Raw genomic sequence first — 57,671 nt, 5'->3', positions numbered from 1 at the left:
GGCTGTACTTGGGGATCCTTCACAATGGCCAAGCCAAAACGCCTGCCTTGCGGCAACCAGGCAGGTGGTGGCAGGTCTGGTCGCCGATGGGCTTATGAAACCCTTGGACATCGAAGCCGCTGCTCGATTGCTGAATGGCGCCGCGCTGGATGCTGCTCTATGGGTGGCTGAAAGCTCCCAACCGAGATCTGTTCTCCCTCACGCCATCGAAGTGTTTTGTTGCCTAGCGGGAGGTTTGGCGAACGCGGACCGCGTTGCCTGAGCGAGGGCGTGTGCAGCCGTCATCGTTCGCACGACCCGGAAGTCGCCCAATCCACAGCCCCTGTGCGGCATCTACTATGACTTCTGCAACAGTCTCCTCAGACAGAAGACCCGATTTAGGCGCCTGAAATGGTGGCGATTGGCGAGGCATGTCGTATAATTTGGCTAAGCCGCCATTCAGTGTTCGTGTCATTCGAGTCCACGTCGAGGCAGACGTTCCGCGTTTGCGAGATTGGCGACCAGTTCGGATCGTTGCTGATGCTGAAATGATGCTTTCCATGCGGGCTGACCGGCGGCGCTGCGCCAGGATTCGCTGAGCGGGCTATTATCAACCGTGTCGAAACCGAATTGATCGTAAAGTCCTGTTACGAGTTCCACAGCTTCGGGGTAGTTGCTCGAGACGGAGAGTGCATGGCGGGCACGACCAACCACCGGATTGGCCAATACAAAGAGGTTGGGCGCCTGGATGTGAGAGAAAGCCTTGACCACCTTGGAAGTCGGTAGTTGTTCCTGGCGCAGCTCGTGAACCGTTTTCGCACCTGAGTCCACGATAGGAAAGTTACCGTCTCGCCATGGCATGTAATTGTTCGTATCAAGCACGATCTTTCCGGAAAGTGCGGACACGGGCATGTCATTGATCAGCTTGAGGGGAACGGCGATGATGACGAAGTCACCGCTTGAGGCGGCATCTGCTGCGGTCGCAGCTCGGGCGGTCGGCCCAAGCTCGGCAATCAGACCGCTTAGGGTTTCGGGCTCACGTGAGTTGGCGATGACGACGTCGTAGCCGACGGCAATCGCCGCACGGGCGATCTGGCTGCCGACCTCGCCGGCACCGATTATTCCAATTGTTGTCATGGATCGCTCTCTTAATCGGGCGGGCGCAGAGGGCCGCGCTGCAGCCCCCTGCATGGTGTCGGATTATGCGCCGAACGCGCCGTCGATCGTGTGCATTGCCCCTGTCACAAAGCCAGCCTCCGGCCCGGCTAGCCAGGCAACCATCCCGGCTACTTCGTCGGGTCGTCCGTGGCGCTTTATCGCCATGAAGCCATGCAGCATGTCTTTCATGGGTCCGTCGGCCGGGTTTGCATCGGTATCGATCGGACCGGGTTGCACGACATTGACGGTGATCCCGCGTGGCCCAAGATCGCGCGCCAAGCCACGTGCCAGACCCTGCAAGGCCGACTTGCTTACCGCATAGGATGCCATTCCTGGGACGGGCATCCTGTCCCCGTTCACCGATCCAATCACGATGATTCGTCCACCTTCGGGCATGTGGCGCGCCGCCTCGACAGCGGCATGATATGGCGCATGGATATTGATGTGAAACAGCCGGTCAATTGCGTCCGGGTCCTGTTCAAGCGCATCGCCGAAGATGCCGATACCAGCATTGACTACCAGCACATCCAGTGGGCCGCTGTCGCGCACCCGCGCAAGCACGGCCTCGCGATCCGAACTGTCGGTCAGCGCTGCAATGCTGCCTGTTTCCTTTGCAAGTCGTTCTGCCGCCTCAACCGACCTAGCATAGGTGAAGGTCACTGCTGCCCCCTCCGACACAAAACGCTTCACGATTGCTGCACCTATTCCTCGGCTACCACCGAGCACCAGAACGGACTTTCCCTGAAATTCTGCCATGCGACGCTCCTTGAGATTTAATGTAAGGCATACTACATAATATGCCTGTAGGTGACGTCAAGGACTTTTGTAGTAATGACTATAAAAATATCTCGTGGTCGCGGACGACCGCGCCGCTTTGATCCTGAGCAGGCGGTTGCGACAGCTCAGCGCTTGTTTCATGCCCAAGGATACGATGCGGTCAGCGTTGCCGATGTCACGGATGCTCTGGGCATCAATCCCCCCAGCCTTTATGCGGCGTTTGGCAACAAGGCCGGGCTCTACGCTCGCGTTCTCAATCGGTACAACAGCACCAATGCGATACCGCTTCGCGACCTGTTGCGTCCCGACCGGCCGGTAGCCGAATGCCTTGCGTCGGTTCTGGAGGAAGCAGCCCGCCATTACGCTGCCGATCCTGTAACCTCGGGCTGTATGGTTCTGGAAGGCACGCGGAGCAATGACGCAGATGCGCGCGACGCGGCTTGCGCTTTGCAAGCCGCCGCGGAGAGTATGATCCGAAACTATGTCGCCAGCCGTCACCCAGAAGAAGCGGAGCGTGTGACTGATTTTGTCGCCACCATAATGGCGGGCTTGTCCACCAAAGCGCGTAACGGTCAGGACCTTGATCGTTTACTGGCTATAGCGGACATTGCCAGCATGGCATTGGCAGAAGCACTCGGGGATTGATTTTGCGCAATGCTCGCCGATCGACATCGTAGGCTGCCCTGACGTCTTTCGAGTGCGTCCGCATCTCGGCTCCGCTCATTGCCGCCAAGTGTAGGCACTTTGACCTTTTTCTGATCTAGCTGCGACAGAGGATAGAGACCTCCCATCTCCTTGATGATCGGAATACGCGCCGTCGATCACCTCCGTTTCTACGCTACAGCCCGACATATCAGCGTCTATAGCGATGATGATCTCGATGGGTTGTTCGTGAAAGACCGTGTTGTCGGCGACGGGCCAAAGGGCGAATGCGATCGGCAGGGGTTCCGTCATTGAAGGCGGGAAAAATGCTGCTACGAACCTTTTGCGTGTACGCGCCCATAATGTTGTCGACCGTTATTTAAGAGCACTTACTTTAGTTCAACGCCTATTTAAGCCAAAAGCCAATTGCTTAAATAAGGCCGCTCTCGCATAGTGGGAGCATGTCCGAATCAGCATTCAGCCTCCGGCTAGGCCGCTTTGTCGAGACCCCTGTTGCGGGGGAAATCGTGCGCGCCTTCGTGCCGCCCTCACTGCCGCCCGAACCGCCGATCGACGTGCTGGCCCTTCTGGAGCGGCTAGGCCTGGCCGAACGCGCGTTAGGTCGTCTGGACGGGATCACGATGTTGCTCCCGCGTCAGGAGCTGTTCCTCTACATGTATGTAAGGAAGGAAGCAGTCCTCTCGTCCCAGATCGAAGGAACGCAGTCCACCCTTTCGGACCTGCTCCGCTTCGAAACCGAGGCGCAGGCCGGCCAGCCGATCGACGACATTCGTGAAGTATCGAACTATGTCGATGCGATGATGTATGGGCTGGAGCGTCTGGAAGATCTTCCGCTGTCATTACGTCTGATCCGCGAGATGCATGAGCGACTGCTGCAAAGCGGGCGCGGCGGCACGAAAAATCCCGGCGAGTTTCGGCGGTCTCAGAACTGGATCGGTGGTTCACGTCCAGGCAACGCACTGTTCGTGCCGCCACCGCCGACCGAGATGGATGCTTGTCTCGATGCGCTTGAGCGCTTCATGCACGAGGACGGCTCGCGTCTGCCCGCCCTGATCAAGGCAGGGTTGCTGCACGTCCAATTCGAGACCATCCACCCGTTCCTGGATGGAAACGGCAGGATCGGTCGCTTGTTGGTGACGCTGTACCTGTGCGTCAACGGTGTGCTGCGCAAGCCGCTGCTCTATCTGAGCCTCTACCTTAAAACGCATCGCGCCGACTATTACCGCCTGCTTCAGGAGGTGCGAGAGCACGGGGCATGGGAAGCCTGGCTCGATTTCTTCCTTGCCGGTGTTGCGGATACGGCCAATCAGGCATTCGAAGCAGCAACCCGGATTGTCGATCTGTTCAAGGAAGACCGCGAGCGGATCACGACAGAGAGCGACCGGGCAGGCTCCGCGCTGCGTATCCACGATCTTTTTCAGCAAAACCCGTTCCTGACGGCCAACCAACTCGTTCAGCAAACAGGGCTCTCAGCCCCCACGGTCAATGCGGCGCTCGCCGATCTGGAACGGTTCGGCATCGTCGAAGAAATCACCGGGCGCAAACGGGGGCGCGTGTTCAGTTACCGGCGATATCTCGCCATCTTGAGCGAGGGAACCGACCCGCTCCCCACGACGGCCTGAAAGGGGGAGCCTGTGCCGATAAAAACTATCTCCGCCGCACAATTCACGACAGCGTTCGATCTCAGGCCAAATCTTGTGGCCTGGTTCCTCGGCGCAGGCGCATCGGCCGCCTCCGGCATTCCGACGGGCTATGCCATGATCCGCGATTTCAAGGCGCAAATCTTCTGCCGCGAAACGAACCTGTCAAAGCGCGAGATCGATACCGCTGACCCGATCTGGATCGACAGGATCGATGCCTTTTTCCGCCAAAACTCGCTGTTGCCACCTGACGGTGATCCTACAGAATATGCCAAGGCCTTCGAAGCGGTCTATCCAGAGGCCCGGCATCGCCGACAGTATATCGACGATGCGATCTCCAAGGGCACTCCCTGTTTTGGACACAAGGTACTTGGCAGTCTGATGGCTGCCGGCAAGGTCGATTGCGTTTTCACGACGAACTTCGATCCGCTCATCGAGGAGTCGGCGCATTCGGCAAATGGGATTCTGCAAGTGGGCGACCAGAACCGCCCGACTGTGGCTGCGATCGATTCCGCCGACCGTGCCATGCGGTGCCTCAATGAATCGGACTGGCCATTAGTCGCTAAGCTCCACGGTGATTACCAATCGATCGCAATTAAGAATGCGGGATCGGAACTGGAGGAACAGGACAACCGGATGCGGCATGTGTTGGTGGAGTCCGGCCAACGCTTCGGAATGATCTTCGTCGGCTATAGCGGACGTGACGCTTCGATCATGGAGGCTCTGAACGAGGTTCTCGACGCGCCGTCGCCATTTCCCAACGGACTTTATTGGCTTGCCTCGTCGGCGTCGCGCTTGCTGCCCGCAGTGATCGAATTTCTGGGTCGGGCCGCAGCGGCTGGCGTGGATGTGGCCGTCGTTGAGTGCGCGACCTTTGACGAACTGGCTGCCGATATCATCAAGGTAACCGATTTACCCAAGCCGCTTCTTGATCGGGTGATGGAAGGGCGACCTACGCCGCGTCTCATACCCGTTCAGATTCCAAATGCCAAAGCCCGCGCATTCCCGGTGCTGCGCTATTCGGCAATTCTGCTTCAATCGATGCCGACCGCGGCCAGGCGCATCAGGTTGAGCCAACCGACAACATCGGCAGAGGTGCGCGAGATCTTCAAGGCGAAGGGATGTCGGGCGACGGCGGCCGCTTTGGGGCGTGAGCTAGCGGTGTTCGGGCGTGACCAGGAAATCCTGGATGCCTTGGCTCCGCTTGGCCCATCGCTCGCTGGAACGATCGACCTAGATCCGGTCGCTGATAGCTGGGCGACGGGATTGCTCTACGACACGCTCGTGCGATCTCTCGCCCGGCAGCGCCCGCTCATCCCACGCTACAGGCGTTCCGGCCATTCGCTCGTCGTTGCAACACCGCGCGACGGCGATGATCCTGATCGAACGCGGCGTCTTCAACAAACCCTATCCCGGCTGCGCGATGCCTACGGCACCAGTCTGTTTGGCACAGTGCCCAAGCTCGGCTTCCCGTTTCAGGAGGGTGTCCAGCTCAAGCTGGAACAGGTCGATGGAAAGTGGTGGTGCGGCTTCGAGCCTTACACGTTCGTCCAGTTGCCCCGACAAGACACTCCACAAACGGAAGGTTCGGAGGATCTGGTCGCGCAAGAAGCTGCGGCTGAAATGGGCATCCAAGCCGAGCGACGAGGTGATCCTGCCGGTGACTGGCGCCGGGAACGATGGGCTCCGCGCTATAATAGGAATTGGGCCAACATTATTGGGGCCTGGGCCCAGCTTCTGACGGAGACGGGCGGCACGCTTCGAAGCGCTTTCGGACTCGAAGACGGCACTGGCATTGATGCCGTGTTCAAGGTGTCACCCGTTACAGGGTTTAGCCGACCGTCGCATCACCATACCTACTTCGACAGGAGCAAATGATGGCGAACCCAGCCCTCACCGAGCTGCCGCCATTCACGCTCTTGGATGAGCCGGACCTGTCGTTTTCCCCATCCGATGCCACCCAGGTCGATGTCCATCCATTGCGCGGCCTCCTGAACTTCGGGCCGTATTCGAAAGGATCGTTTAGCGGGTACACTCCCCGCATTCGAATCGCGACGGTTGGCCCGGAGAGCGCTTTCCATCGTCGTGGCGATCTGATGAAGCTGTTGCGCGGCGTGCATAGGCCTTCCGACAGATCAGAATATGTGCCGGAATATCCCGGTTTCGAGCGCCTGTTCCGCGTGTCGCTCGATCCCGCGCCAGCGAGCGCGCACATCAAGTGGCCTGAACACCTCGACCAGTTACCGGGTGACGGCAATGCGCAGCATCGCCTATACCTCGCAATGGATGCCGCGCTCCGCCGCCTCGACGCCGTTCGCAACGAGTTCGACGTTGTGCTGGTCCACTTTCCCGACAACTGGGACACGGCGACACGCGGAAAATTCTTTGACGCACACGACGTGCTGAAGGCTCTGGGCGCCAAGTATAATATTCCGACCCAGGTTCTGAACGATCGCGTCTTCAACTTCAGCTTTAAGGCCTCGCTCGCTTGGCGTCTTTCAACCGCCCTGTATGTGAAGGCTGCGGGCACACCATGGAAGCTCGCGCCGCTGAAGGGCGTGCCGACGGACACCGCCTACATCGGGTTGGCTTATGCCCTGCGCGGTGACCAACAAGACGCGCACTATGTAACGTGCTGCTCGCAGGTCTTCGACATGGACGGCGGCGGTATGCAGTTCGTCGCGTTCGAGGCGCGAGACCCGGTAGCCGACGTGGCCGAAGCTCGTAGGAACCCCTTTCTAAGTCGCGACGACATGCGCGCGGTTCTCGCCCGTAGCTTGGAACTCTATCAGGGACGCAATGGCGGCAACCTACCAAAACGCATGGTCATTCACAAAACGACCGCGTTCAAGGAAGCTGAAATCGAGGGCGCGTTCGATGCGCTTACCGGCGTAGCGGAAATAGAGTGCGTCGAGGTCAGCTCGGCGTCGTGCTGGCGCGGCGTCTGGCTCATCAAGTCGGGAGTAGAGAAGCCGCCGTCAAAACCGTCGGGGTTTCCCGTACCGCGCGGGACGATGGTGATCCGCACGGGCAATTCTGCCTTGGTATGGGTGGCGGGCAATGCTCCCGAGGTCTCAACCAAAGGCGATTACTATCAGGGCAAGAAGAGCATTCCCCGGCCGCTACAACTGATCCGTCATGCCGGCAGCGGGCCACTTGAACTCACCGCCCATGAGGTGTTGGCCCTCACGAAGATGGATTGGAATAACGACGCGCTCTACGACCCAGTGCCAGTTAGCATTCGCTATTCGCAGAAACTGGCCCGCACGATAGCGAACGTCCCGGACCTACCTCGGAATGTTTATCCTTATCGGTTGTTCATGTGAGGAGGTTTCTACAAATTATAAATGAACCGAAGCGATGGTATTGCTGAGAACTAATTATGAAATCTGAATTAAATTATACTTCGTAAGAAACGCGCGCATTCTGCATTGCAAAGATGGCTTCGAATCGACGCCATATTATTTATCGGCCTTGGGGGAGGCATACCGTGGCGACACCGAGCTATCTGAACTGGCTGGTCGATACTGGAGAGCGTCAAGCAACGGCGTGTGGCCGTGAAATCGAGATATGGGAACTAAATCCGCAAGATGACGCTGAAATTCTTTCAGACTGGGCTCGGCATTTCCGTAGTCACTACATAGCCGATGCCGATTTGCCGTTCATGGCTGGTGGCACGGGACTCAGCCATCCCGATTATCTGAGGAGCATTCTCTTCCCCGATGCGAAGGTAGCACCTGGACCGAGTCTCCGATCAGGAGACTTTGGCGAGATCGTCGTCGCCGACTTCATCGAATATTTCCTAGGATATTGGTGCCCGCGCGAGCTGCGCTACCAGGATCGCTGGAACCGAAATGACTCGACAAAGGGTTGCGATGTTATCGGATTCAAGTTCGCGAACGAGGACAACCCCGGTCCGGCCGACGAGCTTTTTATCTTCGAGTCCAAATCTGGCATGTCGGCGTCCGGCGCGAACCGGCTCCAGGATGCGATCGATGACAGCGTAAAGGACAGACTTCGCGAGGGCATGAGCCTCAATGCCATTAAGCGCCGCTTCTTCGATCGGGGCGAAGTGGGCGATGCCCGGAAGGTCGAGCGCTTTCAAAACGAGGCCGACCGACCCTTTCGCCGGATCAACGGAGCGGCCGCCATTCTTGACGAGGCGGTCTTCGCCGAGACCGATATGGCGGCGACCAACGGTGCGGCTCATTTTAACCAAGAGAATTTGCGCCTTCTGGTTATCCGCGGACCGTCACTGATGAAGCTCGTGCATACGCTTTATGAGAGGGCAGCCGATGAGGCCTGAGGCGACCGCGCTAACCATCCTATCCACCGCGCGAGCACGGGCCAAGATGCACGAATTCCGCGTCGCGCCAGCGGACTTCAATGCGTTGCCGCGCGACCCGTCGCTACTCTTCTCATTGGCGATCGGCATCTTGGGAGATGTTGCGGCCGCCGTCGCAGATACGCTCGAAGGTGCAGGAGTTGCACCGGCCGCGCTTCCTCAACCGCCCGGCTGGGACGAGTTGGATGAAAACCCGCAAGACGTGCTACGCTTTTCCTCAGTTTTCTTCGATGCGTATTTGAACGCGCAGCTCGATGGCGACTTAGACACCGAATTTTCTCTCCTGTGCGCAGCGGCATATTACATCGCCGGGAATGTCGGCAGTGCGACGGTAATCATTCGGCACATGACGGAGCCGGACCTCGACCTCGCGGGCGGGCTTGGTCATCTCGTCTATAGCATTCTCAAGAACAGCTTCGTTCCGACCGAGGCGGCCCATGCTCATCAAGCGGCGACGACTGAGCTACTCCAGGCGCTAGCCGGCTATTTTAGCTTCGAGGCCGGGGCGGATGGCATTGCCGAAGCGTGCCGCAGAATCCGCGAGTATTTCCACCGATCCGGCTCACCGCGCGAATTGCTCTACGCCGACATTGCTGGCGCCTTGTGTGCGCTCAAGCTCAGAAATTCTGCCCGGACGATCCTGCCAACAGCATCAGGCTTGGCGCCGGATGCGTGGCGCCTAGCGCTCGCGCAGTCGCATTTTCCGATCGAACTCTGGCCTGCTCAGCAACGGATCGCGGATGCTGGCGTGTTCGCTGGACGTTCCGTAGTCATTCAGATGCCGACTAGCGCTGGCAAGACTCGCGCCACCGAAATCATCATTCGATCGGCCTTTCTATCCGATCGAGCGCACCTTGCAGTGATCGTCGCACCCTATCGATCGCTCTGCCACGACATCCGGGGCGACCTGGTAACGGCCTTTGCTGGTGAGAATGTGCGCCTGGACGAAGCATCAGACGCCTATCAATTCGACCTCGCACTCGATGCACTGTTCGCCGAAGACTCGGTGCTTATCGTGACGCCCGAAAAGCTCCTCTATATGCTGCGCCGGGCACCGGACCTCGCCAAGAGGATCGGATTGGTGATCTATGACGAAGGACATCAATTCGACGGAATGACCAGGGGGCCGACCTACGAACTCCTCCTCACTTCGCTGCGCATGTCGCTCCCCGCTGAAACCCAGATCATTCTCATCTCTGCCGTGATCGGCAACGCGCCGGATGTCGCTGCATGGCTGATCGGCGATGCCGATGCGGTTGTCGGCGCCGAGGGTCTGCTACCGACGACCAAAAGCATCGCATTTGCGAGCTGGCAGGACCAACGCGGGCGACTCGAATATGTGAAACCGGAGGATCCGGCCGAGCGAGAATATTTCGTGCCTCGCATTATCAGCGACATCGCTCTGCCGCTCCGCGGCAAGGAAACTGCCCAGCGCAGATTTCCGGAGAAAACCGGCGGTGACGTCGGTCTGTTCCTCGGCCTGCACGTCGTGCGCAACGGTAGCGTTGCGATCTTCTGCGGCCGAAAAGACAGCGTGACGAAGATCTGCTCGCGCGCTGTCGAAATCGTCGAGCGCGGCGTCGCCTTGGAATGGCCGATTGATACCTCGGATGCCGCCGAGGTGGAGAAGATCCGAGCGCTCTGCGAAGTCGAGCTCGGAGCCGGCGTGTCAGCGACCCGCGCGGCAGCGCTTGGAATATTCGCCCATCACGCCGACACACCGCAGGGTATCCGCCTCGCGATCGAACACGCCATGAAAGAAGGTATGGCGAAATTTGTCATTTGCACCTCGACCTTGGCGCAAGGGGTCAATTTTCCGCTCAAATATCTGATCATCACATCGACGCGCCAAGGTGGCGAACAGATCCTGGTGCGCGACTTCCACAATCTGATGGGTCGTGCCGGTCGCGCGGGGATGCACACCGAGGGCAGTGTCATCTTCTCGACCCCGTCCATCTACGATCAGCGGCAGCAATTTCGCGGCCGATGGACGTGGGACCGCGCAACCGAACTTCTTGACGCCCGAAACTCAGAACCCTCTCGCAGCTCGATCCTGGCGTTGTTCGATGCGTATCAGCAGCGCCAACCACCAATCGTACAAGAGCTTCCGCCCGATTGGCTTGACCTCGCCTTCGCCGATGCCGCCCGGATAGATGAGGTCGTGGCCGCAGCGCTCGCGGCGCAACCTAATATCAGCGAACGGGAATTCCGCCGGTTCATCGAAGGTCGCGCCCGCGCTGTCCAGAATATCGCCGCTTTCCTCGTTGCCAACATAACCTTTGCCGAGGGAGAGGACGTCGCAGCGCGGATCGGTGAACTTGCGGCTAATACATTGGCTTATCACCTCGCTGACGAGGAGACGCGGGTTCGTCTCGTCGAAGTCTTTCGGTCAATCGGGGATTCGATCACGGCCAACACCGATGGCGACCAGCGCGCGCTTATTCGACGGTCGCCCCTACCGCCTGCGGCGGTTGCAGAACTCAAAACTTGGCTGACTGAGAACCTTGAAACCCTGCAGACCGCAGTCCAAGAGAACCGCCTGTTCGCCGAAATCTCTCCGTTGGCACTCCGTTTCACCACGTCCCGCGCGATCCAGGCGATTAGCGATCAGAATGTAGTTCCGCGCTCTCTTGATGAGTGGGTGGCGGGCAGATCCTATGCGGTGATCTTCGACATATTGGCTGAGGCAAGAGTTCGGGTCGGGCGTGACTATGTCACCGTCGAAGATGCTGTCGCGCTGTGCGAGAGCGGCTTCGGCTACGATGTTGCGATGATCGTTGCATCGATAGCGGACCTGACCGAGGACCTAGACGACGCACTGCACACGGGCGTCAGCCTGCTGCAAAAGCAGATTAAATACGGCCTGACTGATCGCGCGGCGATTGCGTTTCACGAGGCCGGGTTCGCAGATAGGCATGTCGCGAGCATTCTCGGTCTCGTCTGGGGAAATGTCGTCGACCGCGGCGGCGTCCGCGCAGCTTGCCAGCAAGAGGAGATTGTACGCGCGGTGCTCGCGCATATTCCGAGCTATTTCGTCAAGGTCGCTGCTGAGCTTGGAGGATGGGCCTAACGCGGCCCATGCCGGTAGCTAGAGCGGAACGTTCATCTAATGACTGTGACGTAGCTCTATCTTCCCCTCATTCCTATTTTGGAGGGCCATAGAGGGCTATAGAGTAGACATAGTTCTCATCGCTGTCCCGCATGGCCCGCCAAACACCGCCGATTACCGCACAAATTGGCCGACTATCTCTTTAGTTATCAAACGGATAGCGTTTTAAGGGCTGTTGCCCTACGGGCAGGAGTTCTCGCACGCCCTACCACGTAGGATAGCCCTTCGGGACATACGCCATAGCCACTTCGCTTCTGCTCAGGCGTGACCGGATTGCGTCCGCTTGCGGATTGGCAGCTTTTGGATCGCCGATGGATAAAGCGGAGATCAGCGGTTTGGTTTTTCAGGACGACGATAGGTGGGGCGATCGGCCCATTAGGGAATGCCGAGTTGTGAAGTTATCATACCCAGGGTCAGGCCGTAGTTCCCGGTCCAGTGAAACATGAAACCGCTCAGTTCCTCGCGGCCATGAGCCTCACCTATCCGCGCGACGGCTAGCAGGCACCAGAGAAGGGCCTCCCGGCACAGCGTCTCGTCCTCGAACATCGCCTGGCGGTTCTCGACTAGACCCATAATGTTGACCCGCACCTGTCCGGCGATGGTCAGCGCTGACGGCGTCCAGCGGGGATGCATGATCTCGTGTCGTAATTGGGAGAGCTCGAAGATCCTCTCAACAAGCGCTTCCTGATCGACGAGCGGGCCGTCGGGCGTCATCGCGACTAGGTCAGATATCTTTCTCGAGAGCGAACCGTGGGTCTGCGCGAGTCGTGCGATCATCTCTTCGCTCCCCAACTCCTGCGCGCGTAGTTGGAAGAATGTATTAGTGAACGCTTCTAGTCCCGTGAGGCCCATAAGGAACGACTGCAGACCGGCACACCGCTTGGCGTTGCGCTCCTGGAGCGACGCCATCCGCGCGAGATGCTCGGATGCGAGCCGGAAGTAGATGGTGACGATCGAGTATAGCTGCTCCAGATGCACCGATTCGTCGTGCGGCTGGCCGTTCTTTAGGATTCGGACGATGTTGCCACCTTCATCGGATTCGAAAACGTAATGCGGCACGGTCGTCGCCTCTCGGGAATACTACGACTCTTGATTACACTGTCAGGACCGGCGGATCACGCGCTGTGACGCTACGGAACGCACTCTATCCATGCGGAAGCGGATCCCCTCGCAAGCACTGCTGCGGCGCGCTGGGCGACAAAAGCGGCGATCACATGGGAATAACGGCCGCAGATCTGCTGGATGCGCTTAAGCGCGCCGACGAAGCGCAGCGTGCGGAGGGTTTCCGTCGATCAGAATCTGATCTTCACCGTGATCAGATTTGGGTAGGAGCTGGCCCAGGACTGTCGGCTTTTCGGAAATTGGGGACGGAAAGCTGCCCTACGAAGGCGTGTTTCAAGGTCTGCTGAGCGTGTAGCGGGCAACGACTCGCATTTTGTTCTTTGTCGCTGACAGAAGCGACAGTATTTCTTGCTCATGAAGATTGCATCCCTGGACCGACGCGTCCTTGTTCACTGCGAGGCAGAAGCGAGCGAGCGCCTGCTGAGCTCGCTGCGCGATGAACCGTTCGTCGTTCTGCTTGGAGAGCCCGGCCTCGGGAAGTCGACGGCGTTGCGCTATGAGGCCGCGGCCGAAGGGGGCGAGGTCTTCACCTGTCGTGAAGCGATGAGTGGCGCGGCGCTGCCGGCCGCCGATACAGTATATCTCGATGCCTTAGACGAATATCGGACGGGCGAGAACGGCAAAGACAAGCTCCTGCAACTTGCCAGCGCATTGTCAGCGAGCAAACGCCATCGCTGGCGACTGACCTGTCGGGCTGAGGACTGGCGTGATGCCGCCGATCTTGGGGCCATGCGACGGGCGGCCAACAATGGCTCCATCGTCGTCGCGCGCCTTCTGCCCTTGGACGAAACTGAGGCCCAGGCCGTCCTCACTGCGCTTGGCGCTGCTGATCCGCGAGCATTCGTGATCGAGGCGCGGACGCGCGGCGCAGCGGCCTTTCTCGAAAGCCCCCTGAGTCTCCGGCTGCTTCACTCGGTCGTGGTGGCCGATGGAACATGGCCTAGAACGCGCTTCGAGTTGTTCGAAAAGGCCATCTGGGCACTGGCCCACGAGTACGATCCCGAACGCGTGACCGATCCCAGACCTAGCGTCGAGGCCATTGTCGAAACGGCTTCCAGACTATGCTTCTACGTCCTTGTTTCCGGTGCCAGGGCGGTCTGGCGCTCCAATGCCATGCCGCCTCATTCGGGTAGCGCCAATGAGTATCTGAGCACCAACGGGCTCGACATCGAGCCTGCACAGGTCGCTGCCGCCTTGGACACGGCGTTGTTTCGCGGCGAGGGTCATGCCTTCGAGGTCTGCCATCGCACAGTGGCGGAGTTTCTCGCTGCTCGTTTCCTGGCAAGGATCGTGACGGGGACGGGAAACAATCACGCTTTCCCCCTGCGTCGTGCCATCGCGCTCATCACCGGCGCGGATCGCCAGGCACCCAGCGAGCTTCGAGGACTTTATGCCTGGTTCGCGGCGCATCTTCATAAGCGGGGAGACACGCAGGGCGCACTCCGTCTCATCGATCGCGATGCCGCGACCGTGCTCGCCTATGGCGATGCTGCCGCTTTCGACACCTCCGGGCGAAAAGCGATCCTTTTCAATCTTGACCGGGACGATCCCTATTTCCTGTCGGCGCAGGACGACGCGACCGTACTGGGCGGGCTTGCCGGCGAGGATCTTGCCGGAGATTTCGCGACGATCTTGGACACGGACGTCCGTAGTCATCTCCAACTTACGGTCCTGCAGGCTCTTGCAGACGGACCGCCGGTGCAGGGAATACAGAGCAAACTTCGTGAGATCGTTCTCGAAGCCGGCCGACCGTTGTGGATGCGGGAACGCGCCTCGGAAGTGACCGTCAGAGCCGGAGGGGACCGAACGGCAATACGGCGAGCCCTGATATCGGAGCTGGAGCGTCAGCCCGTCGACGCCGGCCAGGTGATACTGAGGGCAAGACTGCTGGCGGGGATGCCGGCCGACGCGATAGCGGCATCCGAGATCCGAAAACTCCTGGCTGACTTCAGCGCACTGCCCGCACCATCGGATGATGATGAGGTGAAAGACCGCGGGGCTTTGAATGCGCTGGCTCTTGCCCTGCGTCGGTCTGCCCCGGAAGACCTCTTCGATCTACCGATTTCGCACGGGTCGACTGGCGGGCTCCGACAGAAATCGCAAGTTCGCTTCTTCATCGATCAGGCGCTGGTCTCCACGATTGAGCGTCGTCCCGATGTTGACGCCGAGCGCTTGTGGACCTGGATAAACAATGCCCGCGAGCATGTCTGGGACATGCTCGATAGCGGCGTGGTCGAGGTGATGCAGAAGTGGATGGACGCCGAACCTCAGCTGCGGGAGCTGGACTTTTTTCTCGCCATGGCGAAATCCGGCGAACCCACCGATGGGCCTTGGGTTGTTGTGAACCACTACATTTCGACCATGCGCCGCCTTCCCTCGGAGTCCTTGGTGGAGGCGCTGATTGTGCTGGCCCGGGACGAGGCGAAGGGACCACGGCGCAAACGGCTCTTTCAGATTGCCGCGTACACGGCGCGCGGTGAGGCGCATTGGTCGACGTGGCGCGAAAAGATGGTCGTCATTCTCAAAGAGGAAGGTGGCCACGTTGGATTCATAAAGTCGCTGCTGTCCGATCCGAACGCCAAGTGGAAAAAGCAGCAGGCGCAAAGGCAGGCTCAGCAGGACGCAAAGACGGAAGTCTCGCGGAAAGACAACATCGCTGCGTTGACACCGAAGCTCGCCGCGATCGCGAGCGGCGTCGCGAGCGAGTTCGGCGCGCTGAAGTGGGCCGCCGACCATTACCGCAACGCGAGAATATCAAAGAAGGAGGAGCCGCTCGCCAAAGTCACGACCTATACCAATGAGGAGATTGCCGCAGCCATTGCAGAAGGGTTTGTCCAGTTCGCGATACACACCGACATCAAGGTCGATGCGGAGAGTCTCGGACGGGCGGAGGCAACCAACGGCGCCTACGCTCAGGAATATGTTGTAGCCGCTGGAATACATCAGGGGCTCTTGCATGGTCGGGAAGCCGAGCTTGCAGCGGCCCCACTGGTCTGCGCGCTGGTTGGAATGCGTCAGAGCTATTTTGCGGGCGACGACGGACCCTCGCTTGCCACTTGGGCGGTGCAACGTCTCGCGCAGGATCGCGAGCAAGGCGTCAGCCAGATGTTGCGGTACTGGAACGCTGCCCTTGACGCTGGAGACGACGATCTCGATGGCCTTCATCACTTGGTGAGCGCCGAAGAGCATGGGTTCATCGCCGCCATCCTTCATGAACTGCTGAACCATCGGCCCAACCTGCCGATGCCCGCATTGCGGCAGGCTTTGGTCGCTGCTGCATCTGTTCTTGCTGCCGACGATTTGGCGGGCTTTGCCGACGATGCACTAAAGCGAACCGATCTTGGTGATGAGCAGCGCGAGATCTGGAGCTTTGTTGCGCTGGCTCTCGATCCGACTGCTTTTTCTGCCAAGCTGTCCGATGAGCAGGTCCGGGGCGCGTTGTTGCGGCCCAACGGCGATCTGGCGACTGCCCTCTTTGAATTATCTCCGCAGCCCGATGTGCTGGATCGCATCCGAATCGCAGTTCTTGGGAAAGCCCACGAGGCCGACGACGATGACTGGCTGCACTCCAACACCGTCAGCGGGATCATCAGGGCAGCCATCCGCCGCCTGAGCGCTTCGAAAAGTGCCGACGCAGGCGAGATTCTAAGAACGCTCTCATCAGAGGTACATCCGAGTTGGAAGCCGCAACTCGCCCACGCCGCCGCCGAACATGCCAGGATGAAGCGGGATGATCTCTATGCGCCGCCGCCGGTGGGTGACCTCGTCGCGGCGCTTTCGGGGGGAGCCCCTGCAAGTCCGGCAGATCTCACAGCGGTGGTTCTTGAGGAGATCGATCGGTACAGGAGCACGTTGCGAACAGGCAGCGAAACCCCATGGAAGCGGTTCTGGAACACCGACAAGGACGGAGCGGCAACGACACCACAGATCGAAAACGAGGATCGGGACCGTCTGCTCGAACTGATGCGGGTTCGTCTGGAGAGATACGGGATTGTCGGCAGTTTCCCTGAAGCGCGGCGCGGGGAGAACACGCGAGCCGACGTTTTGCTTCTCAGCCACGCCGGCAAGAATCTGCCTATCGAAGCAAAGCGTCACTACAATAGGGAGCTTTGGACGGCACCCCTCAGTCAGCTCAATGGCTACGCATCGGACGTGGGGGCCGATGGCTACGGAATTTATTTGGTCTTCTGGTTCGGGACCGAGTTTTCGATCCCCGCCCGGAGCGATGGCCGGGAAGCCCCTTCAAGCGCTGAGGGGCTGGAGGCGATGCTCCTTGACGATATTCCGACACCCCTGAAAGGCAAATTGGAGGTCATTGTGTTGGATGTTTCGCGGCCGGCAGAGATGACCGCCGCCTTGGCCCGACGCAGTCAGAAGCGTTCAAAGAAGCAGACCGGTGGAAAGGGTGCACGCCCGGACTAAGCCGTCGATGGGAAGCGGACCGTTCCCGGGCGATGGCTACGATTTTTCCGCGGCGTGTAGTGCCATAAGGACATCTGGGTCGTTGGCAAGCGTCTGCGCAACGGCAAGGCCATCGCGAATATCGGTCGGCCCGCCGCTCGGATGTCGCCCATCCTGCATGCCACGGACCTCAGCGAAAACCGCATGCAAGTTCAACTTGGGGTGTGCCCAGTCAATGTCAGGGCCGAGATCAATCCATTGCGGACGGTCGCCGCCGAATATCGCCATGTCCACGTAGAATGCGGGACCGGGAAGTTTGCCCTTCGTCCCGGTCTGCTCGGCGACATAGGCTTTTGTGAAGGCGAAGTTCGCTTGCAGTTGCGGGACGATATCAAAGCGCGGCCGCATCGATGCTGCCTCGCGTACCGCTTGCTCGGCGCCGATATCGCCCCTCTGCAACCGATCGACGATTGATTTGAAGTGGTCGCGAGACGCGTCCAGGCCGGCACGCCGTCCCAGCATGCGAAACCCGCAGGCCAAGACCATCCGCGGTCCTGGATGGCCACTCTTCATGTCCTCGTTCCGGACCGCCTCGAACATCTTCCACGCCCGCACGAGAAAATCGTGAGTAGGTGAGCGCGCTCGCAGGGAGAGATCACGATAGGCGACCGCCCCATCATTCATCACTAATGTCGGAAAGTATCTCGCGCTGTGGTCGGCGACGATGCGATGAAACGTCCTGATGCGAGCGAGGGCATCGCGCGCTTCGGCGTGCAGTGGATTGAACCCGGAGGCGGAGATCATCTCGCCATAGCCGAGCAGGTCAATCCAACAGGATACGGCAACCTGGAAGGGAAACCTGGTGCTCTTGCTGACCATCGCGGACGGCTTCTTCATGTGCCTTTTCCTGCCCGTGTGCTCCGCTTCCTGTGGTTCGAAAGGTAATCGATCCACGACTTCTGGATCGTGTCTGCCGAGACCGCGGATACCACCTCTTGATTGCGCGCATGCCGGAGAGCATCGAAATGGCGGAGGATCGCCTGCTCCATGCGAAAGGCATCTATGGCCGTGTCCCACAGTTCGTGGAGGATCGTGCGGTATCGAACGCCACCGAGCTCGGGCATGGCTGACTGGTTGAAATTGCGCTCCCGCTGCCTCCAGTCAAAGGCCCAGCCAATCTTGAACGAAGGGGGTGAAGCGCCTTCGATCATCATGGCGTAGGTGAAGGCTGGTGCCCTCCGCATATGCATGATGCCGGTGCGCTTGGTCGTTGGTGGCGGTGCGCCTCGCCGGCGAGCTGCCTCTAGACCCGCGACCCGTGCCTCGGTTCGAGCGGGCCGGAGCAGCGCGACCGGTTCTCTGGGCAAGAGCAGGATCGCCTCGGCCTCATCTGCGAGGAGCGGTACGATTCCCTGCGCGGAATCCATGCTGAAGCGCCGTGGCGAGATCGCCGACAAGGCGGTCCTTGTTTCGAGGAAGCGCCAGGCACGCAAGAGCTCGAGCCCGAACGGCCAGCGGTAGTTGCCAGCCTCATCGAAATCGCGTGGGCCACGGGCGAGGTCGTAGTCGAGAGAGCTGACGATCGTCGTGGTCGGCTCCATGAGGCCAAGGATCATGCCGCGCTCTTCGGAATGGGTTTCATCGCCCATCGTGCCGACGATCACTACAAGATCGCCTGGCCGGAGGAGGCCGCGGGCTCGGTCCCGCCACCCGCGCTGGCTAAATTGAAGTGGCCCGGATGGCGATCCAAATCCCCACGTCTTCGTCATATAGACGGTCATGCGGCGCGCCTTGTCAGGCGCTCATGCTCCGCCATGAGAAATGTCAGGTAGCTACGGATGAGATTGCAGTAGAGACGCGCCTCTTCGATTCCCAGGGCGAGGCCTTCCTTGAGATCGACGCCATGGCGCACCCCGCCGCCGGTGGGGGAGGACAGGTATCCATGCAATGTCATCATCCATTGCAGGATCTGTTCCTGATGCCCGCGACCGCGCAGGCGCAACTCACCGATGATTTTGTTGAAGTAGCGTCCCTGAATGGTGCCGTCGAACACCTCAGGACTGCGAAATGCAGTGGAGATGGTCTCCAGTAGCCACAAGACTTCCTGGACGGCCTGTCGGCCGTTCCCCTCGGCCAGGGCACGTTCTGAGGCCTGCAGCGCCTGCTCGATGAGCGACCGGGCCTGCACATCCAGTGATGGGGGCGGGGTCGGAACCGCGATGGGGATATGCACACGGGTGGCAACCAGCATGGGCGGATCGAGCTGATAGCCGGCGTTTGTGTCGGTGAGGATGCGGTTGATCCGACCCGCGTCGGGCAACACCATTTCGGGATGACGGAGCCGGAGTTCCTCACAGCCGAGCCAGAACGCTTCGATGAATAAAGGCGCGTTCGTCGCTGCTTCGGACATGGCGGTAGTGAGATCCTCGGCGGCGAACCGCTCGTTGCTGCTCGGCCAGTATTGGATGTTGGCCGCGGCGGCGAACCGTGACTTGAAATGTTCAAGGATGGATTTACGCGGAGCTTGTCCGGCAATCCGATTGATGAGGTCACGGAAAGCGTCGTCGACGCCGGATTCTATCGGACCTGGACTGTCAAATCTCCAACGGCCGTCGAACTGGAGCATGGGGGGTCACCGCGAAGACGCCGACCGGCGACATGCTACGCCGCGCGTGGGAATTTCAGGATGGACGCCGGCATCGCTGAGGGTGTGCAGTCGGAGCGTCGGTCGCGAGGGATATTTCACAGGCAATTTAAGCGGTTCTCGCCCTCCCTTGACGTAATACAGCATTATCGAAAGATAGATTCGGTCATTTTTTGTTTGCTACAGCCGAATCTATACCACCTCCGGAATTAGTTGTCGCTCACGCGACTTGATCTCGAAGTGTATTGTAGAAGCGCCCGGTTAGGAACCCCTTGGCCAAGGTCGAAACCATCAGAGCCGAAAAGCCCAGCTGAACAAGGCCTGGACCAAACCGTTCCAGGAAGTGGAACTGCATATCCGACAACGGCGGATAGAAATCCACAATACGGCTGTCCAACCGAACGGCAGCTTTCGGGATGGCCGGCGATCTGTTCAAACGACCGACATTTGGGCGCTAAGCGGGCATCTGATGGCTTTCAGCCAGCTCTGCGGTCCCTTAGGCTTATTTTGAAGGGTTATGGAGGGCTATGGAGTGGATATAGTTCTCATCGCTATCCCGCACGGCCCGCCATTCCGGAGCCTTGCAGTGCAAGGTTTTAGCTTTCTATTAGAGCTTATATATTACTTTCGATTAAAGATGTGCTCTGTAAATTTGCCAACCGGGCCACGCTCTAGGCGCACTCACTTTACAATTACGAGGCGCCGATAATGTGAAGCAATACTACGCTTGCCTCAAATCAGAGAACTGCGGTAGTCACCTACATCATGATCGGACTAAGGCACATGTAATATTTGCTAGTCACTATTCCTTTTTCTTTGTAACCAATTTTACTGCATCAGCAGCGATCTTACTTGCGTCAATTATATTTTTTGAGGCAGACACTGCATCTCCATAAAGAGATGGAGAAATATTTAAAGTTCTCAATATATCTGAAACAGCATGTAAATCAGAATTTACATGGAGTCTTTCTAGTGCGCTTGAACCAAGGCCTCCACTACCTATTTGAATTGAAAGTTCAGCCTTTTGCCGAGCGATAAGTGATTTTAACTCCTTCATCTCCGACTGCATCGAAGTATTTTTTGACGACAACGCTTCAATCTTCTGAATTTTCTCAGAAAGTTGCGCTTCTATCTCAGATGCTCTGGAAACAGCCGTCGCCTGTTCGGCTGTTAAAGCAGTCAAATCCGCAGCTAAACGATTTACGAATGTTCCCATTTCGTCCGCCGCGCCGCTAAGGCGATTGAAGATATGTAAAAAATCTCGGATGAGTGGGTCGTTAGAAAAGTCGGGATACCGGACCTTGTGATCGATCTCGCTCCATCCCTCTTCGAATATTGTCCGAACCTGAAGTTCGCACTTTACGGTGGTCTTTGTGAAGTTCGTCTTTGTGATGTAGTGGATGGATCGATACCCATCCTTATGCTCCTCCACTTCCAACTCAAGCTCCCGGTATAGGGTCCTCAACTCCTCGGTATCGCCCTTACGCACATAGGCAACCGGATTTTCATCAAGCTCCCACGTCTCGATGATTGACCGATGTAAAGTCGGAAAATCTCCCTTAAACAAGTGCAGCGCTCGTATGCCGATCAGATCGGTTACAACATCACGATAATTCTCTGGTGAGATCGTTGCGTATTTCTCAACAGCCGCCGCTTTCTTTCGGGCGATCTTTTTTACTAGATGATGAGGATCTTTTATCCTCCACCTGACGGAATGCACTCCAGGTAGTTTCTGTATCAGCCTGCTCAAGCTGACCGCGATCTCAGTAAATTGATCGTGTTTCTTTTTAAAATCGGTAAATATGGCATGAAGCGTTGCTCTGCTATCATTCAACAAGTCCCACTCTTCCTGATTCAGACCACACGCTTTCATAAACTCGTCTTCAGAAAATTCTACAGACACGTTCGGATACCCTCAGTGAGACCATCTCTAGAACAAACAGGATAATCCACGGATTGGCAAGGTTGCTGCGTCAGCAGAGTGTCCATTCATGATTGCAGCAAGCAATGCGGCAACCGGCACGGCCGGGATAATGCTTGGCACCCCTCCGGGGGCGTCCTACGCGTGACCTTCAACACCTATTGGAGATCACATGGCGACGATCAGAAAGCTCAGAGGACGCTGGCAAGCCCAGGTGCGCCGGCGCGGCATGAAACCCCGCTGCAAGAGTTTCGACACGAAGCAGGATGCCGAGAAGTGGGCGCGCGACTTGGAAGCCCAGGTCGACCGCTTCGGTGCCGCACCGGACACAAGGATCTTGGAGACCACGACGCTCGGCGAACTACTGGAGCGCTATCGGCACGAGGTTTCTCCAACGAAACGCGGTGCCACCCAGGAGATCCAGCGGATCGATGTGCTCCGGCGTCATGATCTTGCTTACCGGACGCTGATCGGACTGAGCCAGCAGGACATCGCGTCGTTCCGTGATGAGCGGCTCCAGTCGGTAGCTCCATCTACTGCCGTTCGTGAGCTTGCTATCCTCAGCCACGTCATCGAGGTTGCCATGCGCGATTGGGGTTTGCCGCTTGCCAGGAACGTCGTGAAGCTCGTGCGCCGTCCGGTCATTCGGAACGAGCGTAGCCGACGCCTGACCGGCGACGAGGAGCAGCGCCTTCTCGATGGTTGCGATCGTGGCAAGATTCCCTATCTCCGGACGCTGCTAATCCTCGCTATCGAGACCGGGATGCGCCGAGGGGAGATTCTGGGGCTCAAGTGGTCCGATGTCTCTCACAATCGCCGGGTGATCACGTTGACGATGACGAAGAACGGATCCGGGCGTGAGGTGCCTCTATCCCAGCGTGCCTTCGATGCTCTGACGGAATGGAAGGAGCATGCAGACGTAGATCGATCTATTGTATTTCCCATGAAGCCGGGTGCACTCGAACAAGCATGGCGCCGTCTCCTGGTTCGCTCGAATGTCAAAGCGCTGCGCTTCCACGATCTACGTCATGAAGGCGTCAGCCGTCTGTTCGAGCGTGGGCTGAATATGATCGAGGTGAGCAGCATCTCCGGTCATAAGGAGCTGAGGATGCTCAAGCGCTATACGCACCTAGCCGCTGACGATCTCGTTGCCCGTCTCGGGTAGCTTGATCTACCTATACGAATAGAAGCACGTCGCCCGCCTATCTGTCCCTTGGGCGGGTGCACCTCATGCCTTTGCCGTCAAGCGAAGTCCTAGAGAAACCTGCTTCATCGAAGGGGATGTCTCGGGTCGCCATCAACGTCCTGGCGTCGTGACCACCTCTCCTGCCTTACCCTTCCCGATCTGCCAAAATGTTCGCTGTCCGGTGCCGCTCATGGGACTGAGCAGCGTGGTGCAACGGTGGCTGTCATTGGTCGAGCGTCTTAATGAGAATAAGATGCTTGTTTCCTCTATCTTTCCCGTAGATTGACACGAGCGGCGGGATTTCTGAATTTGCGGCGCGATATCCAGCATCTTCTGCATCGTCTGAGCGTGAAAACGACCGGAGATGCGTGAGAACGCTTCTTTGCTGCACTTCGGTGATCGGAAAAATCCTTGATTGCCACCCGAGCATTGGATCGCCGCCCTGGAGAAGTATCCCTATTCCGCCACCGCTATAAAGCAGTCGATAGCCGGAGAGGTCATGCGGGCGACTTCGCCAAACGCTCAGGGATTCGTTCTGGCGCGCGCTGTGCATGATGAAGGCAAGGACACACAAAACGCAACGAAGCGCGTCAGGGCGAACCCTCGAGTCAAAGAGAGCGTATTGGTATGCTCATGCGATCGGTGGCGTATTTCGACTTCTCCGACCGTCGGCAATCAGGGTAAGAGTGGAGCCGTGATGGCAGGAATACGAGAATGAACAGTCACACCCCGGATCTGCATGTTCCGTTGATTGCCGCCAAGGCGCCTGCTTTGGTCGGCTATCTCGATTACCGCAGAATGGAGCTTTTGAAGAAGCAGAAGCGGCTCGATGGGCGATACGCGCTGCGTCCTGTGATCGATTTGGCGCAATTCACGAGCCGGGCAGTCATCGACTGGATCACGATTGGCGTCCTGCTGAACCGCCATACCCAATTCCAATGGGTCCAGAAAGAACTAGAAAGCATCGTTGGGCGCGCACTCTTTGTCGAGAACATATTCGGCGACGCGAATGCATCGTCAGATGGTTTCGACATTCGATTTCAGGAACCGGAGATATCCGTTGTGCTCAAGGCAATGGACGCGCTTCGCGCAAAGTTCGGCTTGGCGCTAGATCCGATTGTTCGCAGTGTTGAGATCAGTGTCGATTTCACGCCGAAGACACCGAACGAACTTGAACGCGCTAGGATGGCTCGTGTGTTGATGAACCATCTTCAGGTAAACCAAGATGTGATCTCTAAGGTGCGAGATCGACCGAGGACCGTCTGGGGCCGGGGAGAGGGTTATACCAATCGCCTGCTATATGATTTTGGTCGCCTGACAAGCGAGCAGAACAAGCGTTTCCTAATGGAGACGGGTTGGGATCGTGCTCCATATACCGATGGCACATTGGTGGTCGGTGAGAAGAACGCGCCAGTGACATGGCGCGTGATGGATAAGATCATCGATCAGCAAAATATAGCTGCTGGCACCTTCATGCCGCTCGATGACAAATCGAAGAGAGCGCGGGTGGAGGTGACGTTGGATCGACCGGAGGTAAAGGCACTAGGGATCACGTATCTGGACGATCTCAAGGCGTTGAGCTTCACACGCCTTCAGGGACGGTATTTCCAGTTCGCATTGCCGACCTTCGTCAGCCAGGTAAACCGGAAAACAGGTATAGGAATGACTATCGCTGCAGCGCGCAATCCGGAGCGGGCTTCAAAGTTCTTCAAGACCGGCGTGATGGGTTTGAAGGCAATGGATGAAGTTCGCGCCGAACGCTGGCTTCAGATGAGGCGAACGATCCTTCCGGACATTCATGAACGTGGGCTACGCTTGTCTCCTATCGACAGGACGGCAAAGGGAGTGGTGGGAACGTTCGTTGCTTATGATGAGCTGAACGCCCGAGTTCGCATCGCTCTCAGAAACCTTGGTAGCCGTGTTGGCGCAGACTTTTTGTCTGGAGCTTGAAGGGTGTGTGGTAAGTGTATGTCTGTGTAGTAGGAAGGTGTAGGGCGTTATAGAAGTTATTAGGTTGCCGGATTGCCTCATTTCCATGGTGCCCAAGCATAGCAGCGGCTTTGATCTGTTGGATTTGGGCTAGGCGGCCCCGGTTTCAGTCAGAAAAAGTTGCAAAAAGCTGGTAAAGAGCATTTCTGCTCCTCTCGTGAATTTGGTGCTCAAACTGCCCCAGTTCTGCATTCATTATGACATCGTCCGCCGCTATCACGTTCGTGACTCATACAGACTCGCCAGCACGCGTTTGCATCGAGACGCATAAAATTCCTCATCTCACACGCCGGAGCCAGCCAGCGAGCGCCTGTCAGTCAAACAGCGGCATTCTGCCGACGATCGTCAGCTTTGAGGGTGCGCAGCAACGTTCTCGGATGAATGCCATGTTGTTCGGCGATCACATCGACCGTGGCAGAGCCGTCAGCGAGAGCCAGACGTGCCTCCTGGCGCTCCTCATCTGTCATTGCCGGTCGTCGTCCGATACGGCTCCCACGCGCACGAGCAGCAGCCATTCCGGCTCGGGTTCGTTCGCTGATCAGGGACCGCTCGAACTCGGCCATGCTGGCGAGGACATGGAGTAGCAGCCGTCCCGCCGACGTGCTGGTGTCCAGGTTCTCACTCAGCGACCGGAACTCGACACCGCGCTCGTTGATATCCCGGATCAGCTTCAGCAGTTCGAACAAGGAACGCCCGAGACGGTCAAGGCGCCAGACGGTGAGCGTGTCACCCCGGCGCAGGGTTTGGAGTAGCTTGGTCAGTCCAGGGCGGGAAAAGTCGGATCCGGAATACCCGTCGTCGGTCAAGATCCTGTCGCAGCCAGCGGCCTTCAACGCGGAAATCTGGAGATCGAGATTTTGCTCGACCGTGCTGACCCGTCCATATCCAATGTTGCGCATATACGTCTCGTTCTGTGTCCGTGCTTGCCGCTATTACTTCTCCTACAATACCCGCCAAGTTCTTGATTAAAAGGAACCTTTTCGTGCGGTATGGATTATCTGTTGACCACGGAAATGGTGCCGAAGGAAATCAGCATGTTAGCGTGGTTCATCAGAACACGGGTTCGTTATGACGGAACCCTTCCCTTTCGTGCGGTGACTATGATCGGCGCCTTGTTGGGCTGGGAGTTGGCATGCGGGTTCTGAACAAGCAGAGAAAATCACACTCAAACGTCACGGTTGGCATAGGATGGCGCCTGCGTTCGGCTGTTATTGCCTCTGCGCTGCTGAGCAACACGCCAGCTTCTGCTGATGGCCTGGACACGGCCTATTTCCTTGCAATGCAGCCCTACGCTGTCTTGAAACGGGCATCGGTCGCATGCGGAAAGCCGATCGAGGAACATGTTGCCTACAAGCAAAGGCTGCTTGAGATTCTCAGCGGTGTGCCAGATATCGATATACGAGCAGCAAGCCGGGATATTGAACAAGCCTACCAGACGGACGCTCACCTGGGCGGGCTCGATTGCACAGATGGGCTTCAGGATCGATACAAGCAGGTCATTGAAAGAGGCATCGACCGGGATCTTGAATATCTTGCTGAAGAGGTTCTCAATCGGCAGCACCGCAACCAGTAGATTAATCTACCTTTTGGGTGAGCCTACACCGATGCGTTCGCGGTGAGCCATTTCTCCAGAGCCTCAATGACCTTCAGCCGAAGTCCATGACCATTTAGCAGGGCGTTGCCGAGCGAGGCATCCAGCTTCGAAAAGCCCATCTCGCCCATGATGTCACCCGTCGTCATTCCGCGTTTGGTCTTGATGTGATTGATACGAGCAACCGTTGCCGGAAGAAGGTAGCGGCCGGTGCTTATCGATGTGGACGGTGTCCTTGTTGGTAGGGCACCCGTCTTGGTCAACCAGGCCAAGAAATCTTTTCGCTCTGAGTTGCTGGACTTGCTCCAGGCGTTCTTCAACTCATGTAACCGTGTCCTGGGTTTTTTCAGGTCGGCCGCCGCCGCTGCTTCCGTCACCGTCCGATATTTCCCGTCGACCAGATCGGCATATATCGCCGGATGGTCCCGTATCAGCCGCTCTTCGTAATATGCCTTGTCGCGCTTCTGTTTCTTCGCCATATCGTGTCCGGTCTGCACTGCCGCCCAATCGACCAGGGAGCCTCACTGGCGCGTTTGGCATGCTGTTTGCTGGATAGCAACGTCGTCGTGCAAGGATCCAGACAGTGCGTCTGTGAGTCGATTATCGGCCTCGATGAGGACGGCAAGGCAGGGAGGAAGCTGCCAGAGCACGAGGATCTCGTATAGGACGCCGCCCGTCGATGACCGAAGTGCAGACTGACGCTGCAAAGCAAGCTGTCGAGATCGACCTGGAGACTGTCGCCGAGGTCGCTGCGAGATATCAGGTTCATCCGAAAACGCTGGCTCGGGTTCTACGCAGCGCCCGCATCGAATAGCATGGCGAAATGGACAAAAGAGACTCTCGGATGCGCTTGCCACGTCGAACGCTGCGAAGTAGCGACTCGTCCGAGTCGGCGTGCTTAGCATGCCTTGCAACCAAAATTTTTAACTACCTCGTTATATGACCTGTAGTTGTTTCCCTCAACAGCGTTGGTGGGAAATGTCGTCGTAAGACTCAAGCGCCGTTTAAGAATTCAGGTTAGAGACTAAGCTAGATGTTCGATATTGCCGTCCATTATTTGAACCCTCCTCAGAGCCGAGCAAATACCCTTAGGAAGACAATCGGCGCAGCAGAGGAAATCTCAGAGGCCGTTCGAGAAATAAGTCTTCGTCCCGGGGAGCGTCTTCTAGGATTCTTGTGCCTTCGCAATCGGGATGTCATCTCACATGTCTGCTGGGGTCGCCGAGGACATAAGGCGGCCACACAGCTCCGGCGGTTGAATTTAGATAGCCCAAAAGAAATTTCGCCGATCAACGTATCAGAACTTCGGTCTAGAGAGGGTTGGAGCGAATTCATCCGCTTCTTCGACGGGCGAGATGTCTTTTACTCCGCTGACGATTCCCGCGAATTTATTGCAAAGATGCGAGAGGAGTCTGAGGATGTAGATTTGTTTATCAAAGCGGCGGAGACCGATTACGGCCTCATCGACGAGCTCAGCCAAGATGAGATTCAAATTGTCCGCCAAGAGCACGACGCCGTCGAAATGGCACTGCGTATAGCCAACATGACGCCTAGAAAGTCATATCGGTGGTCACCTAGCCAACAAGGCAAAACGGCCATTACTTCGTTCTTTACAGGTTTAGAACCTGCCTCACACATGGAGGACGACGTCGTCCGTTGGGACGTCGCAAGAATACCGGGATATGACTTGCTTCACGAAACTGTCTTCGGTCACTACGTGCTGGAAGACGGCGGGACAATCTTACACACGTTCCATGCAAACAAGAATGCCTTGGAGCATACTCTCGGGGTCGACCTGATATATTTTAATGAGCAGCATGAGAGTTTTGTTCTCGTGCAATACAAGATGGCTGAGCCTCAAGGCAACACCCACGTATTTCGCTTCCCGGACAAACAGCTCGAGAAAGAAATCGATCGCATGGACCGAACAATGGAGGTCCTTGCTAACGAGGTAGCTACAGCCACGAACCAAAGCGCAGCCTTTGATTTCAGGCTTACCGCCAGTCCCTTTTTTCTAAAGATTTGCCCGCGTGATGCTTTCGAACCGGACGAAAACGAACAAGTTAAAGGAATGATTATTCCCATAGATATGTGGAAAGCCGTCACAGCTGATACAACGAATAAGTTTCTAGGGCCAGCTGGAGGCGGAATACTTAGCTTTGATAATTGCCCCCGATACTTTGATAATACGCAGTTCATCTCCATCATGCAAAGTGGGTGGGTAGGAACCTCTTCTGTTGCGCGAAGCTTTCTGGAACAAGTAATTACCGAAATCATCAATAGCGGAAAATCTCTTGTCCTCGCAGCAAAGTTGCGATCTCGGAAAGAGGAAACTCCGGCACCAGTGCGAACAAAGAAGAAGGCACGGAAAGGTGTAAACAAGAGAAAGGCCAAGACCGTGGAACGTAAGGCTAAGAAGGGAGCGTAGAGATACCCGGGAAACTGAATGGTGCTGCTTCCCACTTTGCGCCCGCTCATCTTTAAAGCAGCGGTCGCGGCCTCGGCCATAGTTCCTGTCGTGGTCAGGTTTGGCATCGCTTCCGTTGGCCCAGATCCTTAGCCGCTCGCTGTGTGCGAGATCATAGACCGGCGCACGAAGGCCGCTTTGAGGCAAACGGTTGAATGGCAGCATGGCGGTGGCTATTAACGGCCCGCGCTGCAACTCAAGCGGAGAGGTGGCAGAGAGGTCGAATGCACCGCACTCGAAATGCGGCATACCTGCAAGGGTATCGTGGGTTCGAATCCCACCCTCTCCGCCATCCCGCCGATTGCCCTCTATGGCGCGATGTCGCCGCCGTTTACTGCCGGCTACGCTACCGTTAGAAAAGAACATCAAACCCACCGATAGCCCGCTATGGCACGACATTATTGGCTGGTGTCATCACAATGGCGCTTATGTCGCGGTCGCCAGGTTCACCCCGTCACCCCACAGCTTCGGTGCCTCTCTTTCGCTCGGAATAGCGATCTGTCGGATATGAGCACGCGTCGCGCGTCAGCAGCGTAAACTTGAGCTGCGGCATCCGCACCATTGGGTTGCCAGCAGCGCGCGGCCTTCAAGAGTGATAGGGTGATCGCTTTGCCGGTACTGCTACTATACCGGCAGGAAGTTGCGTAAGAGACCGGCGCTGGCGACGCCGATCAGTACGGTCGGCAGCAACGACAGACGGGTGGCCGCCAGCGCTGTCAATGCGAGCGAGATCAGGTCGGCGGGATGGCCTGTCGCGAAGTGCGGCGCGATGACCGAGATCAGTACGCAGCCGGGCGCCGTGTCCATGACCGTCGTGACGCGCGGCGAAAGCGTCCTGTTGCCGAGCAGCAGATAGCCGCCGATCCGGGTTAGATAGGTTGCTAGCGCCATCAGCAGGATAGCGGCGAGCGTGGCTGGAGCGAGCGTCATGGCCGGGCTCCGATCCACGCGGCGGCGGTGCCGGAGACGACGCCGGCCGGCACGTACCAGGCGCCAGGGACAAGGACATAGACGGCGACCGCGACGACAAGGCTGACCAGCCATGGCAACGCCGCCCGAGCGCCTTTCCACATGCCGGCGAGCAGCACGAGGAAGACAGCCGGAAACGCCATATCGAACCCATAGACGGTGATATCGCCGAGGACGGGGCCGATCTGCGCGCCGATCGCCGTGAAGACGATCCATGACGTCCAGAGCGGAAGTGAGACGCCCATGTAATAGGCCAGGCTGAAGGCAGATCGATTACCCTGCAATTCGCGCTTCTTCGCGTCCGCCAGCCCCATCGCCCAGCTCTCATCGCACATAAAAAAAAGAGCGGGCAGCGCTTTGCGACGCGGCAGGCAGCGCAGATAGGGCGCGAGTGCGGCGCCCATCAAAAGGTGTCGGCTGTTGACCAGCAGCGTTACCCCGACGACCAGCAGCAGATGCGGCGGCGAACTCCATAGAGCGATGACCGCGAACTCCGAGCCACCGCCAAAATTGAGGCCGGTCAGCATCGGCACTTCGACAGCGCTGAACCCTTTGGCGACGGCTTGCGCGCCGAGAACGAGAGCGAAAGGGACGAAACCAAACATGACGGGTAAGGAAGCGAGGACCCCGAGCCGGAACTCGGAAGGCACACGCTCTGTCAGGACATCCCCGCCGCTTACATCGGTATTGCTCATAAACTCAAATCCGTAGTTGTTTATAGCGCACCTGCGCCGATTTGTGGCGTTCTAGCCCAAAACATACCGAATTTTGTTGCGTATATTGCAGGAACCTTCATGAAATTGATATTCAATGCCCATGAACGGCGGATGGATGAAATCGTATGTCAACGAAGCTAGATTGCATTGATCGGGCGATCATGCGGGTTCTTCAGCAGGAAGGCCGCGTTCAGAATATCGAGCTGGCGGAACGGGTTGGGTTATCACCCTCGCCCTGTCTGCGCCGGGTTCGAATGCTTGAGGATTCGGGCGCGATCGCCCGCTACGTCGCCCTGCTCGATCCAGCGAAGCTTGGCATGGGGTTGACGGTGTTCGCCCGTGTGTGGCTCATCGGCCAGGATGAGGACACCGTCGCACCCTTTGTCGAGGCGATCAGGAAGCTGCCGCAGGTTGTGGAATGTCAGCTCATGGCGGGCGACTGCGATTTCATCCTGCGCGTCATCGCGCCCGATCTTGACGCCTATAGAGCTTTTCAGATGGAATACCTTGGCCGGATCAAGGGCGTGCGCAGCATCAAAACTGAAATTCCCATGCAAACAATCAAACTAACCACGGAAATCCCAATCTAGGGGCTGGCGCGAAAATCCCGAAACCTGCGGTGCTTTTATGCTCATGGATATGCCGCAGGGCGTCAGAAGGCCTGACGGCTCCCCCCTGAAAGTCTGCTCGCTATCCCCATAAGCTTTTTCATTCTTCTAATTGCGGCTAGATTTGTTCGATTGAAGAATTATGTTCCCATATGGGATACCCTCAAGGGAGCTATAGTAATTGGAACCGAACCGGCTTGGCGACATCGCCGCCTTCGTCGCCGCCGTCAGGACGGGCAGTTTCACCGCGGCGGCGACAGCGCTCAACCTGACCCGTTCGGCTGTCGGCAAGAGCGTCGTGCGGCTGGAAACGCGGTTGGGCGCGCGCCTGCTCAACCGCACCACCCGCAAGCTGAGCCTGACGGACGAAGGCCGCGTGGTCTATGAGCGCTGGCGCCAGATTCTGGAGGATCTGGACGAGGTGGAGGCAACGATGGCGGCGCGCCGCGGGCAGCCGACCGGCACACTGAGGCTTACTGCGCCGCTCTCGTTCGGCCAGCGGCATATATTGCCGGTGCTGGATACCTATATGACGCAATGGCCGGCGTTGCGCGCGGATGTGAAGTTCACCGACCGCTTCATCGACCTGATCGAGGAAGGCTTCGACATTGCGGTGCGGATCGGCGCGCCGCGTGAAGACGCCCAGCTTCTGACCCGGACCGTGGGCTGGCAGCAATTCGTCACCTGCGCCTCGCCGGACTACCTGGCGAGAAAGGGCGTGCCGCAAACCCCGCAGGATTTGACGGGACACGACATCATTGCCTTTCTCAGCGGTGAGCACCCAAATGCCTGGCGCTACCAGACGCCTGACGGCATCTTTCTGCGCGAGGGACCGGGGCGGCTCAATATCGATAGTTCCGAAGCGCTGCGGGAGGCCGCTCTCGCCGGCTTCGGCCTGATCCATCTGCCGACCTATATCACCGGCAACGATTTGCGCGCCGGCGCACTTGTGGAAGTGCTCAAGCCTTTCCGGGCGTCGCCGGATCCGATTCAACTGCTCTATCCCAGCAAGCGGCATCTTTCGCCGCGCATCCGCGCCTTCATCGATCTGCTGGTGGAACGCTGGCAAGACGGCGTACCGTGGGAGACATAGTGATGGTTCCGGTCCCTGATTAGGGAACCTAAGGACCGGGTGATGGAAGTATGTGAGGGTTTATCGGCTCTTTGGCTCTAATTAGATTGTCTGCAACGACAACGAGCCAGGAAAACCCCATGACTGTTTCCCCGCCCGGCTTGGCGCTGGCGCAGCCCTCCCTATTCGACAGTTACGACCTTTCCGGGTTGAACCTGTCCAATCGCATCGTCATGGCGCCGATGACGCGCGCCCGGGCGCTCGACACCATCCCGCCGGAACACACTGCCCTCTATTATGCGCAACGCGCCAGCGCAGGGCTGATCATCACCGAAAGCGTGCAGGTTTCCGCGCAGGGCCGGGGCTATCTGTGCACGCCGGGCATCCACACGTCCGAGCAGACCGCCGGCTGGAAACGCACCACCGACGCCGTGCATCGCGCTGGCGGCCGCATCTTCGCGCAGCTCTGGCATGTCGGGCGGGTTTCGCACACCTCCCTGCAGGAAGACGGTCAGCCGCCGGTGGGGCCGGTGGCCGTGCCGGCCGCCGACACGCTGGTGCAGGCTTATGATGCGGATGGGCAGCCCGGCCAGGTGCCCGCAAGCGTGCCGGTCGCGCTCGACATCGCCGGTATCCGGCAGGTGATCGAGGATTTCCGCCGCGCGGCGCGCAATGCGCTTATGGCCGGCTTCGATGGCGTGGAGATCCATGCCGGCAACGGTTATCTGTTCGAGCAGTTCATCAACGGCGGGCTGAACACCCGCGAAGACCGCTATGGCGGCGCGCCGATCGCCAACCGCCTGCGCCTGTTGCTGGAAACCGTCGACGCGGTGTCCAAGGAAATCGGCAGCACACGGGTCGGGGTGCGCATCTCGCCCTTCGCTCGTTTGGCCGATTTGCAGGCTTTCGAGGGCGAAGAGGCCACCTGGCTGGCTTTGGCCGGAACGCTTTCGCAACGGCGGCTCGCCTATATTCATGCCAGCGATCTGGGCACGCCGGACTTCCGCCATGCCTTCCGCAACACCTGGTGCGGTACATTGATCCTGGCCGGGGGCTTTACGGCCGAGACGGCGCAGCAGGCCCTTGCCGCAAACGAAGCCGATCTGGTGGTCTTCGGCCGCCCCTTCATCGCCAATCCCGATCTGGTCGAGCGGCTCCGCCATGGCTGGCCGCTCGCCGAGGCCGGGCGCGAGGCGCTCTATGGCGGCGGCGCGCATGGCTACATCGACTATCCCGCCTACAGCCCGGCGGCATAGCGCTGCAAACAACATCAACAGCACGCACGCAGACCACGCCCGGTTCGAAGGCGTGCTCAGCGATACAGAAAAACTCTCAAGGAGCAGATTATGACCGCCTTATCAGTCCTCGACCTGGTGATGATCGGCGAAGGCAAAAGCTTTGCCGAAGCGCTGGACGAGTCACGCCAGTTGGCGCGGCATGTCGAGCAGCACGGCTATAGCCGCTACTGGATCGCCGAGCACCACAACATGCCCGGCATCGGCTCCGCCGCCACGCCGCTGATCATCGGCGAAATCGCTTCGGCCACTTCGACGATCCGGGTCGGTTCGGGCGGCATCATGCTGCCCAACCACTCGCCGCTGGTGGTGGCCGAACAGTTCGGCACGCTCCAGACCATCCATACGGGCCGTATCGACCTCGGGGTCGGGCGGGCGCCGGGCAGCGGCGGGGTAACGGTTCAGGCGTTGCGACGTGGCGCGCCGGAACGCGACTTCGCCAAGGATGTCATGGAGGTGATGGCGTATCTCGCCGACGAGGGCGATCTGCCCGTGCGCGGCGTTCCGGGGCGCCATGAGGTGCCGGTGTGGATTCTCGGCTCCAGCCTCTACGGCGCCGAACTTGCGGCGTTGCTGGGCCTGCCCTATTCCTTCGCCTCGCATTTCGCGCCGCGCTTCCTGCATCAGGCCATCGCGCATTACCGCAAGAATTTCCGCCCGTCCAAACACCTCGCCCGGCCCTATGTCATGGTCGGCGTGAACGTCTTTGCCGCCGACACCAATGAAGAGGCCGAATATCTGGCTAGTTCGCATCGCAAATGGATGCTGGACCTGCATGTGGGCCGCATGGGCCTGCTGCCCAAACCCATGGAAGGCTACGTCGAAAACCTGCCCGAAGGCGAGCGGGAGGTGCTGAACCAGGTCATGGCCTGCACCGTCGCCGGGGACAGGGCCAGGGTCGGCGCATGGATGCGGGACGTCGCCGCCGCGACCGAGGCGGACGAGTTGATCATCGACAGCCGCATCTATGAGCCGCAGGCGCGCCTACTTTCCCACCAATATGCGGCGGAGGCGATGGGCGATCTGCTGACCCGACCGCAAGTCGCAACCCGCGCCGCATAAAAAGCATAAGCAGAAATTCCCATACTCAAACGCCACGCCGCTCCGCTCCCAGCGGGCGGTTGGGCAAGGATATTGCCATGCAGACCCTCGATCTCGGCAGCATGCCTGCCGCCTATCAATCCCATCCCGGTTACAGCCGGGTCTTCCGGCCCGGCAAGCTCACCTTCGGCTTCATCATGCCGCTGGAAGGCTATCCGGATTCGCCGTTCCCGACGCTGAAGGATCACACTTGGCTGGCCAAGCTGGCCGATGACGCCGGGTTTTCGGCGCTATGGATGCGCGACGTGCCGTTTTACGATCCCGGTTTCGGCGATACGGGCCAGATGCTCGATCCCTTCGTCTATCTGGGCTATCTGGCCGCGCACACGCGGCGCATAGCCCTGGGAACGGCGGGCATCGTGCTGCCGCTGCGCGATCCGCTGACCATCGCCAAGCAGGCCGTCTCGGTCGACCAGTTGACGGGCGGGCGTCTGATCCTCGGCCTGTCGAGCGGCGACCGGCCGGTCGAATATCCGGCCTTCGGCGTCGACTTCGACAACCGCGCCGATCGCTTCCGCGAAGCCTTCGATCTGGTGCGCACGACCATCGAGGACAGCTTCCCGACCAAAAGCACGCAGTTTTACGGTCAGCTCAGCGGCAATCTCGATCTCGTGCCCAAGTCTGTCATCGGCCATGTCCCGATGCTGGTCGTCGGGCGCGCCCGGCAGGATATCGGCTGGATCGCCAATAATACGCAAGGCTGGATCTGGCATCTGAGCGACTTCGGCCGATTGCCGAACCTGTTGCAGGAATGGCGCGCAGCCCGGACGGACGACAGCTTCCGGCCCTATGGCTACGGCTCGTTCTTCGAACTGACCGAGAACCCCGACGATTCGCTGCGCTATGTCGGCAACCGCTTCCGCATGGGCCGCAACCAGCTGATCGCGCATTGGAAGCAGCAGGAAGAACAAGGCGTCAGCCATGTCGCCCTGAACCTCAAGCCCAACCGCCGGCCGGTCGAGGAAATCCTGCAGGAACTCGCCGAATATGTGTTGCCGCACTTCCCCGGAGAATAAGAGATGACCACAGTGACACGGCAACATCTTCTGGAACGGCTGGAAGCTGTGCGCGCCCTTTGGCTTGGGCTGCCGATCGAGCGTACGGACGAGATATTCGCCGATGCCGTTCACCTGTCGACCAGCTATCACGGCGAAACCCAGGGCCGCGCTGCGGTTCTGGACGCCCTGCGGTCGACCTTCACCGGGCTGGAGCTGGACTATCTGAGCGTCAACAATCGCGTCGCTCGGACGCAAGGGCGCGCCGGCGTGGCGTCTGCCTATTTCCATGGTCAGGGCACAAACCCCGCCGCGCTCGACCAGCAGGTGCTCTTCGGCGGCTTGCTGGTCGTGTCGCTCGATCTCGACGGCGAACGGTCCAGTATCGCCGACATCAAGGTGCAACTGGTCTGGACCGAAGGCGCATCTGCGCTGCTCGACGGCTGGCGGCTGCCGGCCGCCGACCGGCAATGGCAGCCCGGCGACCCTCCGGCGGTTATCGTTAGCGAACTCGACGCCGTATGGAACCGCTTTCCGCAGTCGGACCTCATCCTCTCCGATGACGACGCCATCGCCGAGGCCTGGTTCCGCTATGCCTGGGCGCTCGATCAGGCCGACTTCGCGCTGTTTGAAGGGGCTTTCCACGAAGACGCCGAGGCGGAATTGACGCCGATGGGCCATATGCACGGCCGTCGCCTGCTCATGGGAACGCTCAAGGCGTTTCGGATGCCCTGGCCGTGGATGCAGCACCATGGCGCGCCGATCAATATCGAGATCGCAGCCGATAGGCGGTCAGCCAAACTCATCCTCGGACGGATCATTCCCGGCCAGACGGAAACACCGGACGGCGAGCCCCTCTTTGGCGCCCACTACCAGATCGAAGCAGTGAAATCCGACGACCTAGGCTGGCGGATCAAAACAATGGACTATCTGCCCGGCTGGATCACCGCCAGCCCCGAATGACGATGCCTGTCGGCGAAACACAGGAGTGAATCTGATGACTGATACCCAACGCGTGGTGATCCTCGGCGGTCACGGCAAGGTGGCGTTGCTCGCCGCCGGGAAACTCAAAGCCGCGGACTATGCGGTCGACTCGATAATCCGTAATTCCGGCCAGAGCGACGCCATACGCAAAGCCGGCGGCAATCCCGTCGTGCTCGACATCGAAACAGCGGGTGTGGAGGAACTCGCTTCGCTGTTCTCCGGCGCCGCCGCGATCGTCTTCTCGGCAGGCGCAGGCGGGGGCAATCCGCAACGCACCCATGCTGTCGACTTCGAGGCCGCGACCCGCGCCATGGCCGCGGCCCAAAAGGCGGGGGTAATGCGCTTCGTCATGGTCTCCTATGCCGGCGCGGGCGAGGACGTCCACCGGCTCGATCCCAAGGATTCGTTCTATCCCTATGCAAGGGCCAAGCACGACGCGGATACGCAACTGCGCGACAGCACGCTCGCCTACACCATCCTCGGCCCCGGCCTGCTGACGACCGAGCCGGCCACCGGAAAGCTCACGCGAACCGAGGACGCCGGCGATTGGCCGGACAGCCAGCGCGTCACCTCACGCGAGAATGTCGCCGAAACGATCGCGCACGTCATCAACGCCCACGCCGCCATCCGCCAGACGGTGAACTTCTACGATGGCGAGACGCCGATCGCCGATATTATAGCGCAGCTTCGCAAATAACCCGGCATGTCGGCCGGCCTTCGGGCCGGGCGGCTTCCGAGGGGGGAATATGCCGGCCTCAGGCATGAAACCTCTGCCGATACTCGCTCGGTGACAGCCCGACGATGCGCAGGAAGATTTTGCGGAACGCGCCGGGATCGGAGTAGCCGACCTCCCACGCCACGCGCTCCACCGGCAATTGGCCGAACTGGAGCAGTTCCTGCGCCCTGGCGACGCGCAGGCGCTGGGCATAGTCGGTCGCGGTCAGCCCGGTGGCCTTCTGGAACCGGCGCAGGAAGGTGCGTTGTTCAAGGCCGGCTTCGCCCGCGAGAATCGACAGCCGCGCTTCTTTACCCTCATTGGCTTGCAGGAAATGCTGCGCCTTGAGGATCGCCGCGTCACCGTGATTGAGGCGCGGCACGAAGCCGCTATAGTAACGCTGCTCGCGTCCCGGCGGATCGACCAGCAGCATTCTCGCAGTTCTGGCCATCACCACGGGTCCGAGAAAGCGATCGACCAGCTTCAGCCCCAGATCGGTCCACGCCATCAGCCCTCCGGCCGAGATGATGTCGCCATTGTCGATGATCAGCCGATCGATGTCGATCTGCGTATCGGCGAAACGATTTCCGAAAGTTTCGGCCAGCGTCCAGTGGGTGGTCACCGTCCTGCCTGCCAGCAGGCCGGTTTCTCCCAGCAGGAAAGCCCCGGCGCAGATGGAAGCCAGCACCGAGCCTTCGCCATGCCGTTCGCGCAGCCAGCCCGCCAGCGACAACGCGGCTTCGCTGGCGATCGGCGGCTCCAGCGAGGGCGGCAGGATCAGCACGTCGCAGATTTTCTGCTCTCGCACTTCAGCCGGGCCGTCACTGTCAAAGACTACCGCCGGCGCTGCCGCTCCATCCGCTTGCAGATGGTGCACGCCAAGTCGGGGCGCGTCGGGGTTTGCGTCCTGCGCGATACGGCCGGCGACCTGGAACAGGTCGGCCAGCCCGAGGACCGCCGACATCTGCACGCCGGGATAAAGGACGATTCCGATCCGCGCATCGGTCATTTGTCGATATTGCCTCTGATTCTGTCGATAATGCCAATGGCTGCGACTGTCGCTCGCAACGATATTGGGTGCAAGCAACATCCAGTCAAAAGGAACCCGTCATGTCGAAACGCGCCATCTTCGTCGTCGATCTCCAGAACGAATATTGGCCCACGGGCAAATTCCCGCTGGTGGGGATCGACGCCGCCGCCGCCAATGCCGCCCGCGTCATCGCCCATGCCCGAAAGCAGGGTGATCTGGTCGTCCATATCCGCCATGAGATGCCCGGCGGTCCGATCTTCGCGCCCGGAAGCGACGGGGCGGAGATCAACGCGGCCGTGCTGCCGCAGGGCGATGAGCCGGTCATCACCAAGAATTTTCCCAATTCCTTCCGCGAAACCGGGCTGGGCGATTTGCTCAAGGAAAAAGGCGTCGAAGAGACCGTCGTGATCGGCGCGATGAGCCATATGTGCGTCGACGCCACGACGCGCGCCGCAAACGACCTCGGCTACAGCACCGTCACCATCCACGACGCCTGCGCCACCCGTGATCTGGAATTCGACGGCGTGACAGCACCCGCCGCGCAGGTTCATGCCGCGCTGATGGCGGCGCTCGCCTTCCTCTATGGCGAGGTGATCAGCACCGACGCGTTCATCGCGCGCTGAACCGAGCCGGAAAGAAGGAATCCGACCATGACCACGCGCAGAGACCTCTTGGCCCTCTCCGGTGCAGCGCTCGCCGCCACCGCTTTTGCCGCCCACGCCGGGGAGACTCCCGCCACGCGAGAATCGGGCCTGAAGATCACCCAGATCCGCAACGCCACCCTGCATGTCGACTATGCCGGGCAACGTTTTCTGGTTGATCCGATGCTGGCCGAGCGCCACGCCTGGCCGGGTTTCGAGGGCACGTTGAACAGCGAGGAGCGCAACCCGCTGGTGCATCTTCCCTTCCCGATCGAGGATATTGTGGATGTGGATGCGGTGATCGTCACCCATCTGCACGAGGATCACTGGGATGAAGCGGCACGCAATCTCGTGCCCAGAAATTTGCCGCTCTTTGCGCAGAACGACGCCGACGCCGAAACCATCCGCTCGCAGGGCTTCACCGATGTCCGGGTGCTCGGCGACACGTCGCAGTTCAACGGGGTGCAGCTGATCAAGACCGGCGGCCGCCACGGCTCCGACGCCGCCTATGCGGTGGCCGGTGCACTCCTCGGCGAAGTCTGCGGCGTGGTCTTCAAGCATCCTGACATGAAAACCGTCTATCTGGCTGACGACACGATCTGGAATGATGACGTTGCAGGTGTCCTCGCCACCCATAGGCCGGAGATCGCGATCCTGAACACCGGCGATGCGAAGCTGGTCGGTCTCGATGACGGCATCATCATGGGGACGGCCGACGTTCTGTCGGTCCATCAGGCTGCGCCGGAGACGATCCTCATCGCATCCCATATGGAAGCAGTGAACCACTGCACCGTGACCCGCGCCGCGCTTCGCGCCTTCGCCCGCAGCAAAGGCTTTGCCGACAAGCTCCTCGCACCGGCGGACGGCGAATCCGTCACATTCTGATGGATGTCTGGGCATTGCCGATTCAGGTTGGACAAGGATAGAAGCCAGTTCCGGGTCCGAACGCGGAGAGAGAAGCCGCTTTCCCATTGACGACCCCCTCACCAGCACCCGGCTGCGGCTTCTCGCTCTCCAAATTTCTCTAGATCTTTGCCGGCCGTGGCCTTGCCGCGAGGGTCGTGCCGGGCGGATGCTGAAAGGGGTCGGGACGTTCACGTTGGAAATCGTCAAGGGCTTGGAGGGCGACAAAGGTTTCGTGGTCCTGCCGCGCGACGGGGTGGCGGACCGTAGATCCGCAGGGCTGCTCGCTCATGAAGGCTTGAGCATTTCTCGAAAATGAAGATTACCCGCACTATTCTCTTCCTTTGTTTCCCGTGCGATTCGGGACGGAAAACCGGCTTCGGCGTCGCTGAACTGCTCCGGCAAAGGACCTCGAACGATCCGCCGCTTCCTTCGAGCCGAAGCCGCCAGCGGGCCTCGCGCGTCGAGGGTGCGCCGCTGCTTGACGGGATGTCCATGGAGATAGAAACTGCGGCCCGTTGGAAATGGAAACTGGTTTGACGCAATGCCGACTGAACCCCGTTCGCCCCGATTGGCCGTCCTGATCGACGCCGACAATACCTCCTCCAAGATCGTCGACGGCCTCTTCGAAGAGATCGCCAAGATCGGCGAAGCGAGCGTGCGACGCATCTACGGCGACTTCGCGAGCCCGAGGTCCAAGGGGTGGACCGAGGTTCTTGCGCGTCATGCGATCATTCCCCAGCAACAGTTCGCCTATACGACCGGCAAGAACGCGTCCGACATCACCCTTGTCATCGACGCCATGGATCTCCTTCACAGCGCCCGTTTTGACGGATTTTGCCTGGTGTCTTCCGATAGCGACTTTACCCGGCTTGCCGCGCGCATCCGCGAACAGGGGGTGGACGTGTTCGGCTTCGGCGAGCAGAAGACGCCCGAGAGCTTCCGGCAGGCATGCCGTAGATTCACCTATACGGAGAACCTGCTGCCGGCGGCGGATACAGGCGGCAACGGCGCGGCCGGAACCACAACCCCGCTGCAACCGCCATCCTCCGCCGCGCCGATCATCAAGCGCGTGATCCTGCAAATGGAAAGCGACGACGGCTGGGTTCATCTGGGCGCTGTCGGCACCCAGCTGGCCAATCTGGCCTCGGACTTCGACCCGCGCACCTACGGCTTCCGGAAACTCAGCGACCTCGTCAGGAAGGCCGGCGCCTTTGAACTGGAGCAGAAAGATGGCAAACCCTTGCGGATACGGATAAAAGCGCCGGCCAGGAAGAAGAGCGGCGGCGGAGGCGTATAGCCTCTGCTCGCCCCGCACTGTCCGCTGGCCGGCTCCGTTCTGTCTGTCTTCCCGGTCGACCGGCGCGCGACGGCGTCGGGCCGGGCGTTGGCCGAAGAGGCGGGCGGGCGCGAGGCAGGCCGCGCCGGTTCCCGACCGGAACGCATCGCGATCGGTTCCGGGCAGGGGGAACAGGATTCGGGCGGAAAACCGTTTCACGCTTTTCCTCATCCCGCTCGCCTGACCGGTTCCATTCTTGCCGGAATGCTTCGGCTCTCGGCGCACCGATCGCATCCGGGGACACGGCCGCCGGTCGCCTGTGCTCAGTCGTGGGGCGTGGCTGGAAAGGTGTCGGGAGACGGGGGCGTGGCGTCACCCGGGCCGAGCGGACGCTGCATGATGATCGTATCGAGCCAGCGGCCATGCTTGAAGCCGGAGGCCGGCATGTGGCCGCCGTGCTGGAAGCCTGCCCGGCTGTGGAGCGCCACGGAGGCGGGTTCCGCGCCGCCGATGACGGCCACCATCTGGCGGAAGCCCGCTTGCGTCGAACGATCGATCAATGCGGCGAGAAGCGCCTTGCCGATGCCCTTGCCGCGTGCTTCCGGCGCCAGATAGATCGAATCCTCCACCAGCCAGCGATAGGCCGCCCGGTCGCGGAAGGCCGAGACATAGGCATAGCCGAGCACGAGGCCTTCCGGCGCCTGTGCGACGATATAGGGAAAGCCCGCGCCGCTGACCGCTTCGAAGCGAAGGCGCATCTCCTCCAGAGCAGGCGGCTCGGTCTCATAGGTCGCCACCCCGTTCAACACGGATTCGCGATAGATCTCGGTGATCGCGGCAACGTCGCCGGGAACGGCGGTTCGGATGGCGAAGGACATGCGTGTCGGCCTGATGGATGCGGGATGAAAATCCTTCCCACATCCACCGCCGGCTTTCAAGTATCCGCGCGCCGTTCCCGGCGATCGGTTCAGGCGAAAACGATCAGCAGGTCCTTGGCGTCGATCTGGTCGCCGGCCTTGACCAGCACTTCGGCGATCGTGCCGTCCTTTTCGGCATGCAGCGCCGTCTCCATCTTCATCGCCTCGATGGACAGCAGCACGTCGCCCGCCTTGACGGACTGGCCGGCGGCGACGGCGACGGTCGAGACGACGCCCGGCATCGGCGCGCCGAGATGGGCGGGGTTGCCCGCCTCCGCCTTGCGCCGGGCGACGGAGGTCGCGGCGCGATTGCGGTCGGGGACCTTGATGAGCCGCGGCTGGCCGTTCAGCTCGAAGAACACCTTCACCATGCCCTGCTCGTCCGGGTCGCTCATCGTCTGGTAGAGGATGACGAGCGACTTGCCCCTCTCGATTTCCGGCTGGACCTCCTCGCCGGCCGAAAGGCCGTAGAAATAGGCCGGCGTCGGCAGCACGCCGACCGGGCCGTACATGTCGGCGGCGAGCGCATAGTCGGTGAAGACCTTCGGATACATCAGGTAGGAGGCGAACTCGAAGTCGTCGACCTTGCGCTCCAGCTTGTCCTCGATGGTCTTGCGCTCCGCATCGAGATCGGCCGCCGGCAGGAGCGATCCCGGTACGGCGATATAGGGCGCCTCGCCCTTCAGCGCCTTCTTCTGGAGGGCCGCCGGCCAGCCGCCCGGGGGCTGGCCGAGATCGCCCCTGAGCATCGAGACCACGGAGTCCGGAAAGGCGATATCCTTGGCCGGATCCTCGACGTCGGCGACGGTGAGGTCCTGGGAGACCATCATCAGCGCCATGTCGCCCACCACCTTGGAGGACGGCGTCACCTTGACGATGTCGCCGAACATCCGGTTGGCGTCCGCATAGGCCTGCGCCACCTGATGCCAGCGGGTCTCCAGCCCGAGCGAGCGGGCCTGCTCCTTGAGGTTGGTGAACTGGCCGCCCGGCATCTCATGCAGATAGACTTCCGACGCCGGTCCCTTGAGGTCGCTCTCGAAGGCGGCATACTGGTTGCGCACCGCCTCCCAATAGAAGGAAATCCGGCGGATCGATTCCGGATCGAGGCCGGTGTCGTGTTGCGAGCCCTTGAGCGCCTCGACGAGGGAGCCGAGGCAGGGCTGGGAGGTATTGCCGGAAAGTGCATCCATCGCCGCATCCACCACGTCGACGCCGGATTCGACGGCCGCCAGAACGGTCGCGGCCGCGATGCCGGAGGTGTCGTGGGTGTGGAAATGGATCGGCAGGTCGGTCGCCTCGCGCAGCGCCTTGAAGAGCACGCGGGCGGCGGCCGGCTTCAGCAGGCCCGCCATGTCCTTCAGCGCGATCATATGCGCGCCGGCTTTCTCCAGTTCGCCGGCAAGCGCGGTGTAGTATTTCAGGTCGTATTTCGGCCGGGCCGCGTTCAGGATGTCGCCGGTATAGCAGATCGCCGCCTCGCAGATGCGGTCTTCCTCGATGACGGCGTCCATGGAGACGCGCATGTTGTCGACCCAGTTGAGGCAGTCGAAGACGCGGAAGACGTCGATGCCGCCCTTCGCCGCCTGACGGACGAAATACTTCACGACATTGTCGGGATAGTTCTTGTAGCCGACGCCGTTCGCCCCGCGCAGCAGCATCTGGAGCAGCAGGTTCGGCGCGTCCTCGCGGATGCGGGCGAGCCGGTCCCAGGGATCTTCCGTCAGGAAGCGCATGGAGACGTCGAAGGTCGCGCCGCCCCAGCATTCGAGCGAGAAGAGTTGCGGAAGCGCCCGGGCATAGGTGCCGGCGACGCCGGCGATGTCATGGGTCCGCATGCGGGTGGCCAGCAGCGACTGGTGGGCGTCGCGCATGGTCGTATCGGTGATGAAAGCCCGCTTTTCGCCGCGCAGCCAGGCGGCGAATTTCTTCGGCCCGAGTTCGTCGAGCTTCTGCTTGGTGCCGGGGACGATGTCGCCCTCGATGAAGGGCACGACGGGCCGGGCGGCATCCGCCGGGGGCCGCGGCCGGCCCCTGGCTTCCGGATGGCCGTTGACGGTGACGTCGGCGAGATAGGTCAGGAGCTTCGTCGCCCGATCCTGCCGCTTCACCTGCTGGAAGAGTTCCGGCGTCGTGTCGATGAAGCGGGTCGTATAGCTGTTGTCCTTGAAGCTGGGGTGGCGGATGATCTCCTCAAGGAAGGTGAGATTGGTCGCCACGCCGCGGATGCGGAACTCGCGCAGCGCGCGGTCCATGCGGCTGATCGCCTCCAGCGGGTTCGGCGCCCAGGCGGTGACCTTGACGAGAAGGGGATCGTAGAACCGCGTGATGACGGCGCCCGGATAGGCCGTGCCGCCGTCGAGGCGGATGCCGAAGCCGGAGGCCGAACGATAGCCGGTGATGCGGCCATAGTCGGGGATGAAGTTCTGCTCCGGATCCTCCGTGGTGATGCGGCACTGGAGCGCGTGGGCGCTGAGGTGGATGTCCTCCTGCTTCGGAACGCCCGATTCCGGCGTGCCGATCGCCTCGCCGTCGAGAATGTGGATCTGCGCCTTGACGATATCGATGCCGGTCACGACCTCGGTGACGGTGTGCTCGACCTGGATGCGCGGATTGACCTCGATGAAATAGAATTTCCCGGTATCGGCGTCCATCAGGTACTCGACCGTACCGGCGCCGATATAGTTCGTCGCCTTGGCGATCCGGATCGAGTAATCGGCGACTTCCTGGCGTTGCGCATCCGACAGATAGGGGGCGGGCGCCCGCTCGACGACCTTCTGGTTGCGGCGCTGGATGGAGCAGTCGCGCTCGAATAGATGAACGACGTTGCCGTGGGTATCGCCGAGGATCTGGCTTTCGACGTGGCGCGCGCGCTCCAGCAGCTTCTCCAGATAGACCTCGTCCTTGCCGAAGGCGGCCTTGGCTTCCCGCCTGGCTTCCGTCACCTCGCGGATCAGGTCCTTCGGATCGCGGATGGCGCGCATGCCGCGCCCGCCGCCGCCCCAGGAGGCCTTCAGCATCACGGGATAGCCGATGCTTTCGGCCAGGCGATGGATTTCCGCCTCGTCGTCGGGCAGCGGATCGGTGGCGGGCACCACCGGCACGCCGACGGAAATGGCGAGATTGCGCGCGGCGACCTTGTTGCCGAGCTGGCGCATGGTTTCCGGCCGCGGGCCGATGAAGATGATGCCGGCGGCGTCGCAGGCTTCCACGAACTCCGGGCTTTCGGAAAGCAGGCCGTAACCCGGATGGATCGCATCCGCCCCGGAAAGCTTCGCGACGCGGATCACCTCGTCGATGGAGAGATAGCTTTCGATGGGGCCGAGATCGCGCGGAAGATGCGGCCCCCGGCCGATCCGGTAGCTTTCGTCCGCCTTGAACCGATGCAGCGCAAGTTTATCCTCCTCCGCCCAGATCGCGACCGTTTTGAGCCCCAGTTCATTGGCCGCGCGGAACACGCGGATGGCGATTTCGGACCGGTTGGCGACAAGGATCTTGGAAATGGGCAAGTCGAACTCCTCAAGGACTTGAAGCGGGAAATGCTGCACCCGCGAAGAGATTATTAGCGGTTCGTTTTTCGAAGTTCAATTTCGGAGTCGCCACCGTGTGAAAGAAATACGACGTCAGGAGACGAGCCCACGCCGAAAAGCCAGTGCGATGGCGTGATGACGGTTGCGTGCGCCGAGTTTCCGCTGGATGGCGTTCATGTACCAGTTCACCGTATGACCGGTGATGCCGAGCAGATCGGCGATTTGCCGGGAGGTCAATCCTTCGGCCAGAAGCGCCAGAATTTCGACCTCCCGGACGGTGAGATCCGGGTCGGGGCATTCGAGCCGCTTTTCCGCCTCTTCGGGGGCGGTGGCGTGCAGCATCTTCCAGAACAGCTTTCTGGCGACCGCGTCGAACAGCGTCATCTCCAGCGCGCAAAGATCGCGGGGCCGGCCCCCGATGGCGAGACTGCCGACCAGTCCGCGCCGCCCGTGCACCGGGAAGCTGTAGCCGTCCTCGAGACCGTGCCGGCGTGCATCGGCCATCATGCGCTCCATGCGCCGGCGCTGCGGACTGGCGCGAAACGCCGGCAGCGCATCGCGCCAGCGAAAGCCTGTCTGGATCCGATCGAGGCGGCGCACCGTCGGATCGATCTGGAAGTAGCGGCGGTCGACATAGGCCCGGTCCCAGCCCTCCGGCGAACGTCCGGCCAGCAGCAGGTCCAGCGGATTGGAAGCGGGCTTCTGCCTGCGCATCAGGCGGTAATAGGCAAAACCACAATCCGTCAGCAGCCGGTCCAGCACGCGCGACGTCTCCTCGCGTCCACGAAGGGCCTCGACTTCCGTCAGGAATCGCAGTAGCGAATCGACCGTTCCCTCCGCCATGCCCGCGACCTCCCCGGCAGCCGTTTTCACGTCGCTAAAGTTGATGCCCCGGCCAGAAAAAGCCCGCATTCGTGCGCATCGTCCTTCCCGTGTGCCGGAAAGCGCGGGATCACGCAAGATTTCAGGACTGTAACGAAAATTGTGGGGCGGGAGAGAACTTTTGCCCCTTCCGCTCACTAATAGCGGAACACAGCTATGCGGCATCCGTTCAAGCCGTGCAACAGGAAGCCGGAAGGGCCTCTATCGTGTCATTGTTTCAGGTCTATTCAAGAGCTCTCAGCTATCTGTCGGTCTATCGCTTGCGTGTCGGACTGGTGGTGGCGGCCAACATCGTTCTGGCGGCGATCACCATCGCCGAGCCGATCCTTTTCGGGCGGATCATCGACGCCATCTCCTCCCACGGCAGCGTCACGCCCATGCTTTTGATGTGGGCGGGCTTCGGCCTGTTCAACACGGTCGCTTTCGTTCTCGTCGCCCGCGAGGCCGACCGCCTCGCCCACGGCCGACGGGCGACCCTGCTGACGGAAGCCTTCGGCCGCATCATTTCCATGCCGCTCGCCTGGCACAGCAAACGCGGCACGTCCAATGCGCTGCACACGTTGCTGCGGGCGTGCGAAACGCTGTTCGGCCTGTGGCTGGAGTTCATGCGCACGCATCTTTCCACCGCCATCGCGTTGCTGTTGCTCGTGCCCACGGCCTTCGCCATGGACTATCGTCTGTCGCTGGTGCTGGTGGTGCTCGGTGCGCTCTATGTCGTTATCGGCAAGACGGTGATGAACCGCACGCGCGAGGGGCAGTCCTCGGTGGAAAACCACTATCACACCGTTTTCTCGCATGTGTCCGATTCCATCAGCAACGTTTCGGTGGTGCACAGCTACAACCGTATCGAGGCGGAAACGCGTGAACTGAAGCAGCTCGCCGAGCGGCTGATCAACGCCCAGTTCCCGGTGCTCGACTGGTGGGCGCTGGCCAGCGCCCTCAACCGTATCGCCTCGACGATTTCGATGATGACCATCCTGGTGATCGGCACCGTGCTCGTGCAGCGCGGCGAGATCCGGGTCGGTGACGTCATCGCCTTCATCGGCTTTGCCGGCCTGCTGATCGGCAGGCTCGACCAGATGAAGGCCTTCGCCACGCAGATCTTCGAGGCGCGCGCCAAGCTTGAGGACTTCTTCACGCTGGAGGACGCCGTGAAGGAGCGCGAGGAGCCCGCCGGGGCGGTCGAACTCGGTCCCGTCAAGGGCCGGGTCGAGTATCGCGACGTATGCTTCGATTTCGCTAACACCGCGCAGGGCGTGCGCAACGTCTCCTTCACCGTGGAGGCCGGCCAGACCGTCGCCATCGTGGGTCCGACCGGCGCCGGCAAGACGACGCTTGTCAACCTGCTGCAACGGGTCCACGAGCCGCAGTCCGGCGAGATCCTCATCGACGGGACTCCTGTCTCCACCGTCACGCGCAAGTCGCTGCGTCAGGCCATCGCCACGGTGTTCCAGGACGCGGGCCTGCTCAACCGCTCGATCTCGGACAATATCCGCCTCGGCCGCGAAAGCGCCACGCACGAGGAAGTCGAGGCGGCCGCCGAGGCAGCGGCGGCGAACGATTTCATCCTCACGCGCCAGAGCGGTTTCGAGACCCATGTCGGCGAGCGCGGAAACCGTCTTTCGGGCGGTGAGCGCCAGCGCATCGCGATCGCCCGGGCGATCCTCAAGAACGCTCCCATTCTCGTGCTCGACGAGGCGACGAGCGCGCTCGACGTGGAGACGGAGGCGCGCGTGAAGGCGGCGATCGATTCTCTTCGCCGCGATCGCACCACCTTCATCATCGCCCACCGGCTTTCCACCGTTCGCGAGGCGGATCTGGTGATCTTCATGGATCAGGGCGAGATCGCCGAAATGGGCAGCTTCGATGAACTCAGCCAGAGCAACGGCCGTTTCGCCGCACTGCTGCGGGCAAGCGGCATCCTGACGGACGACGATGTCCGCAAGAGCCTGAACGCCGCCTGAGGGGCAGTCCCGTCAGCGGCGCTCAGGTCTTCGTTTCGGGGGCAGGACCGGATGCGTTCTGCCTTTTCGCGTTGCTGGCGGCGACGCGTGCGTGCCAGTCGAGATAGCCGGCGTAGAGAAAATGCAGGGCGAGGCCCGCCGCCACATAGAGCGTGCCGAGGATCGGCCGCTGTCCCGTGATGAACATCATCACCTGTCCGGTCATCGCCAGCAGCGTGCCGAAGATGAAGATGGCGAGCGAGTGCCGGCCGACCGCCACCAGCGGATGGGAAAGCGGCAGCGCCGCCCAGCGGGTGAGGGCCGGAATGTTCGCCAGCAGATAGGCGGCGGCCAGCACATGCAGCAGCCGGCTTGCCGACAGGAAGGTCTTGTCGAAACCGGTCAGCACCGGCGGCAGGCCGAAGGATATGTCGATGCCCCAGAGCGGAACGACCACCCACAGGAACGACAGGCAGAGATAGCCGGCCGAAAGCGTCATCAGGAGCGGCGATCGGGGCAAGCCCGCGCCGCGTGCGCGCACCATGGCGGCAAAACCGATGACGAAGAGGAACTGCCAGGACAGGGGGTTGAGGAACCAGTAGCCGTCGTCGAGAAAATTGGACGGCGCGATGCGCCAGATCCCGGCGCAGAGCCAGAGCGTACCGGAGACGGCAAGGGCAAGGCCGGGTCCGCGCTGGTAGAGCCAGAGGAAGCCCGGCAGCATCAGTAGCACCGCCGTATACATCGAGAGGATGTTGTTATAGCCGAACTGGTGGCCGAGCAGCACGACGCCGACGACGCCCTCGTCGGTGCGGTCCACCACGGCACGCAGGTTGATCTCCGAGAGAAGGTCCGGACGGGAGAACCAGAGCGCCGCCCCGGCAAATAGCGCGAAGGTGATCACGCTCGTCATGATATGCGCGATATAGAGCGTCAGCGCCCGCCGCAGGATGCGCAGCGTCACCGCCAGCCGGGCGCCGGGCCGGAAGCGTGCGCCATAGGCGAGGCCCGCCGCCATGCCAGACAGCAGGACGAACGCCTCGGCCGAATCGGAGAAGCCGAAATTCTTGTGCGTCAGATGTTCGAAATACTGGCCCGGCACATGATTGACGAAGATGGTGAGAAGCGCCAGCGCCCTGAAGACGTCAAGGCGCGTGTCGCGCGGCCGGGGTAGGGTGCTTGTCTGTCCTTGCTGCGGCATCATCGGTCCGGGGCCTCCGTGGGAACCTCGAGCTTATGGCCCTCTTCGGGAGATTTGAGGGCTATGCCGTCGATCGTCACCGTGCAGCCGTCCGCACCGCCGGCGACGTTGATGGCGACGGTGCGCCCGTCAAGCGTCAGCGTGGCGTCATAGCCGTCCCAGCCGGGCGGCAGGAGCGGATCGACGAACAGTCGTTCTCCCTCCTTGCGGATGCCGAGAATGCCCTCGACGGCGGCGCGATAGAGCCAGCCGGCCGATCCGGTGTACCAGCTCCAGCCGCCGCGCCCGGTCTTTCCGCCCTCGCCATAGACGTCGGCGGCCACGACATAGGGCTCCACGCGATAGCGTTCCGCCTCTTGCGGATTGCGGGCGTGGTTGATCGGATTGAGAAGCGCGAAGCAGTCCCAGGCCTCCCGGGCGCGGCGCTGGCGCGCCAGCGCCAGCACGACCCAGGTGGCGGCATGGGTGTATTGGCCGCCGTTCTCGCGCACGCCCGGCGGATAGGCCTTGATATAGCCCGGATCCTGCGGCGTTTCGGAAAATGGCGGCGTGAAGAGGCGGATGATGCCGTTCTCGCGGTCGACGAGGTGTTCGAGCACCGCGTCCATCGCCTGCCGCGACCGTTCGGCATCGCCTTCGCCGGACAGCACGCTCCAGCTCTGCGCGATGGAATCGATGCGGCATTCGGCGCTGTCGGCCGTGCCGAGCGGCGTGCCATCGTCGAAATAGCCACGCCGATACCACGCGCCGTCCCAGCCCGCGGTCTTGAGCGCCTGCCGCAATTGCCCAAGATGCGTATCCCAGGCGTCGGCGCGGGCATGATCGTTCCGTTCGCGCGCCAGCGGCATGAAATCCCGCAGCGTGGCGGCGAGGAACCAGCCGAGCCAGACGCTGGTGCCGCGTCCGGCCTCGCCCACCCGGTTCATCCCGTCGTTCCAGTCGCCGCCGAGGATCAGCGGCAGGCCGTTTTCGCCGGTGCGCTTCACGGCGAGGTCGAGCGCGCGGGCGCAATGCTCGTAGAGCGGCGCCTGCTCGGCGGTAAGCGTCGGCGCGAAGAAAGCGTCATGCTGTCCCTCATCGAGCGGCGGTCCTTCGAGAAAGGGCAGCGGCTCATCGAGGATCCGGTGGTCGCCGGTGACGCGGCAGTAACGCTCCACCGCATGGGCAAGCCACACCACGTCGTCGGAAATGATCGTACGCACGCCCGCGCCGCTGTCCGGCAGCCACCAGTGCTGCACATCGCCTTCCGGAAACTGGCGGCCTGCGGCGTTGAGGATCTGCCGGCGGGCGAGTTCCGGCCGGTGGAGAAGGAAGGCGAGCGTATCTTGCAACTGGTCGCGGAAGCCGAAGGCGCCGCTTGCCTGATAGAAGGCGGAGCGGGCAAGGATGCGGCAGCCAAGCGCCTGATAGGGCAGCCAGTCGTTGACCATGCGGTCGAAAGCGGCGTCCGGCGTCTTCACCTGCACCGTGCCGGTGAATTCCCGCCAGTCGGTGCTAATGCCCGCCATCATGCCGTCGAAATCGGTCTTGCGGGCGCGGGCGATGGATTTTCGCGCCGTATCCGCATTGTCGGCGTCGCCGAGCAGGAAGACGATCTCCCGTTTCTCGCCCGGCTTCAGCACCAGTTCGCTCGCAAGGGCCGCACAGGGATCGCCCATGCCGTCGGCGGCGCCCGAAAGGCGTCGCCCTGCGGCGACCGCCGACGGCATCGCGATATCGCCGTCATGGCCGATGAATTCGCCGCGCCGCGCCGTGAAGCCGGCAAGCGGCGTATCGGCGGCAAAAAAGCCGGTGCGCCCGGAGAAGTCGAGGCTGTAGCGGTTGGTCGCAAACAGGGCTCCGGTCGCGGCGTCCTCGCTGGTCAGCACGAAGGGCGCGGATTTGCCCGGATTGTTGCCGAGCACCCATTCGACATAGGCATAGACGGAGAGGCGTCGTTCCGTCCCGCCGGTATTTTTCAGCGTCAGACGGGAATATTTGACCGGCTCCTCGGGGTCGACGGTCTGGACGAGATCGAGTTCGATGCCGTCCTCCCGGCTGTGGAATGCGGAATAGCCGAGGCCATGCCGGGTCTCGAAACGCACGTGGTTCTTCCGCGACAGCGCGGCGAAGGGCGTCATCACCGCGCCGCTGTCGCGATCGCGCACATAGAAGGCCTCGCCCGGCCGGTCGATCACCGGGTCATTGCGCCAGGCAGTCAGCTGATAGTCGCGCGAATTGCGGCTCCAGGTGTAGCTTCCGCCTTCGGCCGAGACATGGAAGCCGAAATGCGCATTGGCGATGACGTTGATCCAGGGTTGCGGGGTCGCTTCGCCACCGCGCAGCCGGATCGTATATTCCCGCCGCGCCACATCGAAGCCGCCGAAACCGTTCCAGAAGGAAAGATCCCGTCCGTCGATTTCCGCCGGTTCCGGCGCAGGCGCGTTTCTAGCGGCCGGGACGGTGGACGCACGCGGGCTTTCCCCGGCCGCGGCCCCGCTCGCGGTCTTCGGCGTCGAAAACAGCGAGACGGTGCGGGTGATCTGGTCGACGAGCGACCCGTTGCGGGCATGGAACACCGCGCGTGCCGTGGCGAGCAGCGCCTGCCAGGTGGCGACGTCCATCAGGTCGCGGCGGACGGCGAAGATATGCTGGCGCATGCCGTCGGCCTGGCCGCGCAGGCGCAGGTTCTCGCACATCTGGTCCAGGGTGTGCTGCATGTCCTGCGCATAGGAGGATGCGCGTTCGTTGAGGATCACCAGATCGGCCGCCACGCCGCGATGGCGCAGGTATTCCTGCGCGCGCAACGCCTCCCGGGCGACATCGAGGTCGATCTCGTCGTTGATGCGCAGCACATAGATCGGATAGTCGCCGGAAATCGACAGCGGCCAGAGCGCCGACTGCGGCGCAAGCCCGCTCTGGATCGTTCCGGCTTCCGCCCGCAGATGCATATCCGGATAGACGAGATAGCGCCCCAGCGCCTGGAAGCTCGCGGCTTCCTGCGAGGTCACCCCGATGTGGCGCAGATGCACCTGCGAGCGTGTCCAGGCGTGGATCATCTCATGGTTGAAACTGTCGGGATGGCGATAGCGGTCGATGGCCGCGTCGACTTCCGCGCGGCTCGGCGCGGCGACGGTCCAGAAGATGACCTTCACCTTCTTGCCGGCCGGTACGCGCACCACGCGGCGCAACGCCATTACCGGATCGAGCGTGAAGCCGTCCGTCCCGGAAAGGCGGGCGTCGGGATCGAAGGCGGCGGCGGTGGCCAGGGTGCGGCCCCGACCGATGAAGCGCCGCCGGTCGGTTTCCACCTCGGTGCGCCGCGACGGGCCGGCGTTGTCGACAATCAGGTGGGCGATCATCATGTCCGGGTCGTTGGGATGGCGCTTCTTCCGCTCGGCGCGGATGACGTCGCCGTTGCGCCCGATCTCCGTGCGGATGAACATCTTGGAAAAGAGCGGATGGGCGTTGTCGGCGTCGTCCGTCGCGATCACCGGTTCCATATAGGAGGTGACCTCGATGAAGCGGTCCTCCTGGCCGGTGTTGAGCAGCGTCAGGCGGCGGCCTTCGGCATCGTGCTCGGTTGCGACGATGCATTCGACCTCGCTCGTCAGCGTGCCGACCGTCTTGAAGAACTCGGCCTTGTCGTCGCCGAACTGGGCTTTCGTCTCCTCGCCGGGTGCGCGCCGGGGCTCGGCCGTCGCCGACCACCACTGCCCGCTTTGCGTGTCGCGCAGGAACAGGAAGGCGCCCCAGCGATCCTCCGTGGGATCGGGCTTCCAGCGGCTGACGGACTGGCCGTTCCAGCGCGAATAACCGGAACCCGTGGCGGTCAGCATCACGGAGTAGTGGCCGTTGGAGAGGAAGACGGCCTCGCGGTCCTTGCCGAAGGGGTCCTCGATCGTCCGGACCTCGGGGCGCAGCAGGTCGGCCTGGGTGCCGCCCACCGTTTCCGGCTCGCGCTTGGCGTTGATGATCGGGATGTCGCGCGGGGCTTTTTCCTGCAACAGCAACTCCGCCGCCTCGATCACCGGATCGGCGTGGAAGCGCTCGCGCAGCGCGCCGTTGAAGACCACATTGGCGACGGCGGCGATCGACATGCCGTGATGGTGGGCCATGTAGTTCATCACCACGGCGCAGGTCTTGCCTTCCGGCACGCGGGTCGGCGTGAAGTCGACCGCGTCGTGAAAGCCGTAGCGGCCGAGAGCGCCGAGGGCGCGCAGCCTCTCCAGGTTCGCAAGCGCCGCCTTGGGCGCATATTGCGTGGCCAGCAGCGAGGCATAGGGCGCGATGACGGCGTTCTGGCCGAGGCCGCGCTTCAGCCCGAGCGTCGGCACGCCGAAATTGGTGTACTGATAGGTCAGTTCGTGGTCGCGCGCGTTGAAGGCGGCCTCCGAAATCCCCCAGGGGGTGCCGAGCCTGCGGCCATGGTTCATCTGTTCTTTCACCACCAGATTGTTGGTCTGGTTGAGGATGCCGCCCTGACGCTCCTGCATGACGAGCGGCGGCATCAGATATTCGAACATCGAGCCCGACCAGGAGACCAGCGCGCCGCGCGAGCCGACCGGTACGATGGGGCGGCCGAGCTTGTACCAATGTTCGGTCGGCAGATCGCCCTTGGCGATGGCGAAGAGGCTGGTCAGGCGCGCTTCCGAGGCGAGCAGGTCGTAGCAGGCCTCGTCCAGTTCGTTGGTCTCGACGCGGTAGCCGATCGACAGCAGTCGCCGCTCCTGCCGGAACAGGAAGCCGAAATCCATCGAGAAGGCGATGTCGCGGGTGCGATCGCGCAGCACGACGAGCCGGTCGCGCAGGGCGTCGATGCTTCCGAGATCGAACACGCTGTCGGCGATATGCGCCTCGCAGACCGCCACGAGCCCGGCCGCCCAATGCACCACCTCGGCGCTTTGCGGCGACTTGGTCTCGTGGTCGAGATTGACGACGAGCTTGTTTATGTCGCGCGCCAGCACCGAGAGGTTGATGACCCGGATCGAGGCGAATTCATGCTCGCGCTTGACGGTGGCCAGCGCATTGGCGAAGCCGACGATGCGTTCCTCGATGAGGCGGCGCAGCGGCCGAACGGTCTTGCGGTCGTCCGGCAGCTCCTTCAGCGCCTCCGACAGAATGGCGGCGGCATCGCCGATCCCGTCGAGACTGCCCTGGAGATAGGCCGAGGGCGCTTCCGCCCATTCGCGGCAGAGGGAGGAGACGGCGATCAGGTGGCCGGCGAGATTGCCGCTGTCGACCGCCGAGACATAACGGGGGCCGAGCGTCTCCAGCGTGTCGGTGCGATACCAGTTGTAGAGGTGGCCGCGATATTTCGGCATGCCGTCGATCGTGCTCACCGTCTGTTCCAGCCGGCGGACGGTTTCCTCGAAGCTGATCCAGCCGAAATCGCGGGCCGAGACCACCGACAGTAGATAGACCCCGATATTGGTCGGCGAGGTACGCTCGGCCAGCACCGGCTGCGGCGTTTCCTGGAAATTGTCCGGCGGCAGGAAATGCTGTTCGGCGGTGACGAACGTCTCGAAATAACGCCAGGTGCGGCGGGCGAACTTGCGCAGTTCCGCCGCCACATGGTCGGAAACCACGAGCTGGTCTTCGGTTTCGGCCGTCTGGCTTACATACCAGGCGATGGCGGGCGACAGCGCCCAGACGAGGGCGAAGGGGATGCCGATGAACGGCAGGCCGGTCTTGGAGACGGCGGCCAAAGCCACCGAGAGCGCCGCCAGCGCCGGCGCCTGCCACATGGAGCGGTAATGCGCCAGGATGCCGCCGTGCGAGGCGCTGTCGGCCTGGGCGGCGGTGCGCCATTCCAGCATCAGCTTGCGGCTGATCGTCGTGCGGTAGAGCGAGCGGATGATGGCGTCGGTCATCAGCGCCGCGGAATGGGCGATGAAGGTGATGCGAAGGGCGACCTGCGCATTGGCCGCGCGGATGTCGGACAGCACGCGATGCACATGGGCCCGGGCGACGATGTCGTTGCGCCGCGGCATGAGGCCGGAGATGAGCGAGAGCGTCGGCGCCACGAAAAGCAGGAAGATTAGCAGGACCTGCCAGATCAGCGCCTGACGCGGCTCCATGTAGTACCAGCCCATGACCGAGGCGACGAGCCAGCCGACGGGAATGAGGCTGCGCCGGAGGTTATCGTACATCTTCCAGCGGCCGAGCATGGGAATGCCGCTCGACGGGCCGAAGAGATAGGGCAGGAGCTGCCAGTCGCCGCGCGCCCAGCGGTGCTGACGCGAGGTTTCGACGCCGTAGCGGGTCGGGAAATCCTCGACGAGCTCCACGTCCGTCACCAATGCGCAACGGGCGAGCGAGCCTTCCAGCAGGTCGTGGCTGAGGACGGTATTCTCCTCCACCCGCCCCTTCAGGGCCGCTTCGAAGGCGTCGACGTGATAGAGCCCCTTGCCGGTGAAGGTGCCTTCCCCGGCGAGATCCTGGTAGACGTCGGATACGGTGAAGACATAGGGATCGACGCCGCGATCGGCGGAGAAGATCCGCTGGAAGGTGGAGGCTTCCTTGCCGGTGGTGAGCGAGGGGGTCACGCGCGGTTGCAGGATGCTGTATCCGGCGGTGACCTCGCCCTTCGCGGTGTCGATGACCGGGCGGTTTATGGGGTGATACAGCTTGCCGACGAGCTTCGTCACCGCATCGCGCATCAGGCGTGTGTCGGCATCGAGCGTCATCACGTATTTCACGCCCTGCGGCACGATGTTGGCGCCGGGCAGGAAGCTGGTGTCGCCATCGCCGCGAAGCAGCAGGTTCAATTCATGCAGCTTGCCGCGCTTGCGCTCCCAGCCCATCCAGACGCCTTCCGACGGGTTGTACTGGCGACGGCGGTGAAGCAGATAGAAGCGGCTGCGGCCATCATAGGCGTAACGGGCGGTCAATGCGGCGATCTCGCGCCGGGCGTAGTCGAGCACTTCGAGATCGGCGGGGGTTTCCTCCTCCGCGCTGTCGGCCCAGTCGCTGACGAGTGCGAAATAGATCTCGCCACGCGGATTGGCGAGATAGTGGACCTCGAGGTTGCGCACCAGTTCGTCGACATGGTCGCGCTTGGAAATGAGGCAGGGCACCGCGACGAGCGTGCGGGCATCCTCTGGAATGCCCTCCTTGAACTCGTAGCCCACCAACCGCGACGGCGGGACGAAAAGCGTCACCAGCGTGTTGAACAGGCCGGTGGCGCCCTCCGACGCCGGAAGGGCGAACAGGATGAGCATGATCAGCCGCGCGCCGCTCGGTATGTCGAGCTGACGGAGGAAATAATAGACGGCGATCATCGCCAGCAGCGTCAGAAGGACATTGGGTGCGACGATGGAAATCCAGTCGAGCTGGCGGCAGAAGCGCACGGCATGTTGCGCGATGGAGGGTCGATAGCCGATCTGCTTTTCGAGCAGCCTGCGCTTCTTGCCGACGAGGAATGCGCCGACATTCGCCTCGTAGTCCGGATCCATCGCACGGGCGCCGGCATCCTCCGCCGTCATGGCGAGCGCCGTTTCGGTGACCTCGATCTCCGTCTTGCCGGAGCGGCGGGCCAGTCGCTCGATCGTGCTGCGGTATCTGTTGCGTGAACCGAAGTCGAGATCCGCATAGTCCGAATCCCGGCGCAGCGCCTCGTCCAGCCGGCTGACGCTTTCGACCCAGACGGGCCACTCGGTGTCATCGATGGTGCGCAGGCTCTTGATGAGGCTGCTCATCGTCGCATTGCCCGAGGACAGCCGGTTGTTTTCGACAAGAAGCAGTTCTTCCAGATCGCTGCCGCGGCTTTCGATGCGCCGTTCCAGCCACTGGATGACCGTTCCGGAGGCCTGAAGCCCGTCGCGCAGGCGATAGAGGAGCTGGGCGACGAAAGTGTTGTCGTCGACCAGCGGCCCGAGATCGCGCAGGATGGCCAGGCATTTGTCCGGGTCGTCGAGGCG

41 protein-coding genes and 1 tRNA gene (2 of these 42 cut by a window edge) are annotated in these 57,671 nt (G+C 61.1%); 25 read left to right on the top strand and 17 right to left on the bottom strand.

The genetic code is table 11. From position 1 onward, the window contains the following. Window positions 1-262, top strand: partial view of a TetR/AcrR family transcriptional regulator gene (locus KYK29_RS18830; protein WP_254692432.1) — the 3' portion only. Its footprint begins 341 nt before the window's first position; the window shows 262 of its 603 coding nt (coding positions 342-603); its start codon lies beyond the left edge, outside the window; it ends in the stop codon at window positions 260-262. Window positions 263-450: 188 nt separating this feature from the next. On the opposite strand, the gene KYK29_RS18825 is transcribed toward KYK29_RS18830, so the two are convergent. Both KYK29_RS18825 and bdcA read right to left on the bottom strand, forming a co-directional pair. Beyond that, window positions 451-1,170 carry an NADPH-dependent F420 reductase gene (locus KYK29_RS18825; RefSeq protein ID WP_302795621.1) on the bottom strand — a complete coding sequence of 240 codons (720 nt, stop codon included), beginning with the start codon at window positions 1,168-1,170 and terminating at the stop codon, window positions 451-453. Window positions 1,171-1,179: 9 nt separating this feature from the next. Then, entirely contained in the window at window positions 1,180-1,893 is a 714-nt protein-coding gene (bdcA, locus tag KYK29_RS18820) for an SDR family oxidoreductase (RefSeq protein ID WP_254692430.1), read from the bottom strand. A 75-nt stretch (window positions 1,894-1,968) separates the two neighbouring features. Here bdcA and KYK29_RS18815 point away from each other — a divergent pair, with 75 nt between their 5' ends. The 6 genes from KYK29_RS18815 to KYK29_RS18790 all read left to right on the top strand — a co-directional run bounded on the left by KYK29_RS18815 (window position 1,969) and on the right by KYK29_RS18790 (window position 11,632). After that, entirely contained in the window at window positions 1,969-2,559 is a 591-nt protein-coding gene (locus KYK29_RS18815) for a TetR/AcrR family transcriptional regulator (RefSeq protein WP_254692429.1), read from the top strand. Between the two features lie 458 nt (window positions 2,560-3,017). Next, on the top strand, window positions 3,018-4,199 hold the full coding sequence (locus tag KYK29_RS18810) for a Fic family protein (protein ID WP_254692428.1): 1,182 nt from the start codon (window positions 3,018-3,020) through the stop codon (window positions 4,197-4,199). 12 nt (window positions 4,200-4,211) lie between these two features. After that, window positions 4,212-6,095, top strand: coding sequence for an SIR2 family protein (locus tag KYK29_RS18805; RefSeq protein WP_254692427.1), 1,884 nt, complete (start codon window positions 4,212-4,214; stop codon window positions 6,093-6,095). After that, window positions 6,092-7,543 carry an argonaute/piwi family protein gene (locus tag KYK29_RS18800; protein ID WP_254692426.1) on the top strand — a complete coding sequence of 484 codons (1,452 nt, stop codon included), beginning with the start codon at window positions 6,092-6,094 and terminating at the stop codon, window positions 7,541-7,543. The genes KYK29_RS18805 and KYK29_RS18800 overlap by 4 nt, the downstream gene beginning before the upstream one ends. Window positions 7,544-7,707: 164 nt before the next feature. Next, on the top strand, window positions 7,708-8,523 hold the full coding sequence (locus KYK29_RS18795) for a Hachiman antiphage defense system protein HamA (RefSeq protein ID WP_254692425.1): 816 nt from the start codon (window positions 7,708-7,710) through the stop codon (window positions 8,521-8,523). A 46-nt stretch (window positions 8,524-8,569) separates the two neighbouring features. Next, window positions 8,570-11,632 (top strand): DEAD/DEAH box helicase, encoded by a 3,063-nt coding sequence (locus KYK29_RS18790; RefSeq protein ID WP_254692424.1) that lies wholly within the window; start codon window positions 8,570-8,572, stop codon window positions 11,630-11,632. A gap of 414 nt (window positions 11,633-12,046) precedes the next feature. On the opposite strand, the gene KYK29_RS18785 is transcribed toward KYK29_RS18790, so the two are convergent. Then, window positions 12,047-12,730 carry a hypothetical protein gene (locus KYK29_RS18785; RefSeq protein ID WP_254692423.1) on the bottom strand — a complete coding sequence of 228 codons (684 nt, stop codon included), beginning with the start codon at window positions 12,728-12,730 and terminating at the stop codon, window positions 12,047-12,049. Between the two features lie 417 nt (window positions 12,731-13,147). Here KYK29_RS18785 and KYK29_RS18780 point away from each other — a divergent pair, with 417 nt between their 5' ends. Beyond that, window positions 13,148-17,215 (top strand): NACHT domain-containing protein, encoded by a 4,068-nt coding sequence (locus tag KYK29_RS18780; protein ID WP_254692422.1) that lies wholly within the window; start codon window positions 13,148-13,150, stop codon window positions 17,213-17,215. Window positions 17,216-17,251: 36 nt separating this feature from the next. Here KYK29_RS18780 and KYK29_RS18775 read toward each other — a convergent pair whose 3' ends face one another. The 4 genes from KYK29_RS18775 to KYK29_RS18760 form a co-directional block, all read right to left on the bottom strand. Beyond that, window positions 17,252-18,091 (bottom strand): hypothetical protein, encoded by an 840-nt coding sequence (locus tag KYK29_RS18775; protein WP_254692421.1) that lies wholly within the window; start codon window positions 18,089-18,091, stop codon window positions 17,252-17,254. Then, window positions 18,088-18,858, bottom strand: a complete 771-nt coding sequence (locus KYK29_RS18770) for a hypothetical protein (protein WP_254692420.1) — start codon at window positions 18,856-18,858, stop codon at window positions 18,088-18,090. Before KYK29_RS18770 ends, KYK29_RS18775 begins: the two co-directional genes overlap by 4 nt. 113 nt (window positions 18,859-18,971) lie before the next feature. Next, window positions 18,972-19,820, bottom strand: a complete 849-nt coding sequence (locus tag KYK29_RS18765) for a hypothetical protein (RefSeq protein WP_254692419.1) — start codon at window positions 19,818-19,820, stop codon at window positions 18,972-18,974. Window positions 19,821-20,640: 820 nt separating this feature from the next. Next, window positions 20,641-21,741, bottom strand: coding sequence for a RelA/SpoT-related domain-containing protein (locus KYK29_RS18760; protein WP_254692418.1), 1,101 nt, complete (start codon window positions 21,739-21,741; stop codon window positions 20,641-20,643). Window positions 21,742-21,931: 190 nt separating this feature from the next. Between KYK29_RS18760 and KYK29_RS18755 the strand changes: the two genes are divergently transcribed. Next, window positions 21,932-22,924 carry a site-specific integrase gene (locus KYK29_RS18755; protein ID WP_254692417.1) on the top strand — a complete coding sequence of 331 codons (993 nt, stop codon included), beginning with the start codon at window positions 21,932-21,934 and terminating at the stop codon, window positions 22,922-22,924. A 735-nt stretch (window positions 22,925-23,659) separates the two neighbouring features. After that, a complete protein-coding gene (locus KYK29_RS18750) occupies window positions 23,660-24,895 on the top strand; it encodes a hypothetical protein (protein WP_254692416.1) in 1,236 nt (411 codons plus the stop codon). Window positions 24,896-25,251: 356 nt separating this feature from the next. Here KYK29_RS18750 and KYK29_RS18745 read toward each other — a convergent pair whose 3' ends face one another. Continuing rightward, window positions 25,252-25,833 (bottom strand): recombinase family protein, encoded by a 582-nt coding sequence (locus KYK29_RS18745; protein WP_254692415.1) that lies wholly within the window; start codon window positions 25,831-25,833, stop codon window positions 25,252-25,254. Window positions 25,834-26,066: 233 nt separating this feature from the next. Between KYK29_RS18745 and KYK29_RS18740 the strand changes: the two genes are divergently transcribed. Further along, window positions 26,067-26,507, top strand: a complete 441-nt coding sequence (locus tag KYK29_RS18740) for a hypothetical protein (protein ID WP_254692414.1) — start codon at window positions 26,067-26,069, stop codon at window positions 26,505-26,507. Window positions 26,508-26,530: 23 nt separating this feature from the next. On the opposite strand, the gene KYK29_RS18735 is transcribed toward KYK29_RS18740, so the two are convergent. Next, a complete protein-coding gene (locus KYK29_RS18735; RefSeq protein ID WP_254692413.1) occupies window positions 26,531-27,004 on the bottom strand; it encodes a hypothetical protein in 474 nt (157 codons plus the stop codon). A gap of 200 nt (window positions 27,005-27,204) precedes the next feature. On the opposite strand from KYK29_RS18735, the gene KYK29_RS22505 reads away from it, so the two are divergent. The 3 genes from KYK29_RS22505 to KYK29_RS18725 all read left to right on the top strand — a co-directional run bounded on the left by KYK29_RS22505 (window position 27,205) and on the right by KYK29_RS18725 (window position 29,284). Continuing rightward, on the top strand, window positions 27,205-27,339 hold the full coding sequence (locus KYK29_RS22505; protein WP_302795620.1) for a hypothetical protein: 135 nt from the start codon (window positions 27,205-27,207) through the stop codon (window positions 27,337-27,339). A 219-nt stretch (window positions 27,340-27,558) separates the two neighbouring features. After that, window positions 27,559-28,953: a hypothetical protein gene (locus KYK29_RS18730; RefSeq protein ID WP_254692412.1), complete on the top strand. Its 1,395-nt coding sequence runs from the start codon at window positions 27,559-27,561 to the stop codon at window positions 28,951-28,953. A gap of 241 nt (window positions 28,954-29,194) precedes the next feature. Next, window positions 29,195-29,284, top strand: a tRNA-Ser gene (locus KYK29_RS18725). A 332-nt stretch (window positions 29,285-29,616) separates the two neighbouring features. Here KYK29_RS18725 and KYK29_RS18720 read toward each other — a convergent pair. Both KYK29_RS18720 and KYK29_RS18715 read right to left on the bottom strand, forming a co-directional pair. Continuing rightward, window positions 29,617-29,922 carry an AzlD family protein gene (locus KYK29_RS18720; RefSeq protein ID WP_254692411.1) on the bottom strand — a complete coding sequence of 102 codons (306 nt, stop codon included), beginning with the start codon at window positions 29,920-29,922 and terminating at the stop codon, window positions 29,617-29,619. Continuing rightward, complete coding sequence (locus KYK29_RS18715; protein ID WP_254692410.1) at window positions 29,919-30,656, bottom strand: AzlC family ABC transporter permease; 738 nt, start codon at window positions 30,654-30,656, stop codon at window positions 29,919-29,921. The genes KYK29_RS18720 and KYK29_RS18715 overlap by 4 nt, the downstream gene beginning before the upstream one ends. A gap of 146 nt (window positions 30,657-30,802) precedes the next feature. On the opposite strand from KYK29_RS18715, the gene KYK29_RS18710 reads away from it, so the two are divergent. The 7 genes from KYK29_RS18710 to KYK29_RS18680 all read left to right on the top strand — a co-directional run bounded on the left by KYK29_RS18710 (window position 30,803) and on the right by KYK29_RS18680 (window position 37,429). Then, entirely contained in the window at window positions 30,803-31,267 is a 465-nt protein-coding gene (locus tag KYK29_RS18710) for an Lrp/AsnC family transcriptional regulator (protein WP_254692409.1), read from the top strand. 199 nt (window positions 31,268-31,466) lie between these two features. Further along, a complete protein-coding gene (locus tag KYK29_RS18705; RefSeq protein WP_254692408.1) occupies window positions 31,467-32,378 on the top strand; it encodes a LysR family transcriptional regulator in 912 nt (303 codons plus the stop codon). A 119-nt stretch (window positions 32,379-32,497) separates the two neighbouring features. Next, window positions 32,498-33,613, top strand: coding sequence for an alkene reductase (locus KYK29_RS18700; RefSeq protein ID WP_254692407.1), 1,116 nt, complete (start codon window positions 32,498-32,500; stop codon window positions 33,611-33,613). 90 nt (window positions 33,614-33,703) lie between these two features. Next, complete coding sequence (locus KYK29_RS18695) at window positions 33,704-34,714, top strand: LLM class flavin-dependent oxidoreductase (RefSeq protein WP_254692406.1); 1,011 nt, start codon at window positions 33,704-33,706, stop codon at window positions 34,712-34,714. A 77-nt stretch (window positions 34,715-34,791) separates the two neighbouring features. Then, on the top strand, window positions 34,792-35,769 hold the full coding sequence (locus tag KYK29_RS18690; RefSeq protein ID WP_254692405.1) for an LLM class oxidoreductase: 978 nt from the start codon (window positions 34,792-34,794) through the stop codon (window positions 35,767-35,769). 3 nt (window positions 35,770-35,772) lie between these two features. Then, window positions 35,773-36,711 carry a nuclear transport factor 2 family protein gene (locus tag KYK29_RS18685; RefSeq protein ID WP_254692404.1) on the top strand — a complete coding sequence of 313 codons (939 nt, stop codon included), beginning with the start codon at window positions 35,773-35,775 and terminating at the stop codon, window positions 36,709-36,711. 34 nt (window positions 36,712-36,745) lie between these two features. Further along, window positions 36,746-37,429 carry an NAD(P)H-binding protein gene (locus KYK29_RS18680; RefSeq protein ID WP_254692403.1) on the top strand — a complete coding sequence of 228 codons (684 nt, stop codon included), beginning with the start codon at window positions 36,746-36,748 and terminating at the stop codon, window positions 37,427-37,429. A gap of 58 nt (window positions 37,430-37,487) precedes the next feature. Here the strand turns inward: KYK29_RS18680 and KYK29_RS18675 are convergent, their stop codons facing one another. Further along, a complete protein-coding gene (locus KYK29_RS18675; RefSeq protein ID WP_254692402.1) occupies window positions 37,488-38,456 on the bottom strand; it encodes a GlxA family transcriptional regulator in 969 nt (322 codons plus the stop codon). 101 nt (window positions 38,457-38,557) lie between these two features. Here KYK29_RS18675 and KYK29_RS18670 point away from each other — a divergent pair, with 101 nt between their 5' ends. The 3 genes from KYK29_RS18670 (at window position 38,558) to KYK29_RS18660 (ending at window position 41,321) form a co-directional block, all read left to right on the top strand. Continuing rightward, window positions 38,558-39,100 carry a cysteine hydrolase family protein gene (locus KYK29_RS18670; protein ID WP_254692401.1) on the top strand — a complete coding sequence of 181 codons (543 nt, stop codon included), beginning with the start codon at window positions 38,558-38,560 and terminating at the stop codon, window positions 39,098-39,100. A gap of 27 nt (window positions 39,101-39,127) precedes the next feature. Then, window positions 39,128-40,003: an MBL fold metallo-hydrolase gene (locus KYK29_RS18665; protein WP_254692400.1), complete on the top strand. Its 876-nt coding sequence runs from the start codon at window positions 39,128-39,130 to the stop codon at window positions 40,001-40,003. Between the two features lie 562 nt (window positions 40,004-40,565). Beyond that, window positions 40,566-41,321, top strand: coding sequence for an NYN domain-containing protein (locus KYK29_RS18660; RefSeq protein WP_254692399.1), 756 nt, complete (start codon window positions 40,566-40,568; stop codon window positions 41,319-41,321). A gap of 302 nt (window positions 41,322-41,623) precedes the next feature. On the opposite strand, the gene KYK29_RS18655 is transcribed toward KYK29_RS18660, so the two are convergent. From KYK29_RS18655 to KYK29_RS18645, 3 genes are all read right to left on the bottom strand, one after another. After that, on the bottom strand, window positions 41,624-42,178 hold the full coding sequence (locus KYK29_RS18655) for a GNAT family N-acetyltransferase (RefSeq protein ID WP_254692398.1): 555 nt from the start codon (window positions 42,176-42,178) through the stop codon (window positions 41,624-41,626). 89 nt (window positions 42,179-42,267) lie between these two features. Next, window positions 42,268-45,723 carry a pyruvate carboxylase gene (pyc, locus tag KYK29_RS18650; RefSeq protein ID WP_254692397.1) on the bottom strand — a complete coding sequence of 1,152 codons (3,456 nt, stop codon included), beginning with the start codon at window positions 45,721-45,723 and terminating at the stop codon, window positions 42,268-42,270. Between the two features lie 114 nt (window positions 45,724-45,837). Next, entirely contained in the window at window positions 45,838-46,587 is a 750-nt protein-coding gene (locus KYK29_RS18645; RefSeq protein WP_254692396.1) for a LuxR family transcriptional regulator, read from the bottom strand. A gap of 245 nt (window positions 46,588-46,832) precedes the next feature. Here KYK29_RS18645 and KYK29_RS18640 point away from each other — a divergent pair, with 245 nt between their 5' ends. Beyond that, the gene (locus tag KYK29_RS18640; protein ID WP_254692395.1) at window positions 46,833-48,590 is read left to right on the top strand and encodes a glucan ABC transporter ATP-binding protein/ permease; all 1,758 of its coding nucleotides are present in this window, start codon (window positions 46,833-46,835) and stop codon (window positions 48,588-48,590) included. A gap of 22 nt (window positions 48,591-48,612) precedes the next feature. Here KYK29_RS18640 and KYK29_RS18635 read toward each other — a convergent pair whose 3' ends face one another. Continuing rightward, window positions 48,613-49,773, bottom strand: a complete 1,161-nt coding sequence (locus tag KYK29_RS18635) for an OpgC family protein (RefSeq protein ID WP_254692394.1) — start codon at window positions 49,771-49,773, stop codon at window positions 48,613-48,615. Beyond that, a protein-coding gene (locus KYK29_RS18630) for a glycoside hydrolase family 94 protein (protein ID WP_254692393.1) crosses the window boundary here: on the bottom strand, window positions 49,770-57,671 show its 3' portion. It continues 630 nt past the right edge of the window; 7,902 of the gene's 8,532 nt are visible here — the last part of the coding sequence; its start codon lies beyond the right edge, outside the window — the gene reads right to left on this strand; the stop codon is at window positions 49,770-49,772. The genes KYK29_RS18635 and KYK29_RS18630 overlap by 4 nt, the downstream gene beginning before the upstream one ends.

The sequence above is a fragment of the Shinella daejeonensis genome (assembly GCF_024281235.1).
In the GTDB taxonomy this organism is placed as follows: Bacteria; Pseudomonadota; Alphaproteobacteria; order Rhizobiales; family Rhizobiaceae; genus Shinella; species Shinella daejeonensis.
This window is presented reverse-complemented; position numbering and strand designations above follow the sequence as displayed.

What these genes read in the sequence shown, in the direction of transcription:
- KYK29_RS18810 (WP_254692428.1), top strand. Translation starts at nt 3,018, where the DNA reads ATGTCCGAATCAGCATTCAGCCTCCGGCTAGGCCGCTTTGTCGAGACC.
- KYK29_RS18720 (WP_254692411.1), bottom strand. Translation starts at nt 29,922, where the DNA reads ATGACGCTCGCTCCAGCCACGCTCGCCGCTATCCTGCTGATGGCGCTA.
- KYK29_RS18730 (WP_254692412.1), top strand. Translation starts at nt 27,559, where the DNA reads ATGTTCGATATTGCCGTCCATTATTTGAACCCTCCTCAGAGCCGAGCA.
- KYK29_RS18675 (WP_254692402.1), bottom strand. Translation starts at nt 38,456, where the DNA reads ATGACCGATGCGCGGATCGGAATCGTCCTTTATCCCGGCGTGCAGATG.
- KYK29_RS18740 (WP_254692414.1), top strand. Translation starts at nt 26,067, where the DNA reads ATGCGGGTTCTGAACAAGCAGAGAAAATCACACTCAAACGTCACGGTT.
- KYK29_RS18755 (WP_254692417.1), top strand. Translation starts at nt 21,932, where the DNA reads ATGGCGACGATCAGAAAGCTCAGAGGACGCTGGCAAGCCCAGGTGCGC.
- KYK29_RS18750 (WP_254692416.1), top strand. Translation starts at nt 23,660, where the DNA reads ATGAACAGTCACACCCCGGATCTGCATGTTCCGTTGATTGCCGCCAAG.
- KYK29_RS18635 (WP_254692394.1), bottom strand. Translation starts at nt 49,773, where the DNA reads ATGATGCCGCAGCAAGGACAGACAAGCACCCTACCCCGGCCGCGCGAC.
- KYK29_RS18655 (WP_254692398.1), bottom strand. Translation starts at nt 42,178, where the DNA reads ATGTCCTTCGCCATCCGAACCGCCGTTCCCGGCGACGTTGCCGCGATC.
- KYK29_RS18665 (WP_254692400.1), top strand. Translation starts at nt 39,128, where the DNA reads ATGACCACGCGCAGAGACCTCTTGGCCCTCTCCGGTGCAGCGCTCGCC.
- KYK29_RS18700 (WP_254692407.1), top strand. Translation starts at nt 32,498, where the DNA reads ATGACTGTTTCCCCGCCCGGCTTGGCGCTGGCGCAGCCCTCCCTATTC.
- KYK29_RS18710 (WP_254692409.1), top strand. Translation starts at nt 30,803, where the DNA reads ATGTCAACGAAGCTAGATTGCATTGATCGGGCGATCATGCGGGTTCTT.
- KYK29_RS18825 (WP_302795621.1), bottom strand. Translation starts at nt 1,170, where the DNA reads ATGCAGGGGGCTGCAGCGCGGCCCTCTGCGCCCGCCCGATTAAGAGAG.
- KYK29_RS18765 (WP_254692419.1), bottom strand. Translation starts at nt 19,820, where the DNA reads ATGCTCCAGTTCGACGGCCGTTGGAGATTTGACAGTCCAGGTCCGATA.
- KYK29_RS18735 (WP_254692413.1), bottom strand. Translation starts at nt 27,004, where the DNA reads ATGGCGAAGAAACAGAAGCGCGACAAGGCATATTACGAAGAGCGGCTG.
- KYK29_RS18670 (WP_254692401.1), top strand. Translation starts at nt 38,558, where the DNA reads ATGTCGAAACGCGCCATCTTCGTCGTCGATCTCCAGAACGAATATTGG.
- KYK29_RS18800 (WP_254692426.1), top strand. Translation starts at nt 6,092, where the DNA reads ATGATGGCGAACCCAGCCCTCACCGAGCTGCCGCCATTCACGCTCTTG.
- KYK29_RS18775 (WP_254692421.1), bottom strand. Translation starts at nt 18,091, where the DNA reads ATGAAGAAGCCGTCCGCGATGGTCAGCAAGAGCACCAGGTTTCCCTTC.
- KYK29_RS22505 (WP_302795620.1), top strand. Translation starts at nt 27,205, where the DNA reads ATGACCGAAGTGCAGACTGACGCTGCAAAGCAAGCTGTCGAGATCGAC.
- KYK29_RS18815 (WP_254692429.1), top strand. Translation starts at nt 1,969, where the DNA reads ATGACTATAAAAATATCTCGTGGTCGCGGACGACCGCGCCGCTTTGAT.
- KYK29_RS18695 (WP_254692406.1), top strand. Translation starts at nt 33,704, where the DNA reads ATGACCGCCTTATCAGTCCTCGACCTGGTGATGATCGGCGAAGGCAAA.
- KYK29_RS18685 (WP_254692404.1), top strand. Translation starts at nt 35,773, where the DNA reads ATGACCACAGTGACACGGCAACATCTTCTGGAACGGCTGGAAGCTGTG.
- bdcA (WP_254692430.1), bottom strand. Translation starts at nt 1,893, where the DNA reads ATGGCAGAATTTCAGGGAAAGTCCGTTCTGGTGCTCGGTGGTAGCCGA.
- KYK29_RS18745 (WP_254692415.1), bottom strand. Translation starts at nt 25,833, where the DNA reads ATGCGCAACATTGGATATGGACGGGTCAGCACGGTCGAGCAAAATCTC.
- KYK29_RS18780 (WP_254692422.1), top strand. Translation starts at nt 13,148, where the DNA reads ATGAAGATTGCATCCCTGGACCGACGCGTCCTTGTTCACTGCGAGGCA.
- KYK29_RS18790 (WP_254692424.1), top strand. Translation starts at nt 8,570, where the DNA reads ATGCACGAATTCCGCGTCGCGCCAGCGGACTTCAATGCGTTGCCGCGC.
- KYK29_RS18680 (WP_254692403.1), top strand. Translation starts at nt 36,746, where the DNA reads ATGACTGATACCCAACGCGTGGTGATCCTCGGCGGTCACGGCAAGGTG.
- KYK29_RS18715 (WP_254692410.1), bottom strand. Translation starts at nt 30,656, where the DNA reads ATGAGCAATACCGATGTAAGCGGCGGGGATGTCCTGACAGAGCGTGTG.
- KYK29_RS18690 (WP_254692405.1), top strand. Translation starts at nt 34,792, where the DNA reads ATGCAGACCCTCGATCTCGGCAGCATGCCTGCCGCCTATCAATCCCAT.
- KYK29_RS18645 (WP_254692396.1), bottom strand. Translation starts at nt 46,587, where the DNA reads ATGGCGGAGGGAACGGTCGATTCGCTACTGCGATTCCTGACGGAAGTC.
- KYK29_RS18660 (WP_254692399.1), top strand. Translation starts at nt 40,566, where the DNA reads ATGCCGACTGAACCCCGTTCGCCCCGATTGGCCGTCCTGATCGACGCC.